Origin of the sequence: Gordonia sp. SCSIO 19800, from assembly GCF_018132775.1 — a bacterium.
Taxonomy (GTDB): domain Bacteria; phylum Actinomycetota; class Actinomycetes; order Mycobacteriales; family Mycobacteriaceae; genus Gordonia; species Gordonia hongkongensis.
In genome coordinates, this window is record NZ_JAGRQM010000003.1 from 228,838 (window position 1) to 286,508 (window position 57,671).

The 57,671-nt window shown below is 65.0% G+C and carries 48 protein-coding genes (2 of these 48 only partly in view); 35 read left to right on the forward strand and 13 right to left on the reverse strand.

Annotation, left to right across the window (positions count from 1 at the left end; genetic code table 11):
* Positions 1-1,207, forward strand: partial view of a dynamin family protein gene (locus KB201_RS05055; RefSeq protein WP_211538566.1) — the 3' portion only. It extends 647 nt beyond the left edge of the window; 1,207 of the gene's 1,854 nt are visible here — the last part of the coding sequence; the start codon falls outside the window, past its left edge; its stop codon occupies positions 1,205-1,207.
* Positions 1,208-1,252: 45 nt separating this feature from the next.
* Positions 1,253-3,007: an Hsp70 family protein gene (locus KB201_RS05060; RefSeq protein ID WP_211538516.1), complete on the forward strand. Its 1,755-nt coding sequence runs from the start codon at positions 1,253-1,255 to the stop codon at positions 3,005-3,007.
* A 27-nt stretch (positions 3,008-3,034) separates the two neighbouring features.
* On the opposite strand, the gene KB201_RS05065 is transcribed toward KB201_RS05060, so the two are convergent.
* The gene (locus tag KB201_RS05065) at positions 3,035-3,703 is read right to left on the reverse strand and encodes a hypothetical protein (protein ID WP_211538517.1); all 669 of its coding nucleotides are present in this window, start codon (positions 3,701-3,703) and stop codon (positions 3,035-3,037) included.
* 305 nt (positions 3,704-4,008) lie between these two features.
* Here KB201_RS05065 and KB201_RS05070 point away from each other — a divergent pair, with 305 nt between their 5' ends.
* Positions 4,009-4,713, forward strand: a complete 705-nt coding sequence (locus tag KB201_RS05070; RefSeq protein WP_211538518.1) for a hypothetical protein — start codon at positions 4,009-4,011, stop codon at positions 4,711-4,713.
* Between the two features lie 41 nt (positions 4,714-4,754).
* Positions 4,755-5,885, forward strand: coding sequence for a DNA polymerase IV (locus tag KB201_RS05075; protein ID WP_211538519.1), 1,131 nt, complete (start codon positions 4,755-4,757; stop codon positions 5,883-5,885).
* A gap of 717 nt (positions 5,886-6,602) precedes the next feature.
* Here KB201_RS05075 and KB201_RS05080 read toward each other — a convergent pair.
* The 3 genes from KB201_RS05080 to KB201_RS05090 all read right to left on the reverse strand — a co-directional run bounded on the left by KB201_RS05080 (position 6,603) and on the right by KB201_RS05090 (position 10,610).
* A complete protein-coding gene (locus KB201_RS05080) occupies positions 6,603-7,862 on the reverse strand; it encodes an HNH endonuclease signature motif containing protein (RefSeq protein WP_211538520.1) in 1,260 nt (419 codons plus the stop codon).
* 700 nt (positions 7,863-8,562) lie between these two features.
* A complete protein-coding gene (locus tag KB201_RS05085; protein WP_211538521.1) occupies positions 8,563-9,762 on the reverse strand; it encodes an alkaline phosphatase family protein in 1,200 nt (399 codons plus the stop codon).
* Positions 9,759-10,610, reverse strand: a complete 852-nt coding sequence (locus KB201_RS05090; protein ID WP_065631021.1) for a GNAT family N-acetyltransferase — start codon at positions 10,608-10,610, stop codon at positions 9,759-9,761. The genes KB201_RS05085 and KB201_RS05090 overlap by 4 nt, the downstream gene beginning before the upstream one ends.
* A 70-nt stretch (positions 10,611-10,680) precedes the next feature.
* On the opposite strand from KB201_RS05090, the gene KB201_RS05095 reads away from it, so the two are divergent.
* The 4 genes from KB201_RS05095 to KB201_RS05110 all read left to right on the forward strand — a co-directional run bounded on the left by KB201_RS05095 (position 10,681) and on the right by KB201_RS05110 (position 13,470).
* Positions 10,681-11,196, forward strand: coding sequence for a YtxH domain-containing protein (locus tag KB201_RS05095; RefSeq protein ID WP_068971175.1), 516 nt, complete (start codon positions 10,681-10,683; stop codon positions 11,194-11,196).
* Positions 11,197-11,282: 86 nt separating this feature from the next.
* Positions 11,283-12,014, forward strand: a complete 732-nt coding sequence (locus KB201_RS05100; protein ID WP_159370236.1) for a YcnI family protein — start codon at positions 11,283-11,285, stop codon at positions 12,012-12,014.
* Positions 12,007-12,555, forward strand: a complete 549-nt coding sequence (locus KB201_RS05105; RefSeq protein ID WP_211538522.1) for a copper resistance CopC family protein — start codon at positions 12,007-12,009, stop codon at positions 12,553-12,555. The genes KB201_RS05100 and KB201_RS05105 overlap by 8 nt, the downstream gene beginning before the upstream one ends.
* A 6-nt stretch (positions 12,556-12,561) precedes the next feature.
* On the forward strand, positions 12,562-13,470 hold the full coding sequence (locus KB201_RS05110; protein ID WP_211538523.1) for a copper resistance D family protein: 909 nt from the start codon (positions 12,562-12,564) through the stop codon (positions 13,468-13,470).
* A gap of 218 nt (positions 13,471-13,688) precedes the next feature.
* Here the strand turns inward: KB201_RS05110 and KB201_RS05115 are convergent, their stop codons facing one another.
* Positions 13,689-14,612, reverse strand: coding sequence for an alpha/beta fold hydrolase (locus tag KB201_RS05115; protein ID WP_068971172.1), 924 nt, complete (start codon positions 14,610-14,612; stop codon positions 13,689-13,691).
* A gap of 30 nt (positions 14,613-14,642) precedes the next feature.
* Here KB201_RS05115 and KB201_RS05120 point away from each other — a divergent pair, with 30 nt between their 5' ends.
* Positions 14,643-15,536, forward strand: a complete 894-nt coding sequence (locus KB201_RS05120; RefSeq protein ID WP_211538524.1) for an alpha/beta fold hydrolase — start codon at positions 14,643-14,645, stop codon at positions 15,534-15,536.
* 103 nt (positions 15,537-15,639) lie between these two features.
* On the opposite strand, the gene KB201_RS05125 is transcribed toward KB201_RS05120, so the two are convergent.
* Positions 15,640-16,899 carry an HNH endonuclease signature motif containing protein gene (locus KB201_RS05125; protein WP_211538525.1) on the reverse strand — a complete coding sequence of 420 codons (1,260 nt, stop codon included), beginning with the start codon at positions 16,897-16,899 and terminating at the stop codon, positions 15,640-15,642.
* Between the two features lie 1,235 nt (positions 16,900-18,134).
* Between KB201_RS05125 and KB201_RS05130 the strand changes: the two genes are divergently transcribed.
* From KB201_RS05130 to KB201_RS05145, 4 genes are read left to right on the forward strand one after another with little or no spacing between them, the layout of a single operon-like run.
* A complete protein-coding gene (locus KB201_RS05130; RefSeq protein WP_211538526.1) occupies positions 18,135-19,679 on the forward strand; it encodes a hypothetical protein in 1,545 nt (514 codons plus the stop codon).
* On the forward strand, positions 19,676-21,121 hold the full coding sequence (locus KB201_RS05135; RefSeq protein WP_307848036.1) for a glycosyltransferase family 2 protein: 1,446 nt from the start codon (positions 19,676-19,678) through the stop codon (positions 21,119-21,121). The genes KB201_RS05130 and KB201_RS05135 overlap by 4 nt, the downstream gene beginning before the upstream one ends.
* Positions 21,114-23,078 (forward strand): hypothetical protein, encoded by a 1,965-nt coding sequence (locus KB201_RS05140; protein WP_211538527.1) that lies wholly within the window; start codon positions 21,114-21,116, stop codon positions 23,076-23,078. Before KB201_RS05135 ends, KB201_RS05140 begins: the two co-directional genes overlap by 8 nt.
* Positions 23,075-24,922: a glycosyltransferase family 39 protein gene (locus tag KB201_RS05145; protein ID WP_211538528.1), complete on the forward strand. Its 1,848-nt coding sequence runs from the start codon at positions 23,075-23,077 to the stop codon at positions 24,920-24,922. Before KB201_RS05140 ends, KB201_RS05145 begins: the two co-directional genes overlap by 4 nt.
* Before the next feature lie 3 nt (positions 24,923-24,925).
* On the opposite strand, the gene KB201_RS05150 is transcribed toward KB201_RS05145, so the two are convergent.
* The 3 genes from KB201_RS05150 to KB201_RS05160 all read right to left on the reverse strand — a co-directional run bounded on the left by KB201_RS05150 (position 24,926) and on the right by KB201_RS05160 (position 27,550).
* The gene (locus KB201_RS05150) at positions 24,926-25,342 is read right to left on the reverse strand and encodes a hypothetical protein (RefSeq protein WP_211538529.1); all 417 of its coding nucleotides are present in this window, start codon (positions 25,340-25,342) and stop codon (positions 24,926-24,928) included.
* Between the two features lie 87 nt (positions 25,343-25,429).
* Positions 25,430-26,257 carry an SGNH/GDSL hydrolase family protein gene (locus tag KB201_RS05155; protein ID WP_211538530.1) on the reverse strand — a complete coding sequence of 276 codons (828 nt, stop codon included), beginning with the start codon at positions 26,255-26,257 and terminating at the stop codon, positions 25,430-25,432.
* Positions 26,258-26,353: 96 nt separating this feature from the next.
* Positions 26,354-27,550 carry a lipase family protein gene (locus tag KB201_RS05160; RefSeq protein ID WP_307848037.1) on the reverse strand — a complete coding sequence of 399 codons (1,197 nt, stop codon included), beginning with the start codon at positions 27,548-27,550 and terminating at the stop codon, positions 26,354-26,356.
* 116 nt (positions 27,551-27,666) lie between these two features.
* Here KB201_RS05160 and KB201_RS05165 point away from each other — a divergent pair, with 116 nt between their 5' ends.
* The gene (locus tag KB201_RS05165) at positions 27,667-29,574 is read left to right on the forward strand and encodes a glycosyltransferase family 2 protein (RefSeq protein WP_374193890.1); all 1,908 of its coding nucleotides are present in this window, start codon (positions 27,667-27,669) and stop codon (positions 29,572-29,574) included.
* Positions 29,571-31,706, forward strand: coding sequence for an acyltransferase family protein (locus tag KB201_RS05170; RefSeq protein ID WP_374193891.1), 2,136 nt, complete (start codon positions 29,571-29,573; stop codon positions 31,704-31,706). Before KB201_RS05165 ends, KB201_RS05170 begins: the two co-directional genes overlap by 4 nt.
* Positions 31,707-32,345: 639 nt before the next feature.
* On the opposite strand, the gene KB201_RS05175 is transcribed toward KB201_RS05170, so the two are convergent.
* The gene (locus tag KB201_RS05175; RefSeq protein WP_249145105.1) at positions 32,346-33,155 is read right to left on the reverse strand and encodes a glycoside hydrolase family 26 protein; all 810 of its coding nucleotides are present in this window, start codon (positions 33,153-33,155) and stop codon (positions 32,346-32,348) included.
* 855 nt (positions 33,156-34,010) lie between these two features.
* Between KB201_RS05175 and KB201_RS05180 the strand changes: the two genes are divergently transcribed.
* From KB201_RS05180 to KB201_RS25230, 14 genes are all read left to right on the forward strand, one after another.
* Positions 34,011-35,468, forward strand: coding sequence for a sugar transferase (locus tag KB201_RS05180; protein ID WP_249145141.1), 1,458 nt, complete (start codon positions 34,011-34,013; stop codon positions 35,466-35,468).
* A 167-nt stretch (positions 35,469-35,635) separates the two neighbouring features.
* Positions 35,636-36,661: a GDP-mannose 4,6-dehydratase gene (gmd, locus tag KB201_RS05185; protein WP_211538534.1), complete on the forward strand. Its 1,026-nt coding sequence runs from the start codon at positions 35,636-35,638 to the stop codon at positions 36,659-36,661.
* Positions 36,658-37,638 carry a GDP-L-fucose synthase gene (locus KB201_RS05190; protein ID WP_307848043.1) on the forward strand — a complete coding sequence of 327 codons (981 nt, stop codon included), beginning with the start codon at positions 36,658-36,660 and terminating at the stop codon, positions 37,636-37,638. Before gmd ends, KB201_RS05190 begins: the two co-directional genes overlap by 4 nt.
* 74 nt (positions 37,639-37,712) lie before the next feature.
* Positions 37,713-38,636, forward strand: a complete 924-nt coding sequence (locus KB201_RS05195) for a glycosyltransferase (RefSeq protein ID WP_307848038.1) — start codon at positions 37,713-37,715, stop codon at positions 38,634-38,636.
* A gap of 3 nt (positions 38,637-38,639) precedes the next feature.
* Positions 38,640-39,374 carry an acylneuraminate cytidylyltransferase family protein gene (locus tag KB201_RS05200; protein WP_307848039.1) on the forward strand — a complete coding sequence of 245 codons (735 nt, stop codon included), beginning with the start codon at positions 38,640-38,642 and terminating at the stop codon, positions 39,372-39,374.
* A complete protein-coding gene (locus KB201_RS05205) occupies positions 39,371-40,312 on the forward strand; it encodes a phosphoglycerate dehydrogenase (RefSeq protein ID WP_249145106.1) in 942 nt (313 codons plus the stop codon). Before KB201_RS05200 ends, KB201_RS05205 begins: the two co-directional genes overlap by 4 nt.
* Positions 40,309-41,019, forward strand: a complete 711-nt coding sequence (locus tag KB201_RS05210) for an SDR family NAD(P)-dependent oxidoreductase (protein ID WP_211538535.1) — start codon at positions 40,309-40,311, stop codon at positions 41,017-41,019. Before KB201_RS05205 ends, KB201_RS05210 begins: the two co-directional genes overlap by 4 nt.
* A gap of 10 nt (positions 41,020-41,029) precedes the next feature.
* A complete protein-coding gene (locus KB201_RS05215; RefSeq protein WP_211538536.1) occupies positions 41,030-41,908 on the forward strand; it encodes an SMP-30/gluconolactonase/LRE family protein in 879 nt (292 codons plus the stop codon).
* A gap of 16 nt (positions 41,909-41,924) precedes the next feature.
* Positions 41,925-42,767, forward strand: a complete 843-nt coding sequence (locus KB201_RS05220) for a 6-hydroxymethylpterin diphosphokinase MptE-like protein (protein WP_211538537.1) — start codon at positions 41,925-41,927, stop codon at positions 42,765-42,767.
* Positions 42,768-42,808: 41 nt separating this feature from the next.
* Positions 42,809-43,594: a glycosyltransferase family 2 protein gene (locus tag KB201_RS05225; RefSeq protein ID WP_211538538.1), complete on the forward strand. Its 786-nt coding sequence runs from the start codon at positions 42,809-42,811 to the stop codon at positions 43,592-43,594.
* A gap of 80 nt (positions 43,595-43,674) precedes the next feature.
* Complete coding sequence (locus KB201_RS05230; protein ID WP_211538539.1) at positions 43,675-45,114, forward strand: lipopolysaccharide biosynthesis protein; 1,440 nt, start codon at positions 43,675-43,677, stop codon at positions 45,112-45,114.
* Between the two features lie 198 nt (positions 45,115-45,312).
* Positions 45,313-45,906: a WecB/TagA/CpsF family glycosyltransferase gene (locus KB201_RS05235; protein WP_282958885.1), complete on the forward strand. Its 594-nt coding sequence runs from the start codon at positions 45,313-45,315 to the stop codon at positions 45,904-45,906.
* Between the two features lie 207 nt (positions 45,907-46,113).
* On the forward strand, positions 46,114-47,571 hold the full coding sequence (locus KB201_RS05240) for a polysaccharide biosynthesis tyrosine autokinase (RefSeq protein WP_282958886.1): 1,458 nt from the start codon (positions 46,114-46,116) through the stop codon (positions 47,569-47,571).
* Between the two features lie 508 nt (positions 47,572-48,079).
* The gene (locus KB201_RS25230; RefSeq protein ID WP_374193892.1) at positions 48,080-48,382 is read left to right on the forward strand and encodes a hypothetical protein; all 303 of its coding nucleotides are present in this window, start codon (positions 48,080-48,082) and stop codon (positions 48,380-48,382) included.
* A 149-nt stretch (positions 48,383-48,531) separates the two neighbouring features.
* On the opposite strand, the gene KB201_RS05250 is transcribed toward KB201_RS25230, so the two are convergent.
* Complete coding sequence (locus KB201_RS05250) at positions 48,532-49,179, reverse strand: class I SAM-dependent methyltransferase (protein ID WP_211538542.1); 648 nt, start codon at positions 49,177-49,179, stop codon at positions 48,532-48,534.
* Between the two features lie 384 nt (positions 49,180-49,563).
* Here KB201_RS05250 and KB201_RS25150 point away from each other — a divergent pair, with 384 nt between their 5' ends.
* Complete coding sequence (locus tag KB201_RS25150; RefSeq protein WP_211538543.1) at positions 49,564-51,084, forward strand: O-antigen ligase; 1,521 nt, start codon at positions 49,564-49,566, stop codon at positions 51,082-51,084.
* A 168-nt stretch (positions 51,085-51,252) separates the two neighbouring features.
* On the opposite strand, the gene KB201_RS05260 is transcribed toward KB201_RS25150, so the two are convergent.
* Positions 51,253-52,092 carry an SGNH/GDSL hydrolase family protein gene (locus KB201_RS05260; RefSeq protein ID WP_211538544.1) on the reverse strand — a complete coding sequence of 280 codons (840 nt, stop codon included), beginning with the start codon at positions 52,090-52,092 and terminating at the stop codon, positions 51,253-51,255.
* A 231-nt stretch (positions 52,093-52,323) separates the two neighbouring features.
* On the opposite strand from KB201_RS05260, the gene KB201_RS05265 reads away from it, so the two are divergent.
* From KB201_RS05265 to KB201_RS05285, 5 genes are all read left to right on the forward strand, one after another.
* The gene (locus KB201_RS05265) at positions 52,324-52,989 is read left to right on the forward strand and encodes a response regulator transcription factor (protein WP_211538545.1); all 666 of its coding nucleotides are present in this window, start codon (positions 52,324-52,326) and stop codon (positions 52,987-52,989) included.
* The gene (locus tag KB201_RS05270; protein WP_211538546.1) at positions 52,950-54,167 is read left to right on the forward strand and encodes a sensor histidine kinase; all 1,218 of its coding nucleotides are present in this window, start codon (positions 52,950-52,952) and stop codon (positions 54,165-54,167) included. Before KB201_RS05265 ends, KB201_RS05270 begins: the two co-directional genes overlap by 40 nt.
* Complete coding sequence (locus KB201_RS05275; protein ID WP_211538547.1) at positions 54,167-55,210, forward strand: hypothetical protein; 1,044 nt, start codon at positions 54,167-54,169, stop codon at positions 55,208-55,210. Before KB201_RS05270 ends, KB201_RS05275 begins: the two co-directional genes overlap by 1 nt.
* Positions 55,211-55,367: 157 nt before the next feature.
* A complete protein-coding gene (locus tag KB201_RS05280) occupies positions 55,368-55,703 on the forward strand; it encodes a LuxR C-terminal-related transcriptional regulator (protein ID WP_211538548.1) in 336 nt (111 codons plus the stop codon).
* A 517-nt stretch (positions 55,704-56,220) separates the two neighbouring features.
* Entirely contained in the window at positions 56,221-57,624 is a 1,404-nt protein-coding gene (locus KB201_RS05285; RefSeq protein ID WP_211538549.1) for a lipase family protein, read from the forward strand.
* A 45-nt stretch (positions 57,625-57,669) separates the two neighbouring features.
* Here KB201_RS05285 and KB201_RS05290 read toward each other — a convergent pair whose 3' ends face one another.
* Positions 57,670-57,671: a 2-nt sliver of an SGNH/GDSL hydrolase family protein gene (locus tag KB201_RS05290; protein WP_249145107.1), read on the reverse strand. It continues 862 nt past the right edge of the window; just 2 of its 864 coding nucleotides fall inside the window; the start codon falls outside the window, past its right edge — the gene reads right to left on this strand; only part of the stop codon is in view: it crosses the right edge, with 2 bases visible at positions 57,670-57,671.

Consider the following 57,671-nt stretch of genomic DNA (forward strand, 5'->3'; position numbering starts at 1 on the left):
CCTGCGCAGTGTCAGCGAGGAGGTCGCCTCGGTGGTGCTGGTGGTCACCAAGACCGACCTCGTGATGCGGCAGTGGCGGACGATCGTGGCCGAGAACCGAAAGCTGATCGGCGCCAACGCACCTCGCTTCGCGCACATCCCGATCATCGGTGTGTCCAACCGCATCGCCGCCCAGGCCGCGGCGATCCCCGATCCGGACCGTCGTGAACGGGCCCTCGCGGCGTCGGGAGTTCCCGAACTCGTCGACGCCCTGACACCGCTGGTCCGCGACGGGGCCGCGTCGCCGGTGCGCAACGCGCTACAGCTGACGTTCGCCGGGCTCGACGACGTCCGCACGCGTCTGGTCCTGGAGATGAAGGCCGCCACCGCGACTCCCGCCGACCGAGCCGACATCGAAGCCGAACGCGACCGGCTCCAGCGCCTCAAGGATCGGCGTCGGGAATGGCGGGCGCGACTCACGCAGGACATCACCGCGGCGTCGCTGCAGACCGACGACCTCATGCGCGACCGCTTCGACAAACTGCTGGGCCAGTGGTCCACGCGTATCGACAAGTTGCGCTTCTACGAACCGCACCGGGCGGGCCAGGAGCTGATCGCGCAGATGACCGTCGACCTCGAGGCCGCCGCGCGCGAGGTGAGCGCCTCGTTCGTGGCCGGGATCGAGCGGATCGCCGACGCGCTGTTCGCCGATGCCGCCATCTCCGACGAGCTGGTCGGGCAGATCGCCGGCAGCGCGGGCGAGCTCAAGCTCCGTGAGCAGGAGAAGATCTCGCCGTGGAAGAACATGGTCGACCCGATCCTGCTCTCCATCGTCGCCGCCGGCGGCCCGCTGGCGATCATCCCGGTGGTCAACGTGGTGGCGGTACCGGTGTGGGCGGGCGTCGTCGTCGGGTTCCGGGCGTCGAAGGTCGGCAAGGAGAATCACCGCAAGTGGTTGACGAAGGCGGTCGCCGACATGAAGGCCGACGTCCGGTCGCAGCTGCAGTCGATCAAGGCGCAGGCCAGCGGTGACCTGCAGATCGCCTACGACGAACTGCTCGAGCGGCTCCTCGCGGAGTCGACGAAGATCCTGAACGACGCCGCTGCCGATGCCAAGAAGTCGGCGGCCGAGCGGGAGAAGATCGCCCAGGATCTCCGCAACCAGATCATCGCGGTCGACAACGTGCGCAAGTCGATCGCCCGGGTACTTCGAGCGCCCGCCGGATGAAACCCGCTGTCATGTGTAACGATCTGCACCTGAGGAGGTGGCCACGTGGCGCAGGAGAGCAGGCGGCGACTGTGTATCGACTTCGGCACCAGCAACACCGCGGCCGCGTACCGGGTCGGGTTCGGCGAGCCGGTCATCGTGCCGCTCGGCCCGGGTGGACCCGCGATGCCGTCGGCGGTGTTCGCGGCTGACGCGACCGTCGTGGTGGGTCACGACGCGGTGCAGCGGAGGTTGCAGGCACCCGACGCCTTCGAGGACACCCCGAAGTCGCGTATCGACGACGGCGAGATCGAACTCGGCGACCGGTTCTGGCCGGTCGAGGATCTGATCGCCGCAGTGCTGCGGCACGTGCATCAGTCCGCGTTGCGCCACAGCGGACTGCCGATGTTCGACTCGATCGTGCTGACCCATCCGGACCGCTGGAGCGAGCGACGCAAGAACGTCCTCCGGCGCGCGGCGCAGCGGGCCGGCATCCCCGCCGACGCACTGCGTGTCGCCTCCGAATCACTCGCTGCCGCTTGGTACTACGTGTACCGCGGACATGACGTCAGTGGTGGCGAACGGATGTGTGTCTTCGACTTCGGCGCCGGCACGTGCGACGTGGCGGTCCTCGTCCGCGACGGCGCCGAGGGGTTCACCGTCACCGGGTCGGGCGGCGACAACCACCTCGGCGGCCGGGACCTCGACGCCCGGATGATCCGTTGGGTGCACGACGAGGCCGCCGAACTCGACCCCGACCTCCCGAGCCGGCTCCGATCCCCGGCCGCCGCGATCGCCTTGGCCGATCGGGTGCGGACGGCGAAGGAAGCGCTGTCCGACACCGCGCAGGCCGTCATCGAACTCCCCGGCACCCGGCACACGCTGCTGCTGACGCGACGCGAGTTCGAGGCGATGATCGGACCGTTCGTGGAGCGGGCCGTCGAGCTGACCCGGGACGCGATCGCGCGGGCCGACGCCGCGGGTACCGGTCCGGGCGGGCCGGTCATCGTCTACGTCACCGGCGGGACCAGCAGCATCCCGATGTTGCAGTCCGCGCTGTCGTCGGTAGGCCGGGTCGCCCGGATCGGCGACCCGAAGGTCGTCGTCGCGCAGGGTGGGCTTCTCCGCTCGACCAACGTCGTCCCGGGGACCGAGGCCAACAGCTTCGACGCCGGGCGCGAGACCGATCCGCGGCGGACCGTGGGCCCGGCGGTCGACGCATCGGGTCGTCGAATCGCGTTCCCCGCGTTGCCCGGCGGTTCGGTGATCGCCGCCGTCTCGGTGCGCAGCGGCCAGCCCGTACGCGCGGGGGAACCGCTGGCGACCGTCGATTCCCCGGCTGGGCGGGTGACGATCGACGCACCGGTCGCGGGCACGGTGCACGGCCTCGACCTGCGGTCGGGCGCCGCCGTCCAACCGGGTGCGGTGTTCGCGGCCGTCGGACCGGTGGACCTGCGGCCGGACCAGTGGCCGCGGCTGCACCGGATGCCTGCCGGCACATCAGTGGCAGCGGCGCGGCCCGTGATGCAACCCGTCGTCCCGCAGCCCGTCGCTCCACCTGCCCACATCTCGCAACCCGGCTCGGCGCAACCGATTCCGGAATCGGGGAAGGTGAATGCGTTCGGGCTGGCGGGACTCATCGTGGGAATTCTCGGGTTTCCGCTGTGCCTGGGCACGATCGTCGGCCTGGTACTCACGGTCGTGGGCATCACGCGTGCCGGTGGCCGTCGCGATGCCCTCACCACGACGGCGCTCGTCATCAACATCCTGGGCGCCGTGGCCTGGGTGGCGTTCGTCATCTGGGCGGTCGTCAGCGGCTGACCCGCACGCCGACGCGCAGGTCGCCGGTCAGGGATGGCTGTCGATGTCGAACTGACGCCAGGCGGCGTCCCACTCTCGTGACCGGTGCCGATCGGCGACCAGGCGCACGAGCACGGTCGAGCCCCACCAGACGAGCACGACGAGCATCACCACCCCGGCACCGGCGATCAAGCCCTCCATCACGGCGTCGGTCGTGGTCACGGGCGGGCCCACCACCGCACCGGTGTCGTCGAGCCAGACGGTCCGGACTCGGCCGACGGCGTCGAGCGGCTCGGCCCCGACGGTCGCCGTGAGTCGGTGACCGTTCGGGTCCCGCCACGCCACGGTGGTGTGGTCGGTGGTGTTCTGGCCGCTGTCGTTCGGCACGTCGACGCTCGGCACGTCGGCGCTCGGAACACCGACGCCCGGGACGCCGGCACTCGGTGCGCCGATGCGTGGTTCCCCGGCGCCCTCGACGGACGTGCGAATGATGGTGGCGCTGACCGAATGCCGGGGTTCCTGGTGCTCGATCGTCGCCTTGTGCGCCGCATAGGTGTTGCCCCCGACGGTCAGGGCGACCATGAGCCCGGCGAGTGCTGCGATCCACAACATCACGAGTGTCGCGGTTTCCAGGCGGTCGGCGCGGCGGACCAGGCCATTCGACGATGCGTGCATCACACGCCAGCAGTGGAGTTCGCGGGCGAGGAATCGCAGCATGTCCCCCTCCTGATGCCTGTCGCCCCTTACATGGTCGTTGCCGGTGGCCCGCCGGGACAGGGCCTTTGGTCCCGAAACGGGCGCAGCACCGGCGTGTTCAGTCATTCGACTCACAAACGATCCGTGCTCAGCGTATCCTCGCACTGCGCCGATGGCCGACATCGTGTGGGGGTGCCGGGGCGTAGGGGGTCGACTCGAGGGGCTCCGATCTCGCTCCTCGTCGGTGTCCACGATCGTCATGGTTCGACAGGTCGTCGATGGTCGTGGTCTGAGTGGAGGGGTTGACGGTGACCAGCGTTTTGTCTGTGGGCGCATCGAGACGCGGTGCGCGCACGTTTCTCACGTCGTCGGCGATCGGCGAGGCGATCGACATCGAAGAGTCGATCGTCCTGACCGGGTACGCGGCGCTCGCCGAGAGTGCCGCGGACTTCGGGGTGACGCCGGACCTGATGCGTGAGGTCGACGCGGCCGTGCACCGGCACCGGGCGATCATCGCGCGGCTTCGGCTGATGCGAACCGAAGCCGTTGCTGCCGAACAGGTCTCGTCGCCGCACGACGAGGCGCTGGCCGCCCTGGGTCTCGGTGGTCCCGATGGTGATCCGATCGCCACGGACGTCGAGCCGTCGAAGGTGGTGCGGTCGTACCGCGACGCCGACCCCGATGGTCGGCGTCCGGCGCTGGTCGCCGTCGCGTACCTGCTCGCGGCGGCGCACGCGCTGACCGACCCGACGAACTGTGGGACCGCTTCGCCCGCACTCAATCTCATGCCCCCGCCGCTGCATCGGGATCGCGCCCTCCTGGAGAAGGTGCTGACCCACGCCGTGGCGATGTCCGACCCGGCCACCCGTGCGGAGCTGGCCGCTCACATCACCGCTGCGAGTACCGCGTTCGCCGACGCCGGCGGCGTGACCGACCGTTCCCTCTCCGTGCTGCGGTACAACCCGCACTCGTTGCGCACCTCGTGCCGGTCGATGGGTCTGGGCGAGGTCGACATCTGTATCGCCGGCTGATCTGATCGGCCACCGGGCGCGCGGCGATTACTCTGGGCGTCGTGACCACGTCGGTTTCGCAACGCTATCGGTGGCTCCTGCACGTCGATCTCGACCAGTTCCAGGTGGCGGTCGAGCGGCTGCGGGCCCCCGAACTGGTCGGGGTGCCGGTGATCGTCGGCGGCAACGGCGATCCGACCGAGGCGCGCAAAGTGGTCACCTGCGCGTCGTATGAGGCGCGCGACGTGGGTGTCCGTGCGGGGATGCCGTTGCGGGCGGCTCACCGCAAGCTGCCCGACGCGGTGTATCTGCCGCTCGACATGGGCGCCTACGACGCGGCGTCCGCCGAGGTCATGGACGTCCTGCGGGCCACCGGTCACCCGGTCGAGGTCTGGGGCTGGGACGAGGCGTACCTGGGGGTGAGCGCGCGCGGGGCGGAGGTCGACCCCTTCGACGACGCGGCCATCGTCGACCTGGCCGAACGGATCCGTTCGGAGATCCTCGACCGGTGCGGGCTCACGAGCTGCGTCGGGATCAGCGACAACAAGCAGCGCGCGAAGATGGCCACCGGATTCGCCAAGCGTCCGCCCGGCGGCGCGCGAAGCGGTGTCGACGCGCCGCGCGTGTTCGTGCTCGACGACCGCAACTGGCTGGAACTGATGGGGGACCGACCCACCCGCGACCTGTGGAGCGTCGGGCCGAAGACGTCGGCGAAGCTCGCCGCCGCTGGGATCAATACGGTTACCGAGCTGATCGCCGCTCCGCGCGACGACTTGATCGCCACCTTCGGTCCGCACCAGGGCAATTGGCTGTATGTCCTCTGCCGCGGCGGCGGTGATTCGACGATCACCGCCGAACCCTGGCTGGCGCGTTCGCATTCCAAGTCCCGCACGTTCGCGACCGACCTCAGCGACGCCACCGAGATGCGCGCCGCCGCCGCGGACCTCCTGCGCGAGTTGCTCGATCAGGTGGTCGGCGAGGAACGCCTGCCGTTCCGGGTCGCGGTGACCGTCCGCACCACGACGTTCTACACCCGCACCAAGTCGAGGAAGCTCCCCGCGCCCAGCCTCGACTTCCCCGAACTCGAGTCGGTGGTCGCCGACCTGCTCACCAGGTTCGACATCGACCGCCCGGTCCGCCTCTTGGGCGTACGCCTCGACCTGGTGACCGACGAGGAAGGCGCCGCAACCTGAAATGCCCCTCCGCTCCCTGATCAGAAAGAAGCGCCAGCCCCTGCTCCCGAGCCCGATGGGCGTGCTTAGCCACCGCTCCTTAGTCCAAAGAAACGACCTGCCCCTGCTCCCTGAGGAGCGCCCGGAGCTTGCGGAGGGCGCGTCACGAAGGGTCTTCGCAACCCGACTCACCAAGAACCTTCGTGACGCTCGCAAGTGGCGGGACTGTCTCGCGTACCCGCCCCGATTCGTGACCGACAGACATCAACTCGACTCCTAGACCTCGATCGAAGTCTGCCGGTCAAGTTGAGGTCTGCCGGTCGCCGGCCCGACGTCTGCTCATAGTTGCTCTGCTCGACCCAGCGGGTCGCTTTCCACACTCCGGAGGGCGCGGCCGACTACTGCTCCCCGAGGAGGCCGGAGCTTGCGGAGGCCGTCATGAAGGGGCCTGGTGAGATGCGTCGCCGTCGCTGGCACTCCTCGCACATCATGGAGCAGGGTTTTTGCAGTCCTTTCGGATCAGGGAGCAGAAGGGACGCTCGCGGCTCGCGACCCAGGGAGCGGGGCGGGGCGGCCCGCAAGCTCGCTTCCAGGTTTCGCGGCCCCCTGCGGGCCGTGCCTGGCCCACGATATTTGACCGGGTACGGAGCCGACTGGGGTGTTCACTGTGGAGTTGTCAAGGGACGGATGCGGTCCCGGGTGTGGCCCGGGTGCGGAAGGTGCTGCGCGAAGGTGTGGTCAGGCGGCGTCGTCGAGTCGCATGGTGCGTCGGTTGTAGGCGGGTAGTGGTCGGCGCTGCGGGTCGATACTGGCGGGTGGGACGAGCCAGGGGTGCCGGTCGTAACCGATGACGATGTCCCAGCCGTGGTGGTGGACCTGTGTGTGGCAGCGTTGGCAGAGCAGGCAGCCGTTGTCGAGGTCGGTGGGTCCGCCGTCGGCCCACGACTTGATGTGGTGCACCTGGGTATGTGACGGTGGTGCACCACATTTGATGCAGCAGGCGTCGCGGACGATGATCGCTTTGCGGAGGTGTGCCGGGTACAACCGGTGGGTGTGACCCATCTGCAGTGGTACGCCCTCACTGTCCAGGATGATCTCGGTCAGCGATCCGTCGCACGACATCTGTTTCGCGGTGGCCCGGCTGACCGACCCGGTCCACGGCAGCGTTGCGAGGTCTCCGGTCGCGGGGATGGTCAGCATCAGTTGCGTGCGTGGGCTTCCGACGGTGTCGAGGGTGGCGCCGATCGCGGCTTGGTCGAGGATCAACTCGAACGCATCGGCACGGCGTTGTTCAGCGGTGCGACGATCTTCGGTGCCGTCGGGTTCGGGCCGTGGGCAGGACCGTTCGTCGATCATCGTCAGGAACTTCTCTCCCACGATCTGGGTGAGGTCGGCACGGATTTCGACGCGGCCGTCGTCGGTGGTGTGGGCGGTGACCGCGTTCAGCGATGGGTCGTCGGCCGCGGGAAGGCCGGTGTCGGAGTCGTCGGCGAGGTCGTTGGCGATCGCGCGGGCGTGTTCTAGGACCTGTGTCGGGGTCGCGCCGGACAACGCTTGTGCGATGAGGTCGCTTTCGTATTGGGATCGGTCACCGTCGGAAAGCGCCTCACCACAACGCTTGTCGATCTGGTGCATGCCTCGGACGATGGCGTCGACGACCTCGCTGGACAGCCGCCCGTCGGCGGCATGCCGCGCTGTGGCCGGCAGAGTGGGCAGGGCGTCGACACTGCGCATGGTGCGAAGAGCGGCCGCCGGGGCGTGGCCTGACTCGATCAGCAGCTTCTTGGTGGTGCTGCCGGCTTTCTGTGCGACGCCGATGCCGTCGAGTTGCGCTGCGTGCGTGACGATCTGATGATCGGCAAGGTTGCGGATCAGGCGCCACGTGTCGAGGGCGTCGAGTGTTTCTCTGCCTGTTGGGTCGTCGGCGGGCGGGCTGGTGTCGATGAGTTGATCGAGGAGCGTGGTGAGCTCTGGCATGACTCCAAGGTACCGGAACATGCGTTCGATTTCGAGGTTTCTCCACAGGCCAGAAGCTCGAATTCATCTACTGTGCAGCAATTGTCGTCTAATGAGCGCCTATTCGCGTTGACTGTGCGCAGATCGTCAACAGTGGTGTACTTCAGTCGCACAGCTCTCTAGTTCTGGCGCGCCTTCGACCGACTGAGTTTGAGGTGTTTGAGCTGGTTCCCGTTGAGCAGGGGCCGCCGATCACAAAATCTCGCGCTTGACAGTCGACTTCGGGCGCGCGCGAGAGTGTAGCCGAAAACTCCTCCACCTGAGTGCGTTCGAAGGGCGATATGCCCTTCGATCATGCTGAGGGGGACGAACTTTCAGAGTCGTCTCCGCAGGGTGGCGCGCTGGGTCGTCAACCGTCTTCTACGGGCGGGCTCCTCAGTATCTGCGGCCTGGCGGCCGTCGTGGACTTCGTAAGAATTCGTTGTGCTCGGGGCGAGCCTTACCTCTGCTCCCTGAGGAGGCCGGAGCTTGCGGAGGCCGTCACGAAGGGTCCTGGTCAGTCGGGTTGCGAAGACCCTTCGTGACGCGCCCTCCGCAAGCTCCGGGCGCTCCTCAGGGAGCGGTGGTTGGCCGCGCCGTCCGCAAGCTCCGGGCGCTCCTCAGGGAGCGGTGGTTGGCCGCGCCGTCCGCAAGCTCCGGGCGCTCCCTGAGCTGAGGAGCGGGGGCAGGTCGTTCTTTCGGATCAGGGAGCAGGTTGGGCCACGATGAGCGGAACGAGTTGCTCGGCGGTGGTCCAGGCGCCGTGGTGGCCGAGCATCATCGACTCCATCGTCTCGCGCTTGCTGCGGGTGAGGGTGGTGGCGCCGCGGGCCACCGCGACGACGTCGCCGATGCGTTGTGCCACAGCGTCACTGACGATCGGTCCGAACCACTCTTCGTCGATGGTCTGCTCGCGCGAGACCACGTGCGCGGCGTCGCCGAGATACGACGCCCAGCCGCTCAGCACGTCATCGGCCGATCCCGGTGTCGCGTAGACGTGTCGGACCCGCGCCTCGCCGGCCACCGCGTCGACGCCGTCGAGCAGGGCGGGGGCGGTGTCGATGTCGATCGCCCGGTCGGCGGTGATCATCCCGTGGTCACCGGTGACGAGAAGGGTTGCGCCATTGCCCAGTTCGGAGGCGAGGTCGGCAACCAACCGGTCGACGATGTGCAGCTTCTCCAGCCACTCCGCCGACCCCGGGCCGTGGATGTGGCCCGCCATGTCGAGTTCGCTGTAGTAGGCATACACGAAACGCCGATGCCGACTCCGACGCCGCAGGGTGGTCAGCACGGCGTCGCGGATGCCGTCGGGCGTCACGGCGGGCAGGAACTGTCCCGACGCGCGGAAGGCCGCCATCGTCAGGCCGGTTCCGCGGAACTCGCCGGGCATCACATAGGTGACCCGGACACCCTTTGCGGCAAGTTCTTCGAGACTCCCTCGCTCGGTGCGGACGAGGGCCGGGGGATACGTCATCAACGCCGACGGTCCGGAGGCGTCGTCGAGGGTCCAGCGCAGCGAGTTGAGCACTCGTCGTGACCCGCGCGTTCGGCATTCGTCACCCGGGCGGAAGCTGTACCCGATGATCCCGTGCACTCCGCACGACGTGCCGCCCGTCAGGCTCAGGATGCTGGTCGCGGTGGTCGCCGGAAACCCGGCACGCAGCGTCGTCGAGGTCAGTTCCCTGAGCGTCGGGGCATGCTCGGCATAGTCGTCCAGCAGGGTCGCGCCCAAGCCGTCGATGAGCAGCAGAACCACCGACTCACTCGGCGGGACAACGGGTCCCGCACCCTCGGACGGAACCCCGAGTGCACCCGCCACCGCCGGCAACACGTCGGCGAGCGTGTGCGGATAGCCGTGCCAGTCTGCCGGGGCCAGCTCCAGCGGACCCGCCACTTCAGTCACCGCGCGCCCGAACCGGCCGGTCCGAACACATAGTGTCCCGACCGCAGGAACCGGACCGACCGACGCGCGTCTCCCTCGACGAGCAATGGCGACAACGCATCTCGCAGCGCAATCCGCCACCGCGCGGCGTCGAGTGGCGCGCTGACCCGCATCGACTCGACGTCACGCGGAACCTCGACAACGGCGCCGGCATCCGGGGTGATGCGCTCGTGGTGCGCGACGGGATGGGATGGCCGGTCGACGTCGATGACCGACACGGCGCCACCGGCGAGCGCCTCGTCCACCGACTCCACCGATCCCTCCGACCTCGACGACCCGTCCGGCGCCGACGGCGCGGCGGACTTCAGGTCCCACGCCACCAACACCCGGTCGGAGTCGGCGTCGCCGCCCAGCTCGTCACCGAGTTCGCCGTAGAAATCCTCGTAGTAGTGCACGGGCGTCGCACCGAGCTTCGCGAGGTTGAAGTAGGCGTTCCGGGCGACGAGGGGATCGAAGGTCCAGGTGATCGTCGACAGTCCGCGCTCCAACGCCCAGCGACGCTGGTGCATCTTCAGCGCATGACCCACCTGATGGCCGCGGCCGCGGCGGGTGACCCCGGTGATGTGGCTGTGCAGGGTCTCGCCGACCGGTGCGCCGAAGAACGCCACGCTTCCGCCCGCGAGGTGGTCGCCGATGAAGGCGCCGGCCACGTAGTTGCCGGCGTGACTGAGCGCCCGCAGCATGTCGGTCCCCACGGGCCGGTTCGTCGGATCGGGCCGCCACACGTCGTCGAAGATCCGCAGGAGGTCCTCGAGCTCGTCGGGCGACGACAGTTCACGAACCTCCACACCGAGGGTTGCATCCGACATGGGGTCGATTCTGTCATCGCCCGGCGACACCGTGGTCGTGGTTCGACCAGCCCGATCTAGGATGAGCCCCATGTCCCACACCGGCCGACCGTCCGACGCGTTCGCGCGCGTCGCCGCGGCCGGTGTGGTTCCCGCGGTCGCGGTCGCCGCGCACGGTGCGGCGAGCGGGGCGATGCCGAGTTCGTCGGGCGTCCTGCTGAGCGCCGCGATCGGCGTGGTCGCGGCGATGCTGCTCGCGCCGCGTCGGGGCCGGCTCACGACGGCGGCGGCGTCGACCACGCTGGTCCTGTCCGCTGCCCAGGCGGCGAGTCACTGGGCTCTCGGGCTCGACGCGGGGCACGCAGCCCACGACGCGTCGACGCTGCCGATGCTCCTCACTCACATGGTGGCGATCCCGCTCAGTGCGGTCGGAATCGTCGCCGGTGCCCATCTCCTGGCGTCGATCGGCTCGGTGATCCGATCGCTGGTGCCGCCGGTCGCCCTCGCGGCGCATCCGGCCGCTCCGGTGTTCTGGACGCCGCCTTGTGTTCCGGCCGCACCCGCGTTGTGCGGCACCGGCGTTCGCGGACCACCGGCTGCCTCCTGACGCGCCCGGGCCCCAGACCAGAACGGTGTGGGGTCGATGCACGCGTCCACGAGGACCGGTCCCGACACCATCGAAAGACACACCCCATGAAGCTCAGTTCCCCGCGGGCGACGATCGCCCGCCGCATCACCGCGCCCGCCACCGCCGTCGCCCTCGTCGGCCTCGCCTCCTTCGCGGGTGCGGGTGCCGCGTCGGCGCACGTCACCGCCAACGCGCCGACGGTCACCCAGGGCGGGTACGGCGTCGTCACCTTCGTCGTCCCCAACGAGTCCGACGCCGCCGCCACGACCGCGCTGCGGGTGACGCTGCCCGGGCTGACCTCGGCCCGCCCGGAGGTGATGCCCGGCTGGAAGTCCGTCGTCACCAAGAAGGACGACAAGGTCACCGAGATCACCTGGACCGCCGACCCGGGGTCACCGGGGGTGCCGGTCGGGCAGTTCGGCCAGTTCCGGTTCTCCGGCGGACCGTTCCCCGAGCAGGAGACCGTCGAACTCCCCGCGCTGCAGACCTACGCCGACGGTGAGACCGCCGACTGGAGTCAGCCGACCCCCGACGACGGCTCCGAGCCGGAGCTGCCCGCACCGACGCTGACCCTGCCCCCGGCCACGGGCGACGGGCATCACGGCGGCTCGCACGCCGCCTCGACGACGGGCACCGCCGACGCTTCGGACACCTCCGAGTCGTCGGCATCGTCCGAGGACTCCGCCGCGCGCTGGCTCGGCGGGATCGGCCTGGTGGTCGGCACCCTCGGCGCGGTCATCGGCGTCGCGGCGCTGACAGCCCTGCGCCGCAATGGTCGTGGCGGCGGCGATGCCTGACCGTCGCGCGCCGGCTCGACGCGTCGTCCTGGTCCTCGCGACGCTGCTGTGTCTCGGGCTCGTCGGATCGTGGGCGGCCGCCCCGGCGTCGGCGCACTCGCGGCTGGTCTCCTCCGACCCCGCGGAGGGGGCGACGCTGCAGACCGGTCCGCAGACGGTGACGCTGACCTTCAACGAGCCGATCCAGTCGTCATATGCGGTGCTCAACGTCGTCGGACCCGACGACCACTACTGGCAGAACGGCGACCCGACGGTCGACGGCCCCAATTTGCGTGTCGGGGTGCGCGAACTCGGCCCGGCCGGTGAGTACGTCGTCAACTACCGGGTGACCTCGGCCGACGGGCACGTCATCAGCGGACAGCGCACGTTCGAGCTCGCGGTCGCCGGCAACGGTGAACCCGGCCCGGCGATCGAAGCGGTCGATGCGTCGTCGGACGAGGGAATCCCGGTGTGGTGGTTCATCGCCGGCGCCGCCGTCGTCCTGATCGTCGGACTCGGCGTTGTGTTCTGGCTGAGCCGGCGACCCTCCACGCGGCGCTGACACCAGATGACCGTCCGCAACGGGTTGATCCTCGCGATGACCCTGGCCGGCGGTCTCGTGGTGAGCTGGTTGCTCGCCCGTCCCGACGGTCCGGATCTGGTCGCCGTGCCCACGACCCTCGCGCTCGGTGTCTCCGTGACGCTGCTCGGTCTGGGGGCACTGCCGACGGTCGACGCCGAGCCCTCGACCCGGGTGATCGGCCTGCTGGCCGGGGTGTGGGTGTTGGCCGTGCTGGTCAGCGCATGGGTGCGGACGGCCGATCGGGCGGGTGTCGAGGTGCTCGACGTCAAGGCCGGCGACTTCGGCGACGTGCTGTTCTCGGGTGCGCCCGAGATGGTGGCGCTGGTGGCCGGGGTCCTGATCCTCGCGTGGGTGGTGCTGGACCTGCTGACGGGGATCGAGATCCCTGTGCTCGTGGTCGGGGCGCTCGCGGCGATCGGGGTGCTGGCCACCTCGATCGCCGGGCACGCCGGCAACGACTCGTGGGGGCCGTTCCTCATCGGTGCCCACGCGCTGGCCGCGGCCTGGTGGTGCGGACTGTTGGCGGCGATGCTGCTCTCGGTGCGCGGCCGGTCGGGGTGGGCGCGCAGTCTGCCGGTCTTCTCCGGCCGCGCGCCCTGGGCGGTCGGGGTCCTCACGGTGACCGGCCTGATCTCCGGCCTGGTCGAGGTCGACGGTCCGGCGAACCTGCTGAGCAGCGGTTACGGCCGAATCCTGCTCGCCAAGGCCGCGGTGCTCGCGGTCCTCGTGGGTCTCGCGGTCTGGCACCGCCGGCGGTGGCTACCGGCCGTGCAGCGCCATCGCAGCAGCGAGTCCGCCTCCGTGCGCGCGGCCGTCGTCGAACTGGCGATCATGGCCGTGGCGCTGGGCCTGGCGGCCGGGCTGTCGGCGACCGCGCCGCTCCCCGCCGGCTGAGCCATTCCTTCCGCCGGCTGAGCCATCCCTTCCGCCGGCTGAGCTTGTCGAAGTCCCCCTTACCCGCTGGTTGAGCCGGCTCCGAGCGCAGCGAGGCGCCGTGTCGAAGCCACTTGCCGCGGGTCACCAGGTGGTCTCGACGGGCGCGGCGTCCTCGCTGCGCTCGTTCGACGCTCCTCGACCAGCGGGGGGTAAATCGACCCTGCGCTACCCGCGGATCACTCGCCCATCGGCGGTCGCGATTGGTCCCACAGCGCGAGGAGTTCGTCGATGATGTCGGTCGCCATGTGCAGTGTGCTGAGGTGACTCTCGCCGGGCATCTCGAACAGCTTCGCGTCGGGGAGCAGCGACACCATGTGCTCGCCGTGGGCGTACGGGATGATGTGGTCGGCGTCGCCGTGCCACCAGCGCACGGGCACCGTGACGTCTCCGACGCGGAAGCCCCAGTCCCGCGCGAAGACGACGACGTCGGCGAATGGCGCGTTCATGCGCCGGCTTCCGCCGTGGAGCAGGTCGTCGAGGAACATGGCCCGGAACTCGGGGCGCGCCAACAGTTCTCGGTCCGCCTGCGGGGACAGTCGACCGTAGATCGAGATCGCGGGTTCGGCGATCGGCCGGGCGAAGCCGAGGGCGACGCTGAGCACCTGGCCGATCGGCGCGCCGGCCACGCTGACGAGCGGTGCGAGCAGCGTGCCGAGTCGCATGGCCCCGCCCTCGATGCGGTCGGGTCCGACCGTCGGCGCGACACCGCCGAGGATGCCCGCCGCCGTCACCCGGTCGGGCATGGCATGGGCGACCCCGAGTGCGTACGGCCCGCCGCCCGACAGCCCGATGATCGCGAAGTCGTCGATGCCCAGGGCCTCGAGGACCTCGGCGAGGTCGGGTGCGAAGGCAGCGACGTTGTCGTACCGATGCGGGCTCGACGACCCCACGCCCGGCCGATCGAGTCCGATGAGGCGGATTCCGCGTTCGAGCGCGTACGCACGAGCTTCGACGGGGATCTGGCGCCGCGCGCCGGGGGTGCCGTGTAACCAGACGATTGCCCGTCCGGTGGCCGATCCGTACTCGGCGAATCCGATCCGACGATCACCGTCGGCGACGGCGATCGACCCCTCGATTTTCGGACGGGCGATGTCGATCATGTGATCAGCATCTCACGTACCGTTGGTGGCGTGATCCCCGAGTTCGTTCACGGCACCGCGCGCGCCATCCGCCACGTGTTCACCCCGTACCCGGCTCGGGACATCCCGGAGGGCCGGATGGTCGACCTCCCGGGGCGCGGGCGGGCGTTCGTCACCGACTCGGGCCCGCGCGACGCGCCCGCCGTCTTCCTCCTGCATTCGGTGCTCACCACCGGGTTGCTCTGCTGGTACCCGACGATCCCGGCGATCAACGACCGCTATCGCGTCATCACCCTCGACGCGCGCTGGCACGGCCGCGGCATCGAGTCCGAGACGTTCGACCTCCGTGATTGCGCCGATGACGTCGTCGCCCTCGCCGACGTCCTGGGTATCGACCAGTTCACGGTCGCCGGGTTCTCGATGGGCGGCGGCATCGCCCAGCTGGTGTGGCGACGCCATCCGGGACGTGTCGCCGGTCTGGTGCTCTGTTCGACCGGCCCGTACTTCAGCACGCATGATCCCCGGCACCGCGCGTCGTCGGAACGCATGGGACGCATCCTCCGCCCCGTCTACCGCATCCTGCCGCGGGTGTCCGACAAGAGCCTCGACAAAGCGGCCCACACCACCATCTGGGCGCTCCGGCAGTTCCTCTCGACGCCGCTGGCCCACCTCGGTGACTTCGGAAACGGGCTGGGGGAGTTCGACTCTCGCGGCTGGCTCCATGAGGTCGACGTCCCGACCGCCGTCGTCGTCTCCATCCGCGACCGAGTCGTCGAGCCCGAACGGCAGCAGCTGCTGATCGACGGCATTCCCGGCGCACAGCGTTTCGAGGTCGACGGCGGGCACGCCTGCTGCGTCCTCGGCGCGCGCTACTTCATCCCACCGTTTGCCGAGGCACTCGACGCCGTGGTGCCTCGGGATCGGTCGTCAGTGGCGGCGCACTGACAGAGCCGCCGTTCACACTGTGGAGTTGTCAAGGGACGGATGCGGTCCCGGGTGTGGCCCGGGTGCGGAAGGTGCTACGCGAAAGTGGTTGTCGGACGGCCGGTCAGGCGGCGTCGTCGAGGCGCATGGTGCGTCGGTTGTAGGCGGGCAGGGGTCGGCGTTGCGGGTCAATGCTGGCGGGTGGGATGAGCCAGGGGTGTCGGTCGAAGCCCGTGACGATGTCCCAGCCGTGGTGGTGGACCTGTGTGTGGCAGCGTTGGCAGAGTAGACACCCGTTGTCGAGGTCGGTGGGTCCGCCGTCGGCCCACGACTTGATGTGATGCACCTGCGTATGGGTCGGCGGTGCACCGCATTTGATACAGCAGGCATCGCGAACGATCACCGCTTTGCGGAGGTGTGACGGATACAACCGGTGGGTGTGACCCATCTGTAGCGGTACGCCCTCACCGTCGAGAACGACTTCCGTAAGAGATCCGTCGCAAGCCACCTGTCGAGTGGTGGCTTGGCTGATCGACCCGGTCCACGGCAGCGTGGCCGGGTCTCCGGTCGCGGGGATCGTCAGCATCAACTGAGTGCGTGGACTTCCGACGCTGTCGATAGTCGCGCCGACCGCGGCTTGGTCGAGGATCAGTTCGAAGGCGTCGGCTCGGCGTTGCTCTGCGGTGCGACGGTCCTCGGCGCCGTCGGGTTCGGGCCGTGGACACGACCGCTCGTCGATCATCGCCAGGAACTTCTCGCCTACGACCTGGGTGAGGTCGGCGCGGATTTCGACGCGGCCGTCGTCGGTGGTGTGGGCATTGACCGTGCTCAGAGACGTGTCGTCGGCTGCCGATACATCGGTGCCGGAGACGTCGGCGAGGCTGTTGGTGACGGCTCGGGCGAACTTGAGCACTTCTGTCGGCGTCGCGCCCGAGAGCGCTTGGCCGATGAGCTCGATCTCGTACCGGGAGCGCTCGTCATCGGAAATGTCTTCGGCGCAGCACTTTTCGATCTGGTTCATTCCGCGAATGATGGCGTCGACGACTTCGCTTGCCAGTCTCCCATCGGCGGCATGACGAGCCAGCGCGGGCAACGTCGGCAGGGCGTCGACACTGCGCATGGTGCGAAGAGCAGCGGCCGGTGCATGTCCTGACTCGATCAGCAACTTCTTGGTGGTGCTGCCGGCTTTCTGAGCGACGCCGAGTTCGTCGAGTTGTGCTGCGTGGGTGACGATCTGGTGGTCGACGGTGTTGCGGATCAAGCGCAGCGTCTCGAGCGCGTCGAACGTTGATCGGCCCGTGGGGTCGTCGGCGGGTGGGGTGGTCTCGATGAGCTGATCGAGAAGAGTGGCGAGCTCTGGCATGACTCCAAGGTACAGGAACATTCGTTCGATTTCGAGGAGTTTCCACAAGCCGGTAACCGCGAATTCATCGACTGTGCAGCGTTTTTCGTCGACATCGTGGTAACTGTTGTCAGTAATTGACTCCAGTCACACCCGTTTCGAGTTCGCGCCCAGAATTGGTGATTCGCGCCATGACCACGAGCCCCACGGGCGGTCAGGTAGCGGCCTTCGTGATGCAGACGAACGCCCACTCGGTGCTCGTCATCCCCACAGAGATCGGCGGTCGCCGGCAGGTCGAAGTTCGGCGACACCTGCGCGAGTGGCGCGTGGACCTCCTTGCGCTCAGCGGGTCCGCCGTAGCCCGCCACGCCGATCGGCCTGCGGTCGGTGGTGTAAGCGGCGCCTTGCCGTGCCCCGCCAGTTGTCCCCGTTGTCGGCGATGCCGCCTGCCACGCCGACCGTGCCGACGGGTCCTCAGGTTCGACGGGTGCAACGGCCAGGCCGCCGCCCGAGGGTCGTCCCTCACGAGGTTGATGAGCGGTCCGACGCGTCGGCTGGCGCACCCGTGCCAAATCGGTGGGCCCAAAAGCGGAGGGCGCAGCCGATGACGGTGGATGCGCCGACCGATCACTGTCACCGACGTGGATGGCCGAGGTCTGATGGTCCGGTCGCGAGGACACAGAGCGTCAACACCGCCGTTGTCAAACGACCAGAAGTCGACGCAGTAGCACCGCGCGACGTCGACGTGGTCTCGCGAATGGACTCACGACGATCCCGCCGCGACTGCTGACTGACAAGTAATACTTGTCGATGACGTTTCGCGGTGGCCCTACCGCCCAAACGTCTCGACATTGTTGCCGAACCACATGGAACGTTTGTGAATAGCTGCAGCACAGCGTCTTTAGCGTTGCGACATGGTCAGGTGACCCACTTTCTCAGGTGTGACATCAACTACAAATTCGTGCCGTAAGTCGCGTGACTTCCGCCCACATCGCGGCTCAGGCGGCGGCCCAGGGCGACGCTGTCTGTCTACCAAACTATCTCTGCCGCAACATAAAACGAAACACAGCTCAACCCCGCGTCGAGCCCGAAGCCAGCACCGCCACGGCCGCGGCTCGCAAAATTCGTGCAGCCGATGCGCTTCATCAACTTTCTTTTTAGCGTTACTCTCATTCCAGTTCGCGATTCGGTTGCCAGGGGAGGCCCGCAGGGTTGGCACCGGAGCCGCGTCTGGCGTTGGAGCCCACTGCTCAGGCGCCGTCCTGGGGAGGATCTCGATGACTGTTCTCGATTCAGTCGTGCCCGCGTCGCCGCCATCTGCGGACGTCGACGCCGACGCGGCTTCGACGCCGGCGCAAGGTGCGGCTCGTCGCACATGGCGAGCGACGCTGACCGCGCCGCGTGAGATGTCGATGGGCGCCCGGTACGCGTCGACGATCGGTGCGGGCATGCTGGCGTTCGCGCCGGCCATCGCTGCCGAGTTCGACGCGCTCCGCCAGGGGTCGCCGACGGCATACCTGCTGTTCGTACCCCTGTGGTGTCTGATGATCGCCTTCGGGCTCGACGTCTCGTCGCGGGGCCGTGAGATCGGTGACGGCGAGTTCGACCGCATCCTGGTCGTCGTCGTGGGCGGCGCGCTCGGACTGACCGCTGCCCTGGTCATTCCGCGGATTCCGGCCGTCGCGGCGTTCTGGCACGCCGACCTGATCCCGCTCCTCATCTGGGTGTTCGCGGCGTCGATCGTCATCTTCGGGATCCGACGCGTTGTCCGCGACTACCTCATCTGGCTGTTCCTGCTGACCTGCTTCCCGCCGAACTACCTGCTCATGGGGCAGGTGCTCGGCGGCACGACCGTCGCCTTCGGTGCGTTGTCCGTGGCGATTGCCCTCGTCGTGACGTACATGTCGCTGCGTCGGCACCCGCGGGTCGCCCTCGCAACTGCGGCGCTGTCCGGCGTCGGCGGCGCGGTGCTGGTTGCGGTACTCCACGACATCCCGGTCCTGGCCTACACGGTTCCCGCCGGTGCGGTGACCGCGATCGCAATCGTCGTACGACACCGGTTCGGGAGAACGGGCTCGGCACGCGCCGGCCTGCCCAAGCAGTCCATCGCCACCCTCGCGTCGGCCTGGTTGGTGGCACTGATGATCCTGGCGGTGACCCCGTTTGCACCGGAATCGCCGAAACCCGTTGTGTCACCGCCCATCGGCGAGGAGTGGCTGGAACAGTTGCGGACGCTCGGTATCGGGATCACCGAGCCCGAGGTGTTCGACTGGGGTCCCCGGGTCATGGGGTCCGAGGGTGACGTGCGCCGGTACCGGGTCACGACGGGGCAGACCGGCCCGGAGAACAGGCCGCTGTCCACCGCCTATCTCGACGTGTTCGCCACCGCGGATCTGGGCCGCTTCTCCAGTTACCGCCGTGGTCTCTGGTACGAGACGGTGCCGCCGGCGACGATCCACTCGACTCCCGCCTCTTCGGACGGCCGACACACCCGGCTCGGCAGCATCGCCAACACCCTGGAGTCGGTCCGCACCTCGGATCACACACTGTGGACCGGTCGATTCTGGGGTTGGCGAGTTCCCACGCCAGCCGGTGAGCGCTACATCGCCGTCTACCTGATGGCCGCGCGTGATCAGCCGGGTTCGTCGAACGTCGCGGAGCCGAAGCCGCCCAGCTATGCCACCACCGTCGCCGAACCCATCAGTTGGCTCATCCGCGGTGGCGACGACACCCCGGACCCCGTCGACGACTCCGACCTCGATGTCGCGCTGACCGATCTCGCGTGGTCGATGATCGACGCCGTCGAACGACCAGCTCGGTGACCACCCCCGACGCGGGACCGGTCATCGACGCGCGGCATGTCTCCACCCTGTCGGCACGACATCCGTTGAGCCGCAGGCAGCGTCTCGGCCTCGTCGTCCTCGCGATCGTGACCGCGGCAGCGTTCCTTCTGACCTGGCGGGTCTCACTCGCGGTCATCCTGAGCATCTGCGCTCTGTACTTCCTGGTCTCGAGCGTCGACAAGTTCGTGCTCGTCACCCGCGGCATGTCCGGCAGGGGAGTGCTGAGGGTGTCCGACGACGACGCACGCGCGATTCCCGACGCCGACCTGCCGGTCTACACCGTGCTGTTGCCGGTCTACGGCGAACCCGAGATCGTCGCCAACCTCGTCGCCGGTGTCGGCAAGATCGACTATCCCGCAGACAAACTCGACATCCTGCTGGTCCTCGAGGCCGACGACCACGAGACCCGGGCGGCCGTCGAACACGCCGACCTCGACGGGATCACCCCGGTGCTGGTCCCGCCGAGCGAACCGCGGACCAAACCCAAGGCGTGCAACGTCGCCATGGATCTGCCATCGGAACGCAGCGACATCGTCACCATCTACGACGCTGAAGACATCCCGGATCCGCTGCAATTGCGCAGAGCGGCAGCCGTCTTCGCCGCGAGTCCGCCCGAGGTCGGCTCGGTGCAGGCCCGGCTCGGGTACTACAACGAGCGCGAGAACCTGCTGACCCGATGGTTCGCCATCGAATACGACCAGTGGTTCTCCTACATGCTCCCCGCATTGAGTGCGTCGAAGTGTGTGATCCCCCTCGGCGGGACGTCGAACCACATCCGCACCGACGTGCTGCGGGAGGTCGGCGGATGGGATGCCTACAACGTCACCGAGGACGCCGATCTCGGAATCCGGCTGGCGCGCTACGGATACCGCACGGTCGTCCTGGACTCACTCACCGGCGAAGAGGCGAACGCCGACGTGGTGAACTGGGTGCGGCAGCGCTCGCGCTGGTACAAGGGTTATCTTCAGACCTTCCTGGTGCACACCCGCCACCCGGTCGACATGGTCCGTGAACTCGGACTCGTTCCGGCGCTGCGTATCTCGAACCTGACCGCGGGCATGCCGATCGCCAACACCCTCAACCTGCTGTTCTGGACGCTGCTGCTGGTGTGGTTCGCCGGGAAACCCGATTTCATGCATTCCCTGTTTCCGGGTCCCATCTACTACCTGTGTGTCCTGATGTTCACCGTCGGGAACCTGGCCACCATCATGCTGGGCGTCGTGTCGACGCGGACGCTCGGCAAACCCCATCTACTCGGTGCCGCGCTCCTTGTGCCCGGTTACTGGTTCCTTCAGTCCATGGCTGCGATCAAGAGCATGGCGCAGCTCATCTACAAGCCCTCCTACTGGGAGAAGACCGTGCACGGACTCTCGGCCATGCCCGGTGCGTCCCGACCGCCGAAAGGTCCTGAGAATGTCTAGCAACAGTCCTGTCCGCCTGCGACGCCTCCTGGGAGTGGTCCTGGCGACGCTGATCGTCGGGATGGTAGCTGTTGCTCCGGCCGCGGCGGCCCCGGGAGACGGCACGACGACGCTCAATTGGCGACAACTGGGCATGGGCACTTCGGTGACCATCGACGGCGCCGACGTCCCGGTCGGCGTGAGCATCCCGGTGCCGCAGGGGATGTCGCCCACCACCCTGACCGGTGTGGTGGCGTCGGCAACCAACGTGTCCGACGCCTTTCTCCAGGTGGCCCGCACCGACGGCACGATCATCGGCACCGTCGTCGTCCCCAGGTTCGGTCCGCGGCAGCTCAGCACCCCGTTCACCGTGCCACTGACCGCTGTTCCCGTGGGTGACAACGGTCGCGCGGATCTGCGACTGACGCTGCGCAACGGGACCGACGACTCGGTGTGCGGACCGGTGCCGGAGGTCGCGCTGACCAACCTGAACGTCGCTTTCCGGGGCGCCGCGACGGTGCCCTCCACCATTCAGGATGTGTTCGGGACGGTGGTCAACCGGGTGACCGTGTACACCCCGGCCAACCCGAGTGCCGCGGCCGCGCAGACCACGCTCGGCGTCGTCGCCGCTGTCGCGGATCACTATCGCCCACAGCGTGTTGCGATCGACGTGGTGGAGTCGGCAGATGCCCGGCTGCCGCGTGTGGCCAGTCCGCTCGACCGCGCGGTCGTCATCCGCGAGGAGGGCGGCCCGGGGAGTATCCGGCTGGAACGTGCGGGGCAGCCCGGGGCTGCGCTGGTGATCAGCGGTGATCAGGATTCCCTGCCCGATCAGGTGGCGCTCTTCCGCGACGGGCTGACCGACCTTGCCCAGACAGACGCTGCTGCAGTCAAATCCGTCGGAGACCGCGAGGTGCAGGGTTCGGATTCGGTGACCTTCGGGGAGTTCTCCGATCGGTTGTCGGTGGAGGCTCTCGGAACCGCCTCGCTGGTACCGGGTTTCGATCCGACGATCCTCGCCCTCGGTCGGCCCGGCGCGGTCGACGTCGCGCTGAAGGCGCGCTACACCCCGGTCCGCGACGACGAGCGCGCGAATGTCATGGCCGTCACCGGCGGCGAGATCCTACACACGAGTGCGCTGGATGCGTCCGGATCGCTGGACACACAGTTCACGATCCCCGCCGCGCAGGTGGCGGCCAACGAGCCGCTCGAGTTCCGGGTGTCCTACGAGCCGGCCCCGGGCGCGTGTTCGCCTCGCAGTGTGCCGCTGACGTTCCAGATCGATCCGTCGTCGACGGCGTCGTCGAGCACGACTCCCGTTCGGATGGGCGGTTTCTCGTCGGTGCCGCTCGGGTGGCAGCCGACCGTCCAGGTCGCGCTGGACAACACCAATCCGGCGCAGCTCGACGCCGCCGCCGAGCTGATCGCGTCGGTGCAGCGCAGTTCGGCCACCGCACTGTCGCCGGTGCTGGTGCCGCTGGATCAGGCGATCGCCAGCAACACCGGCGCACTCGTGGTGGCCGACGCGGCGAACGCCCGCCCGCTGAATCCGCCGATCAACACCGAGGACTCGTCGACGCTCGTCGACCTCGCGGCACAGATCCGGCTGGCCATCCCGGACGGGCTGGGCACCATTCAGGCGTTCTCGCAGAACTCGCGCACGGTGGTGCTGGTGAGCACCTCGGGGTCGTGGGATCTGATCGACCCGCTGTTTGCGTATCTCGATGATCAGCAGGGAGATCTGGCGAACCTCCGCGGTGACGTCCTGGTGGCCGGACGCGCGGGTCAGCCCGAGCTGATGACCGTGCGGGCGGACGGTCCGCAGGCCGAGGTCGATCAGGTCGGTACCAGCTGGGTGGTGTGGCTGGGTGTCAGCGCCGCCGTAGTTGCGATCGCAGTCCTCGTCGCGATCGCGATCATGTTGTATCGCAGACGCTTCGGCGGCTCGAGCGGTCCCGCTGACGGCTCGACTACATGACCGTCGAGCTTCACGACGACGCCTCGGCACCGGCGGTCGGTGTGCAACCGCCGGTGACCGAGGGCCGTCGACGGCTCACCGCGACGCAGTGGTGGGGTATCTCGCTCTTCGCCGGTCTGGTCGCCGGGTATCTGGCGGTCGGTGCGTACCTGTACCTCGCTGTCGGCTACATCAATCCCGACGCGAGCAGTCGCGTGGGCAACGCCGGGTTCACCATCTGGAGCCGGGACCCGCACCTGGGCGCGATCGGTTTCGTCTGGAATCCGTTGCCGAGCCTGATCGAGATCCCGCTCGTCGAACTGTCGTCGCACTGGCCGCTGAACCAGTGGCCGGAGCTGCGTCGCGTCGGATTCGCCGGTGCGGTCATGAGCGCGGTGTTCATGGCCGGTGCCGGGTGGCAGGTTCGGCGCATCGCCCTCGATTACGGTGCCGGCCGTCTGCTGCGCTGGATCGCGATCGCGGCATTCGCGTTGAACCCGATGATCATCCTGTACGCCGGGATGGGCATGAGCGAGGCCCCGTTCCTGTTCTTCCTGCTGTGGTCCTGCCGTCGAATCCTGCTGTGGGTGAACCGATCACGTGTGCTCGATCTGGTCATCGCCGGCGTCGCCCTGGGTTTGGCGTACCTGACGCGCTACGAGGCGCTACCCGCGGCTGCGGGCGTGGCGGTCGGGGTGTTCGTGGTGTCGACCCGACGGCACCGTCCCGAGGAGCCGTCCGGACTCGCAGCGTGGCGGGCCGGCGCGCCCTTCGGTGTGCACGACGCGACCATCGTGGCCATGCCCACCGCGTTCGCGTTCGTGGTGTGGGCGGGCCTCGGCTGGCTCCTCGACGGGAATGCGTTCTCCCAGTTCTCCTCGCAGTACGGCAACTCGGCGCAGGTGGAGGCGGCGGGGATCGTCTCGGCCGAGGACGTCGGAGCAGGGCCGCTGGCGGAGGTGATCGTCGCCAACCTGCTCGGCATGCAACCACTGCTGTTCGCGGTGCTGCCGGTCGTGGCCTGGGTCGCGGTCCGGTTGCGGAGGGTCGACGCGGCGGTGCCGGCCGTCGTGTTCGGCTCGGTTCTGCTGTTCCAGATGTCTGCGGTGATCCTCGGCTCGACCTTCGGCTGGTTCCGCTTCTACCTGGCGTCGACGCCGCTGATCGTCGTCGCGGTCCTAGTGGCGTGCGGGCCCGGCTCGCTGCGCACCCGCCGCTCCTTGAGCAGCGACCGGAGCTTGCGGAGGTCGCCCACCCGCCGCTCCTTGAGCAGCGACCGGAGCTTGCGGAGGTCGGACACCCGCCGCTCCTTGAGCAGCGACCGGAGCTTGCGGAGGTCGTGTGTCGAAAGGACCACCCTCACCACCCTCATGGCCCTGGTCCTCGCGACCTCACTACCCGTGACCGCGTCGTCGATGCTCAACCCGGCGCTGGGCAAGGAGGAGTACGGACTGCGCTCGGCGTTCTGGCCCGATCGCCACCCGCCGTCGGAGTTCTGGTTCTACTGGTTCGGCGAGGTCTCGGGCAACGTCGCCGCCTGGCTGGACAGCCAGAATCTGCCGGAGGGCTCTGTTCTCGTCGACACCTTCGGGGTCTCGCGCGTCTGGCTGGAGTCCGAGCGGCCCGAACAGTTCGTCGTACGCAGCGACTTCGACTTCTTCGCGAAGCTGAACGCACCCGCCGAGCAGGGCGTGCAGTACATCCTCACGCAGCGGCCGACCGGCCTCGGCTCGCTCGACGCCATCAACGTTCGCTACCCGACCCTTTGGGACGACGGCGCCGGCATCGCGACGGTCGCGATGACGGTGACGACGCCGACCGGCAAGCCGCAGTTCCGGATCTATCGGATCAAGGGATCGGACTGACCGTCACGGATTGACCCAGAAGGTGGCGGCTACCGGCGTGCTCAGGATGATGTTCTCTTGCGGGTAGTACTCGCCAGTCACCACCAGCTGGCCGGCTCCGGTGCGGATGGTGCTGCGGCGGTGGGGGTAGTCGTACGGGATCGAACCGGTTGCTCCGGTGGTGAGATTGCGCCAGTGCCAGCGGAATCCGTAGCCGAGGGGATATGGGTAGATCTGGCCACGTCCGAAGTACACACGAGGCTGGGCGAGTCCGGCGCCGCCGATGCCCCAGACCACGCCGGGCACCTGCACTGTGACCGAGTGGTCCAGCCTGGGATGGGGCGGCGGTGGCGAGGCGGTTGCGGTGGCAGATGCCGACCACAGCGGCACGATGACCGCGAACGCGAGCATCAGCGAGAGGATTGCGCGACGAATTGTCATTCCGTGACGGTAGCGCCCGCTGGTTGAGTTTCCCGCGTTATTTGAGCTGCGAGTGGCTTCGACGAGGCCAACCGTCAAGAACCCCACCTACGCCTGCAACTCGAAAGCCTTCAGCACGGTCGTCGTCCAGATCTGCTGGCCGGCGGGGTTGGGGTTCACGGTGTCGCGCAGCAACGGTCGAAGCGCGGCGGAATCGGCGGGGAACGCGGAGTACACGTCGATGACCTGGATGCCTTCGGCGTCCATCGCGGACGCGTAGCCCTCCATGATGGCGTTGGTGGCGCCACCCTGTGCGGGGCTCTGCTTGATGGCCACGAGCTCGGCGTTGGGGTACTTCTGGCGCAACTCGGTGATGAGCGGCTCGAGTTGTTCGGCGAGCGGGGTGTTCGGGTCCTGGGTGTGGCCGAAGTTGAGCAGGATCAGATTCGGGGTCACGTCCGGGGTGATCAGCTTGTCGAGATTCTCGAGCGCGTAGTTGGCATCTTTTCCGGAAGCGCTGCCGTTCCAGAAACCGATCGGGCCGTTCGGGCCGTCGCCGAGCCCGACCATGGCGCCGTAGTCATTGGTGGTGGCATTCCAGAACTTGGTTGCCATCGGGCGTTGGAGTTTCTGGCTGATCGTCGTCCCGAGGGCGGGCGCCCAGCCGTCCCGGGCGGCACCGGTCGAGTCGCCAAGAAGAACGATGGTCCGGGGCTCAGACGGATTCGCTTCCGCGTCTTCGATGAATTCGAGGGTCGCCGGCTGCTCGAGGGGTGCCATGCTCGCGGGGGTCACGCCTGCCGAAGATGTCGACGTCGGCGCTGTCCGATTGCTGGACACGATGAGTCCGACGATCAGGATGACCGCGCAGACAACCATCACAATCCATGCCCAGATCGGCGCGGAACCGAAAACGCGTTTCACAGCGTTCAACATCTACGTAATCTCCAACTCGCTTGAGGCCCCCCAGCCAACGTTGTCACCATAGCGGTCGTTGTTTCCGCGTGCGCGTGACGCCGAACCCGATGTGATTCAACAGTCGGTGGGGGCCGGTACTCCGGCGAGTCGGTCCCGCATCCAGGTGGCCATCGCGGGTCCGGGGTCGACGCCGTGTCCCTGCTGGTCGTGCCGGACCCGCATCAACTGGTCGCCGAGTTCGCAGGCTCGAGTCAAGGTGTCTTCCATGACGTCGACGGGGATGAGTGGGTCGGTGCCGCCGTAGAAGACCGCGATCGGGACATTGGTGGCGAGCCGCGGTAGGGCGTAACCCTCGAGTGCGTGGGACAGGGTTTGCGCTGCACCCGGAGTCACTGCGTTCAGTGCGGCATCATCCGGCACCGACAGACCCGCCAGCGCCGTGCGATCGGCCGAGCAGACCGGCGCGGTGTCGGTGCTCAGTCCGGTCAGATGGTCGCCCGGGCGGACGGCGGGCTGGGCTTGGGCGACGCCGTGCACCACCAGCGGATACAGGAATCGTTGCGCGCGCGAAAGACTCCCTTCCTGCGCGCGGGTGACGAAGTAGCCGGCATCCAGCAGGGGAGCGACGGCAACCGCACCCACCAGTTCCCCGGCGCCATCGCCGTACTGCGCGAACTCTTCCGCTGTCGACCATGCGGCACCTCCGCCTTGAGACCGGCCGACGGCGAACCACCGGCCCCCGACGCCGAGGTCGGTGGACTGCGCGGCCCGGGCAGCGTCGATGACGTTGTATGCGGCGGTGCGCGGTTCGAGGTAGGGATGAGGTGCTTGTTGGCCCGGCCGCGCTCCCAGTCCCTGATAGTCGGTCGTCACCACGGCATATCCCGCGGTGAGGAAGTCGGCGACGGCACCGAGATCCCCGAACATCGAGTCCTGGTCCGACGGTCCGCAATCCCGGGTGATGCCGGTGGTGCCGTGCGCGTACGAGATCAAGGGGTGGCCGCCCGGCGGGGGAGTCGATCCGGGGACAAAGAGTGCGCCGCTGACGGTTGTCGATCTGCCGTCGAGTCCTGATGCCGATCGATACACGAGGCGCTGAGCCGTGACGCCGGGCGGTAGCGCGGCGAACCACGCATCCGGAACGGTGTCGGTGCCGACGATCTGACCGCGCGCACGTCGCACGTCGGCAACCAGCACGGGCGGAGGTGACGGCGGTGCGTCCACCGCCACCGACGCGACCGATCGCGCGGATTCGCCGGTCCCGGACGTCGAGTCGCAGGCGGCCACAGAACCGAAACCCAGTGTCGCCACGACAACCCATACGCCCGCCGTTCGGACGCGGCGCCACCCTCTTCTCACCTGAGAAAGGTATCCCGGCGATTCCCACGGTTTGCTTCGACGTATCTGTTTGCCCGATTCTCTAGGGCGTGGAATCGATCACCGGGACCCGTCAGGCGGGCGCGTCATCTCTCGGTGAATACGACGACGCCGATACCGTCGCCTTCGCGGCAGCTTCCCGTCGGTCCGCCGATCCGCCCGCGCCCGAGCGCGATCCACTTGCGGTGGCCGCGCCGTCTGATGCCGAGGTGTATGAATACCTCGGCCCGCAGATGCGCTGGGTACAACTCGTCCTCATCGCCGCATTCGTCTTGGTGTCCATTTCCCTCGCCGCTTTCGCGACGACCCATGTGTGGCTGTCGCCCGTTCTGATCGTTCTTCTCGCCAACGTGATCGGAAACGCACTCTCGTTAGTGACGGGAATGAACCGTCGACGGATCACGTGGCGGTCCCACCAGGGCCGGGTCTCGAACTGGCGGCCCGTGGACCGGACGTATCCCAGCGTCGACGTCTTCCTCCCCACCTGCGGTGAGAGCATCGCGATCCTGCGCAACACCTATCAACACATCGCGGCTCTGCGGTGGCGCGGCCCGTTGAACGTCTACGTCCTCGACGACGCGGCCCGGGGCGAGGTGCACGAACTGGCTGCCGAGTTCGGATTCACCTACGTCGTTCGCCCGGATCGGGGCCATCTACGCAAGGCCGGCAACCTCCGGTACGCGTGCACCATCAGTCGCGGCGAACTCATTGTCATCTTCGACGCCGACTTCTGCCCGCGCTACGACTTTCTCGCCCATCTCGTGCCCTACCTCGACGACCCGCAGGTCGCGATCGTCCAGAGTCCGCAGTGTTTCTCGACGACCGAGACGATGAACTGGATTCAGCGCACGGCCGGCGCGACGCAGGAGTTCTTCTATCGCTGGGTCTTGCCGTCGCGGGATCGGATCGGAGCCGCGAACTGTGTCGGCACCTCGGCGGTCTACCGGCGCCAAGCTCTCGACCGCGTGGGAGGTTTCGCAGCGATCGAGCACAGCGAGGATCTGCACACCGGGCGGCTGGTCCAGCAGGCTGGATACAGCATCCGGTACGTGCCGGTCGTGTTGTCGCGCGGTCTGTGTCCATCGGACCTCGCCGGCTTTCTCAACCAGCAGTACCGCTGGTGCCAGGGGACGCTCTCGCGCGTCCCTTCTGCGCACTCTGAGCGCACCCTCCGACAACGCATCGCCGACTGGGCCGGCGTCTTCTACTACCTCACCACCGCGATGAACGTCTTCCTCCTCTTCCTCCCCGGCGTCATCATGGCCGCCTTCTATCCGGAGGACGTGCGCCCGGAGCAACTCGTGCCGTTCCTTCTGGGGCTGTGGGTGTATGTCGTGTTGTTCCCGCTGGTGTCGAGAACCCGCTGGCGGTTCGAGGTACTCCGCATCCAGATGGCGTACAGCTTCGCCCACGTGATCGCGATCTGGCACAAGCTGATCGGCCGCGAGATCGGCTGGGTGCCGACGGGTGCGATCGGGAAGTCCAATTCCCTGGCCCGCTCGATCAGCGCGCTGGGGGCGATCACGCTCGGTACATCGCTGCCGGTGTTCTGGGTGTTCATCATTCGCGACGTGATGCAGTACGGGCTGGGCCAGTTCTGGATGATGGTCGGGCTCGTAATGGCCTATACCTATCTGGCACTCCCGCTGTTCGTGGAGTTCATCAGAATTCTGCGTCCTCGACGTGCCGGTGAACCCCAGCCCCCTGAGGTGCGAGGAGCGAAAGCCCCCCTGCTCCCTGAGGTGCGAGGAGCGATAGCGACGAGCCACGAAGGGCCCCGCAAGTCAACTCCCGATCCCCACGGAGACCGCCCACACGTCGCCACCAAGCGGCCGACGACGACCAACTGGAACCGTATATCGGCCTGGGAAGCTGTCGGATACACCTGCGTGATCCTGTTCATCGCCGCGCTGGCGCTGGGATGGTTCGACGTCATGCTGCCGTGGGATACGCAGTGAGCAGACACAGAGCCGGGGGAGCGGTGCCGATCAGCGTCGATGACGCGCCGACAGTTCCGCTCCGTGCGCAACCGGCGGGCCCGGCACCTCAACCTTTGGCGCCGAACACCTTCTTCGACGACATCGCCGGACTACGTGGCATCGCCGTCCTGCTGGTCGTGCTATTCCATTCGCACGTCCCGTTCCTCACGGGCGGATTCGTCGGTGTCGACGTCTTTTTCGTGATCTCAGGGTTCCTGATCACCGGGCTGCTGGTTCGCGAGTATGAGCGGAACGGTCGAATTTCGCTGCGCAACTTCTTCGCCCGTCGGGCCCGGCGCATCATCCCGCCGGCGGCGCTGGTGATCGTGGTGTCGATCGTCGTCGCCGCGTTTCTGATGCCGTTGCTGAAGGTGTTCAAGCAGGCCATCGACCTGCTGGCCGCGGCCGCGCAGTTGTCGAACTGGCATTTCATCGAGCAGAACGCCGACTATCTGGCGGGGGCCATCGACGGCAGTCTGGCCACCCATTTCTGGTCCCTCGCGATCGAGGCCCAGTTGTACTTCGTGTGGCCGTTTCTGGTGATCGCGGCGGCGGCCCTGGCGTTGCGCACGCCGCTGGGCCGGGTGTTGTCGGTCCGATGGTCGGTCGGGTTGGCGGTGCTGATCGTCAGCGCCGTGTCCCTATTTCTCGCCATCGTGATCACCGCGACCGATCCAGCGACGGCGTACATGGCCACCTACACGCGGGCGTGGCAGTTCGGCGTCGGCGGGTTGGTGGCGATCGCACTGCCGGCGCTCGCTCGTTTCGGCGGGCACAAAGTCGGCCCTCCGATTGCCTTCGCAGTCGGCTGGGCAGGTCTCGTCGCCGTACTGGTCGCGGGCTTCGTGATTGACGCCCAGACGCCATACCCGGGCACGGCGGCGCTGCTGCCGACCTTCGGCGCTGCATTCGTGATCGGGTCGGGCTGCATGGTGGGCACCCGGTCGGTGTTCGTCGGTCATCTCCTGGCGACGCCGCCGCTGACGTTCCTCGGCCGGGTGTCTTATGCCTGGTACCTGTGGCACTGGCCGGCGATCGTGCTGTACGAGGCGGTCGCGGGTGCGTCGAGTTGGCCGGTGTTGCTGCTCGTCTCGGCAGGGTCGCTGGTGCTGGCGACGTTGTCGACGATGTTGTTCGAGGAACCGCTGCTCCGTAATCGCGAGTTGAAGCGCAATGCGTCTGCATCGATCTCGCTGGGCCTGACCGGGGTGGTGGTGGCCCTCGCGGTCACGATGACCGCCGGCGTCGTCACCGTGCAGCTCGCGAGCCGGGACACCGTCGCCAACGCGGCGCTGACGTACCAATCGGTCTTCGGCGCCGAGGCGAGCGAACCGAGCGGTCCCGTCACGCCCAACCCGTTCCAGGCTTTCGACGACCGGCCGCAGCCGTTCGAGTGTCTGATTCCAGTTGGCGACGTGAAAGCGCAGGCGGATTGCGTCTTCGGCCCGGCCGAAGGTATCCCGGTGGTCCTGTTCGGCGACAGTCACGCTGATCAGTGGGCAGATGTTGTCCGCACGATCGGCGCCGATCATGGGTGGCGAGTCCACCAGTTCACCAAGGCGGCCTGTCCGGCACAGCACCTACGGCCGCAGCGCGGGATCTTCGAGCCCTACGTCAAGGCGGACTGCCAGGAGTGGCGCGAAGCGACGTTGCGGCGGATCGCCGAGGTGGGGCCGCGGATCATATTCGTGTCGTCGCTGTCGACGTATGTGCCCTCCCGCGAAGCCTCGCAGGCCGCGTGGGATCACTCGCTCACCCAGCTCCGCAACACCGGCGCGAACTTGGTGTACATCGCGGACACCCCGTACCCGGGCTTCCAGGTCGCCGATTGCATCTCCGGGTCGATGGACGACTGGACGCAGTGCCGATTCGACTTCGACGACTACCCGCGCGTCGAGCCCATCATCGACGCCAGCTCGCGCGACGACTACCGCGACATCACCACGGTCAACGTCAACGACTTGCTGTGTTCCGGCAACTCCTGCTCGGCCGCGCACAACAAGATCCTCTTCTACCGCGACGATTCGCACCTGACCGCCACCGCCGCGCGGGTCCTCGAGCCCGCGGTGCGTAAGCAGCTCGACCGACAGCGGTTCGACTACAACGGGTAGCGCTCTCTGCTCCCTGAGCTTGCGGAGCCGGTGCCTACCCCCTGCTCCCTGAGGAGCGGCCGGAGCTTGCGGAGGCCGCGTCACGAAGGGTCGAGCCTCCTCGCTGGTTGAGCCGGCCCCGAGCCTCCTCGCTGGTTGAGCCGGCCCCGAGCGAAGCGAGGCGCCGTGTCGAAGCCACCTGATGACCCGTCGGCGCTGGCTGAGCCCGGTTCTCGCTGGCTGAGCCCCTTCCCGCTGGCTGAGCTTGTCGAAGCCCCCCTACTCCTCCCACCTCCGCCGTTCGCGGGTGCGGACACAGGCAACACCTGCAAGTACAACCCCGGCAATGCACAGGATGTCGGACTCCGTGAATCCGCGATCGGGGGTCAACGAGATCAGCACCCGCCCCTCAATCGGACCGTTCCCGAAGAACCACGCACCGGACAGAGCAGCGAGAACACCAGCTACCGGGTAGCTCGGACGCGCCAGGCTCCACGCGCCTGTGACGAACAAGAGGTTCAAGATCACCAGCGAATGGAAGACAGTCGGCGGGATGGGCTCGGGCGGCATCCGACCAGTATCAGGTCATAGGCGCCGAGTTCGCGCTGTCGAGAGCCGCGATTCGTGCCCGCTTCACAGTGACAACAGTCTCAGCGACTTTCAGCTTCTGATCCAGCCGGCCAATCCGTCCCGAAACGCTTGCGTGCTCGTGGGCGTCGAGTTGAACCGCCAGTCGCACTCTTTGTCCATTTGGAACCACAGGAAACCCTCGATACGCTGGCTGTTCTCCATGACCGCAAAGAAGTCCCTGATCCACGCTGCCTTGCTTTCCGGGGTCTCACCCTCAGCACACCCGACCTCCGTGACGAGGATCGGAAGCAGGGGGTCCAGTCGTTCCAACTCGGCGATGCTGCGACTGAACAGTTTGTCCGCAGACTGCCATGTGTGGCCTGGGGAGGCGCCGAAGTTGTACCCGTCGAGTCCCAGGTAATCGACCTCGTCCGCGCCGGGATAGCAGCCGCCGAAATCGCTGGTGCCCTCGGTGATCGCGTTCGGCGCCCAGACAAAACGTACATTCGGGGCCATCTCGCGGACGATCCGGTGCATTCGTGACCACGCCGCGCGATATTCGGATTCGGTATTCCGACCGACCCCAATCGACCACGGGTACCAGGGTCCGTTCATTTCCTGAGCAAATCGTAAGAGAATGTGATGGCCCCAGGAGCCGAGCTGGTCGGCCCAGCGGGTGAGGTCGGCATCGTGCCGGCCCTCGACGAGGGCGGCGAGGGAGTACTCCGGCTGGACCGTACCGCCGCCGGGCCGCCAGGGCTCAAGCGTGAGCATCGGGGCAATCTGTTGCTCTCGGACGGCGTCGAGGGTCTGGACGGGTAGAGAGTCTCGTAGAGATGCGTAGACGTGCAGGTAGTCGGGTTTAGCCCCTGTGAGTGCCGTGAGCTGGTCGATTGGCAATCGAGCAGTGTCCCCTCCGGGGGTGACGACAGGAATGAAGGCCCCCCACGTGTGTGTGGCTGGCGGCAGTCGATCCGGCGCATCAGGGGCAGCGCACGCGGCCAGCGCTGCGGCACCTCCGAGGGAGGCGATGAGCAACCGGCGCCGCGATATACGCACCTCGATCGAAGCGGGCGGGACGCTCGTCATACCGACATTGTGACGTGCCGCGCCGGACTCGGGCCGGGTGGCTTCATGCCTTTGAGCGTTAGCGTGTTGTTCACCGGATCGAAACGGGACCGAACATTATGCGAGGACAAATTCCATCTGGCACCGTTCGCAAAATTTGACAACCGAAAGTGGGACCAGATATCGCAAAGATAACGAGAATGGTTCAACCCCCGAGAATTTTAGAAAATGCGACTACCCGTTACCGAAAGCCCACGAGGGCAACCGTGCGACGGCTATGACACTCGTCACACTAGTGTATGGGCTCGGGCGAAACCCGCTGTAACGCAACGGTACTAGTCAACGTCGGTTGTCGCGCACCGTCCGTGCCCTGAGCGGCGGGGTTTCGAGTTCGACGCACCGGGTACCCGCATGCCCCTCCATGGTCGAGGAGCAGGTCAACAAAACTGCGACAAAATTGTCGCCCGGTCGGACTACAAGCGATTCACGAGTTGTAACTGTGACCATCCTGAAATAGTCTCACCGAGAGCCGTGTAGCCGATTGCGTCTCGGGCTTGGTCTGATTTCTATTCGCAGGGCGTACGGAAGCGCACCGCCTTCGAGCTCATCTCATCTGTTGGGAGGTTGGCAGTGGCCTATCGTCCGGCCTACTCGCAGGAGCGAACCTCCGAACGCCTGCGTTTGCGCATGCGTTTCGCCAGCAAAGACCGTGCCCGTGCCAGGTCCTGGATTCACGGCTACGTCGTCCAGCTCGCGTGGACAGATGCCGTGGTGGTCATTGCCGCTGTTGTGCTGGCGCAGCTCGTTCGGTTCGGAGCAGAGAGCGCCCTGGTTCCCAACGGGGCTGCGCAGGTGCCGGCGACAGTCGTCTCCATCGCTTTGGTCATCGGTTGGTTGCTGGCCCTCCGCGCTTTCCAGACGCTGGATCGCCGGATCGTCGGTGCGGGTTCGCAGGAGTACAGCAGAGTCGTCACCGCTTGCCTGGCGCTGTTCGGCGCCCTCGCGATGGTGGACCTTTTGTTCCGGCTTAACATCGCACGCGGGTTCATCGCGATCGCGCTCCCGGTAGGAACGGTCGGACTTCTTCTCTCGCGCTGGTTGTGGCGGCAGTGGCTCGGACACCAGCGGCTGCACTCCAAGAACGTGGAGCGCGTGCTGGTTGTCGGTTCTGAGCAGTCCGGCGTGCCGATGATCGAGCGGTTGTTGGGTCAGCCCAACTTGGGATTCGAAGTCGTAGGCATCTGCCTGCCGAGCCGCGAGGGTCAACGCACCGTCGTGAACGCCGCCGGCACCGAGGTAGCGGTGTATGGAACCTTCGACGACGTGTGCGAGGCCGTCCTGGATGCAGGCGCAACCACTGTTGCTGTGACATCCGCCGAGGCACTCGGACATGATGCGATGCAGGCCTTGTCGTGGGACCTCGAGGGCCTCGACGTCGAGATGATGGTGTCGCCGGGCGTCACCGACGTGGCGGGACCACGCGTGATGGTTCGGCCCGTTGCCGGGCTGCCGCTGTTGCACATTGACAAGCCGCGGTACGAAGGTGCGAATCGGTTTCGCAAGGCGCTGGTTGACAGGGTAGGCGCCGCGCTGATCTTGGTCGGTCTGTCGCCTGTCTTGGTTGCCGTCGCAATCGCGATCAAGGTGGACTCACCCGGACCGATCTTTTACCGCGCGACACGCATCGGCCTCAACAACACGCCGTTCTCGATGTGGAAGTTCCGGTCGATGGTCCAGGATGCTGACGCGCTCAAAGACAACTTGCGGCCGCTCAATGAGGGATCGGGAGTGCTCTTCAAGATGAGGGACGACCCGCGGATCACTAGAGCTGGTGCGTTCATTCGTCGTTACAGCCTCGACGAACTGCCCCAGCTATTCAATGTCGTTGGCGGGACGATGAGCTTGGTAGGGCCGAGACCGCCTCTGCCGAATGAAGTCGAGCGGTACGACGGACGCGTTGCGCGGCGAATGTTGGTCAAGCCCGGCATGACCGGCCTATGGCAGGTATCCGGACGTTCCGACCTGTCCTGGGAGGAGTCGGTAAGACTTGATCTCTCTTACGTCGAGAACTGGTCGATCATGCAGGATGCGCTGATCCTATGGCGGACCGCGCGCGCCGTTGTCTCCAAGGACGGCGCCTACTGAAGCGGGCCGCGCCCCTAACCCGGAACAATTCTGCTCCGGAATTAGGACGAGGGCGGACTTCAACCATGCTGGCGTCAGCGGACACGGGAACTAAACAAGATGGCTACCCATAAAAAGACTGCGAGTGCGCCGCATAGCCGTGCGGCGGTCTCGGCGACAGGAGAACGATGAAGAAAGCGCTCATCACGGGCATCACGGGGCAGGACGGGTCATATCTCGCAGAGTTGCTGCTTTCGAAGGGCTACGAAGTTCATGGGTTGATTCGCCGGGCCTCCACGTTCAATACGACACGTATCGATCATCTCTATGTCGACCCACACGATCCTGCCGCGCGATTGTTCCTTCACTACGGCGACCTAAGCGACGGCGCACGACTGGTAACACTCGTATCCTCAATCAATCCAGACGAAGTGTACAACCTTGCAGCTCAGTCGCACGTTAGGGTTAGCTTCGACGAGCCTGAGCACACCGGGGATACAACAGGTATCGGTTCGATCAGGCTTCTTGAGGCCGTGCGATTAGCGGGCGTCGACTGTCGCTATTACCAAGCCTCAAGCTCAGAGATGTTCGGAGCCTCGCCACCTCCCCAGAATGAGGACACGCTATTCTACCCACGCTCCCCATACGGCGCAGCGAAAGTGTACTCGTACTGGGTCACGCGTAACTATCGCGAGGCTTACGGGATGTATGCAGTGAATGGCATCCTTTTTAACCACGAATCGCCTCGTCGTGGCGAGACGTTCGTAACACGCAAGATCACCCGGGCGGCAGCGCGAATTAAGGCCGGCGTTGAGCAATTCCTCTACATGGGCAACCTCGATGCAGTCCGCGACTGGGGGTATGCGCCCGAGTACGTAGAAGGAATGTGGAGGATGTTGCAAGCTGACGAACCACAGGACTACGTTCTGGCAACGGGCGGTAATAACACCGTGCGTGACTTTCTCACTGCCGCTTTCGAGCACGCTGGGCTCGACTGGGAGGACCATGTTAGGTTCGACGAACGGTATCTTCGGCCGACAGAGGTGGACGCGCTGGTCGGCGACGCGAATAAAGCCGAGAGAGTCCTGGGCTGGCGGCCGTCAATCATGGCACCTGATCTGGCTCGAATAATGGTCGACGCAGACGTCGCCGCACTGGAGTGTGAAGGTAAGCCGTGGATCGATACGCCAATACTTGAGTCGTGGTCATCGTGAACGTGTCCGACAGCGAATTACGTTCGATCGATGAGCTGAACCGTGACGAGGTTATCTACATCGCGGGACACAAGGGCCTAGTAGGATCGGCGATCTGGCGCCTTTTTGAAGCTCAGGGGTTCACGCGTCTGATCGGCCGTTCGAGCGGCGAGTTAGATCTGACCAGGCGAAAAGACGTTTTCGAGTTCTTCGAGGCAGTTCGTCCCGGAGTCGTTGTCCTGGCGGCGGCTAGAGTCGGCGGGATTCTCGCGAACAGTACTTACCCTGTCGACTTCCTGTCACAGAATCTGCAGATCCAGACAAATGTTCTCGACGCGGCGGTGGCCTTCGAGGTGCCACGCCTGCTGTTCCTCGGCTCGTCATGCATCTATCCGAAGTTCGCCGAGCAACCCATCCGCGAGGATTCACTGTTGACTGGTCCGCTCGAGCCGACAAACGACGCGTATGCGATCGCAAAGATTGCCGGAATTATCCATGTCCAGGCTGTGCGTCGGCAATACGGATATCCCTGGATATCGGCGATGCCGACCAACCTCTACGGCCCCGGAGACAACTTCTCGCCAACAGGGTCGCATGTGCTGCCGGCACTCATCCAGCGGTACGACCGAGCGCTCAAGGCTGGCGATGATCATGTAGTCAACTGGGGTAGCGGGTCGCCAAGGCGCGAGTTTCTTCATGTTGATGACATGGCGGCAGCGTGCCTGTTCTTGTTGAACAATTTTGACGGCCCGCAGCAGGTAAACGTAGGAACCGGCGAGGACCACACCCTCAAAGAAGTCGCGCAGATGGTGGCCGAGGCAGTCGGGTTTAGCGGTGAAACGTGCTGGGATGAGTCTAAGCCTGACGGCACCCCGCGTAAGGTACTGGACGTTTCCACGTTGAGTTCGGCCGGATGGAATCCCAAGATTAGTTTGAAGGAAGGTTTAGACGACACTGTGCAGTGGTACCGAAATAACGTCAACCAATTGCGCGGGTAAAATTTCCTGAGTCTAAATAACCTAGCACGTGTGACTGCGACGATTAGGAGATCGACATTCTTACCACGTCTGTTGTGATCAGAGCGCTGAATGAAGGGCAGCATCTGGGTCGACTGCTCGAAGGTCTCGAGAAGCAGAGCCGGGCTGTAGACGAGGTGATCCTCGTTGATTCGGGGTCCACCGATGACACTGTTGAAATCGCCAAAAACTACGGGTGCAGGATTGTCACTATCGACAAGCGTGATTTCTCCTTCGGCCGCGCTCTCAATTATGGATGCGAAGCCGCGAGCGGAGACGTGATCATTCTTCTCTCCGCCCATGTGTATCCGGTCTACGACAGCTACGTTCAGAACATCGTGAAGCCTCTTGAAACAACGAAGGCAACGTTGGTGTACGGGCGTCAGATCGGCGATCACCGCACGAAGTTGTCGGAGCGCCGGATAATGAAGAAGTGGTTCCCGGCGGGAAACGTACGGGCCCAGTCGCATCCATTCTGCAACAATGCCAATGCCGCGACGCTCGCCTCTACTTGGAACGAGTTCAGGTACGACGAGTCCCTGACTGGGCTCGAGGATCTCGATTACGCGAAGCGCCTCTCTGAGAGTGGCTGCGAGATCGGGTATGCCGGTGACGCGCCCATCGTCCACGTTCACGAGGAAAGCTGGTCGCAAATCACGAACCGGTACCGTCGCGAAGCCATTGCGCACAAACGGATTTATCCCGCTAAGCAGATGAGCGGTCCACACGCGGCCCGGCTCGCCGCGGTGAACATTGTCGCAGATTGGATGGAGGCGCTTCGTGAGGGCGAATTCGTAAGTAACGCGTCTGACGTCGTGCGCTTTCGTTCCAGCCAGTTCTACGGCACATGGCAAGGATTCCGTGATCCGAGGCCGACGCACGAACAGCTGATGCGCCGGTACTACTACCCCGCAGAGCTCGTCGACCGTGGCGCGCCGGACGGTATCGGAACGCCAATCGAATACGAGACGAGGAGCTGAACAGTGCTTGTTCGACAGGACAAGAAACTCTCGGTTGTCGCTATCCTTCCGATGCGCCATTCGAGTGAGCGTGTGCCGGGCAAGAATTATCGGCCGTTGGCAGGTAAACCACTCTTCCAACACGTTCTGGATACGCTACTGACGGTTGACTACATCGATCTTGTGGTGATCGACACAGACAGCCCCACAGTGGCCGAGATTGTCGAAGCGCGGTACCCAGACGTCCGAATACTGGACCGCCCAGCCCATCTGCGGTCCGGCGACACCCCGATGAATGACGTGCTGCTCAATACGGTTGAACGTGAACCTGCGGATCTGTACGTACAGACTCACTCGACCAACCCTTTCCTCACACGCGATAGCTTGATGAGGGCGTTCGAGATGTACAGGGACGGCGACTGTGATTCGGTCTTCTCCGTGACGCCCTACCAGGCAAGGTTCTGGTCCAAACAGTTGCGCCCAATCAACCACGATCCTGCGGTCCTCGAGCGAACTCAGGATCTTGAGCCTATGTACCTCGAGAATTCATGCCTGTACGTCTTTACCGCAGAGGGACTGCGGCAGAACAAGAACAGGATCGGTTCGAATCCGTCGGTGATCGAGGTGGAAGGGGTAGAGGCCATCGATATCGACTTCGAGCCCGACTTCGACCTTGCGAATGCAATCGCTGAATCTCGGCTTACCGGGCCCAGTACGTCCCCCGCCCTGGTCTCCCTCTCTACTGGAACTGAAGAATGAAACTGGTCGTCACCTGCAAACAGATGCAAGCAGAGCTTCCGCGCCACAAGGCGACGCTCGAAGATTTCGGGTTCGAGATCCTCGCACCATCTCTTGCGGGAAGGCAACAGTTCACTGCGTCTGAGCTCGTAGAGTTCTCGAGCGATGCGACAGCAGTCATCGCCGGTGACGATGAGTTGAGTGATGAGTTCTTTGAGGGGTGCCCCGCTCTGAAGGTATTGGTTCGGTGGGGTATCGGAACCGATTCAGTCGACTTTGAGTCGGCAAATAGACATGGCGTCACTGTGCGCAATACCCCTGGGGTCTTCAACGATGAAGTCGCTGATATGGCGATGTCGTATGTCCTTGCCTTAGCTCGTCGCACCATTGCGATACATAACGAGGTCGCGGGCGGCAACTGGCCCAAGATCGAAGGCATCACGCTATCTGGGGCCGGCTTGGGCGTAGTTGGGTTCGGCGGTATCGGCCGCGCTATTGCTAGCCGAGCTCTGGCTTTCGGAATGACTGTGCGGGCAGTCGACCCGTTCGTTGACCCGCAAGAGCTCGAAGGGCTTGGAGTGCTGCACACCGACTTCGAGTCAGTCTGCAACGAGTCTCGGTTCGTGGTCCTCGCGTGCCCAGCGACCCCAGAGACCTTTCACCTGGTGGACGAAGGCTTTCTCGCCTCGATGGCGTCCGACTCGTTCCTGGTCAACGTCGGGAGGGGGTCGTTGGTCGATGAGAAGGCGCTGGTCGCCGCCCTGAGTTCCGGGTCGATCGCGGGTGCGGCTCTCGATGTGTACGAAGCGGAGCCGGTGCCTATGTCGAGTGGTCTCAGGCACCTCGATAACGTCATCTTCGGAAGTCACAACGGTTCGAACACTCGCGAGGGGGTCGCGCGGACCAGCGAGAGAAGCGTGCAGGTGTTACTCGAGTCCATGCGTGGTCCCGATCGATGATCGTCGTAACCGGAGCTGCCGGAGACATCGGTCGCGCTGTGAGGTCGCGGCTTGGGTCAGGCGGGATCGAAACTGTTGGATTGGACCTCAAATCGACGGACCAGGTCGAGGTGGGGGTAGACCTGGCTGACCTAGACGCAGTTCGGTCGATTGCCGGCGAGCTCGCAGCAACGTATGAGATCTCGGGGATCGTTCACGTCGCAGCCCATCAGCCCACCGCCGCGGTGGGAACCTACGACCCAATCGTGTGGGACCACGCGATGCGCGTCAATTGTCTATCGTTGGATGTCATGACCGGGGTTTTTCGAAACACCCTGAAACGGAGAAGGGGCACCGTCGTGGCCATCAGCAGCATTCACGCGACGACCACAGCACCGGGAATGGGCGTATACGCGGCGACGAAATCAGCTCTCGAGAGCTGGGTACGTTCGGCGGCGATCGAGTTGGCACCCGAGATCACTGTTAACGGGGTAGCCCCCGGGGCGGTGCACGGTCGGAAGCTCGAAGAAGGGCTTGAGCGGTTCTCACCTTCGCAGCGAGCCGAAGTTCTCAAGGGGATCAGCTCTCGGGCCCCGGCAGGCCGTATCGGAGACCCTGCAGAGGTTGCCGAGGTGGTCTCGTTCCTCGTGAACTCGGATTGCCGGTTCATGACTGGTACTTCTCTGTCGATTGACGGCGGTTCGAGTATCCGGCTAGCCGGAGAATAGGACTCACGACATGGAAATGACGTTCGACGAGGTGCTGTCACCGACCGAATCCATACTCTTCGAGTCTCTCCGCTGGAACCCCGGAGCGGGATGCTTTCAATGGGTGGACATCTTGCGTTCAAAGCTGTACCGATGGTTCGAGAAGACGGGCAATGTCGAGATTGCGGACCTGCCATTTCAGTACCTACCTCTGGCCATACCGTTGGCCGCCGACAGGACGCTCGTTGCCAGCGACACAGAGATCTATGAATTCAGCTGGGCTAGTGGAGATCTATATCGAATTGCGGCCGTACCGGCCTTGGCGTCAGTGCGCCTGAACGACGGGAATTTCGACGAGCGTGGCGATCTATGGGTCGGTTCAATGCACGTTGCCGGTGAAGGCCAGCATGGATCTCTTTACCGGGTCACTCCGGCCGGCGAAGTGATCTGTATGGCAGATCAACTCGGGATTTCGAACGGTGTCGTGCCTCACCCGGCGGGTGGAGTTCTGCATATAGACACCCCGACGCGCCGGGTGACTCATTTCCTGGACAGCGCGGCAGCATCGTCCGGCACCCGCAACTTTGCCTTTTTGCCTGGCCCGGGCGTTCCCGACGGGATGACGCTGGCGCACGGCGGCGTATGGATCGCCATGTGGGGGGGTGCACGGATCGAGCGGTTCGATTTGAGTGGGGACAGGATGGAACCGGTCAGCGTGCCCCGTAGGTTTCCTACATCGGTGGCGTTCGGGGGAGATGCCAACGACCTTGTCGCGGTGACTGCGGCGAGGGGGGATGAAGACGGTCCGCCTGACCCATGCGCTGCACTCTTGGTGGGGCGTATGGAGCCACAAGCCGTATCGAATTCGACGAGCAACGTGATACCGGCACCGGAACGAGTCGGCACCTAGAAGTGGGAGATGCTGAATGGAACTGACTACTGGCACTCAAGACAAGCCGACAACTCGAGCCCGAGCGCGGGAGTTTGCCGTTAACACCTTCGGAGACGCCCGCGTACGCCGAGCAGCGAGTCTTCGCGACCTCGCGGTATGTCGTCTCCGGAATACCGCCACGGCGGAGGGGCGCGAAAATGCCAAGCGCATCAGGTCTTTCAAGAACGTGGCCGCAGGGGAACGATGCGTAATCATCGGGAATGGTCCGAGTCTGAACGATACAGATCTGACCCTGCTGGAGAACGAGAAGACGTTCGGTCTCAATCGTATTTACTTGATGTATGACAAACTCGGCTTCCGTCCGAGCTACCACGTCGTGGTTAACCGACTGGTCATCGAACAATGTGCAGAAGACTTCAAGAGGGTGGATTGTCCTCTGTTTACGACTGCCCGAAACGCGGACTACTTGCGAGGCGGGGCTGATCCTGTGTTCGTGGGCAATCGAGCCGGCCCTATGTTCTCGGGGAATCTGGAGAACGGTATCTGGGAAGGGGCGACAGTCACCTACGTTGCAATGCAAATTGCGTTCTACATGGGCTTCAGTAAAGTCGTCCTAGTCGGCGTCGACCATAATTTCACATCTAAGGGGCCCTCTCATAAAGTGGTGGAATCGCAGGGGGCGGATCAGAATCATTTTGATCCGAATTACTTCGGCAAAGGTTTCAAGTGGCAACTGCCTGATCTTGACCGATCTGAGGTCGCTTACAGCCTAGCTAAGTCCGCGTTTGAGTCCGAGGGGCGTTCGATAGTTGACGCTACCGTCGGAGGCAAGCTGCAGATATTTCCGAAATCTAGTCTCGAGCAGGCTCTTTCGTGACTGGCTCACGCCAGCTAAAGCACGGGTCGAGTAGGCCACTCTTGACGTTGATCACGGTAACGTTCAGGGATCGCTCAGGGCTTATCGATACCTGTCAATCCATCTTCAAACAGCAAATTCGGGCGGACGACTTCGAACATATCGTGGTTGATGGCGGCTCGAACGACGGATCGCGTGAATGGTATCTCGACAATCGCCCAAAGGCGGGCAACTTCGCGATCATCAGCGAGAGTGACGGAGGAATCTACGATGCAATGAATAAGGGCATCGGCTTAGCGTCCGGCGACTTCGTTTGCTTTCTCAACTCGGGCGACGTTTTCCATGACGACTTGGCACTGGGTTTCGTCGCGTCAAAGCTCGAGGAGGGAGACGCCGATTGGTCCTATGGGCGCGCAAACATCGTCGACGCCCGCGGAGAGAAGGTTCGCCCAGCGGTCGGTGTCCTCCCGTACTCACTGCGTCGTCACCTGCTGGGTCGCGCAGTAATCTGCCACCAAGCAGTTTGGATGCGCCGTGCTCTGCTTGAGGAGCTCGGGGGGTTTGATGAGCGATTCGGCGCAGCGGCTGACTACCACCTCCTACTCCGTGCTGCAGCGGTTTCGATGCCTCATGCTTGGGACCGGATTCTGGTTGACTACCTCGCTGGGGGCGTGTCAGACACCGATGTCTATCGGCAGCTCTTGAGGAGGCATCGAGCGCGTGTAGATGCCATGCGCTATGGGAACCTCGCAGCTTCGCTGGATTGGTGTTGGACCGCAGGTCAGGTGCCCTACATCGCACTACGCAAGTCTGCGAAGCGTTTGGTCGGAGGCGCGCGAACTTCGTGAGCAACAGACGACACCTTGCGACAAAGCCGACCGAGTGGGCAGGTCCTATGGGAACGAGCCCAGAGCGGACTGGTCGAAGGATGGGGCTCGCAGCCGCCGTGTACACGGTAGTCGCGCTATTTCAGAAGAGTATGGCGTTGCTACTTCTGCCGTTCGTGACACACGTGATGCCACCGGACGTCTACGGGCTGGTATCCCTCGTCACCGTTGTCGGCACGGTGATCGGCATCCTGCTGTGTTCACCCGTGGAGAACGCCGTTTTTCGATGGGCCGCGCGCGAGACCGCTGAATCCGAAGGAATATTGAGCGTCTGCGCGCTCTACGGCTTAGTGGGCGTACCTCTGCTTGGGGTTGCGAGCTCTGCAGTTCTGTGGAGCCTCGACGGCAAGATTTTGGGTGTGGACGTCAGTTCATGGTCACTCGTCGTCTTGGCCGCATCCTTGATGGCGGCCGGCGTCTACTTCGGAATTCCGCTGTTGCGCGCCCGAGATCAGCTGGCCCGCTTCGTATTGTGCAGCGCATCATCGATCATCGTGAACTTTTCCCTGAAGATTTGGCTGGTTTTCATAGCCAAGATGGGGCTCGAAGGCTGGATCCTCTCGGAACTGGCGTCGTCTGCGACGCTGTACCTCTTCGTGTTGGCGGTAGCCAGACCGCGCATCGCGGGTATCACCGGCGCTGTCTTTGGCACGCTTGCACGATATGCGCTACCCCTCTTGCCTCACAGGCTCGCGTTCTGGGGCCTCACTTCCCTGAGTCGGCCAATCATGGCGATGACCGCGTCGCTCCACCAATTGGGACTCTTCTCCCTAGCGGCGAATTGCATGGCAGTGTCAGCACTGCTTGCCGGAGAGATCAATAGGGCAGTTCTTGTCGAGTATGGACGCGAGAACGTCACCGCCCCGACGCCCGTCACTCGTGGTGTAGCGCGCGTACAGCTCCTTGTGGCGCTTGTCGTTCCTGCCTCACTTGGTTTTGGTGTCGCGCTCTTCGGGCCATTGATATTCGCCCCTGAATATGAGGGTGCGTATCCGGCGATGGCCGTCCTGCTAGTGGCGCAGTGCGCATATGCGCTCTATCTCGTGCCGATGAACTATCTGTGTCAGACGCTCGGGGACACACGGTTCTCATGGCTGTCGTCCTGTGCCGGCGCTGCGACGGTGCTTGGCATCCTGCTCGCCCTGGGTGATGGGACCACCGCAATAGCAGCAGCGGCGGTCACCGCGCTGGGTTACATGGTGATGGCGGTTGTGGCGTTCCAGACCTGTGCGCGATGCGGAATGCGAGTCGCCTGGAGAAGGCTTACGCCGCGTGTCTGGGTGTGCACTGTACTTGTTGTCTCATTTAGCTTTTCTGTTATCGCGCTGGCGAGTGCGAACCGGGATGTCTCAATTGGTGTTGCCGTGACGGGGCTCGCGCTCCTTGCTGGGATGATCGGCTACTCCTATCGTGCACCAGCGCGGTTGTTCAGTGACAGCTACGCGGATGAGCAGGAGGCGACCGCCGGATGGACGCGGTAATCGCGCTTAGAAAGGACTTTCGCGATGGCGAATAGGGATTATGTAGACGTCGCGTCCGTGCCCTTCAGGGTCGCCACGTGCGACAGCGCCGCCGACGAAGTGCTGAACCTGGCTAGAGCGCGGGTTGCGCAGCCGGTGAGATTGGCGAATGCGTATTCGCTGGCCTCAGCGTCCAAATCGCCGGAGTACCTCCGCGTCATGTCGGGCGTGGGTTCGACTTACCCGGATGGGGCACCGGTGGTGTGGTTCATGCGCCTCTTCAGTGGGTCGCGCCGTCCAAGCCGTGTGCGCGGGCCCTCTTTGTTCAGACGCGTGCTCGACAAGAGTCGCGACACCGGCCTTCGGCACATGTTCGTCGGTGCAACTGACGAGACGCTGACCCGTTTGACAAAAGTGATCGATGATGAGTACCCGGGAGTCAAGGTCGGGGGTGCTTACGCGCCGCCCTTCGAGCCGGTTTCCGATTCTTTCATCGACGACATCGCGCGGGCTGTCTGTCACCACGACTGTGACCTCGTCTGGATCGGACTAGGCACCCCGAAACAGGACCTCGTCGCGGCTCTACTGGCTGAGCGGGTCAACGCTCCGTGCGTCGGCGTGGGAGCCGCATTCGACTTCGTGGCGGGAACCGTGCCAGAGGCGCCCGTGCTATTCCAGCGTTTGGGATTGGAGTGGCTCTACCGGTTCGCATCCGAACCTCGGCGGCTGTGGCGACGGTACACGATCGGTAACCTTCGATTCTTGTTTGCCGTGGCGAGGTCCAAACTTAACCAACGCGCGAAAGTTCGATGATGGCTCCAGTCGCACCCCTTCTTGGTTTCCTGAATCAATTCGACCTGCTGAGTCCTGGTCTGCCAGTCCGAAGAAGTTGCGGTATCGTCTACCTAACTCAAACTCCGATCGGCAGTATGTTCTACTCAATCCCCCATGCCGTTTCGCTCTGGTTTAGACGTAGGCGTACCGTGCAGTTTGACTCGATTGGCGGTTGTAATACCCATGATGGCTTCATCTCAGGGCTCTCAGACATTGAGTCCCCTGCAAAGTTTTTTCGAGGTTCTGCGACGCGGTTGGTATATCGTCGTTCTCACGGCACTCCTTGGAGGGGGGTCAGCAGTTCTTTTGAGCCTCTTGCAGGAGCCCGTCTATCGCGCAAATGTGGAACTCTATGTTACGTCGGGTTCTGAAGAGAATGCGCAGAGCGCGTACCAGGGCTCGCTGGCCTCCCAGCAGCGAGTGTCTTCGTACGCTCGACTAGTGACTGCGGAACCAGTGTTGGCTGAGGCCCTGCAATACGGCGGCTTGAGTATGTCAATTGATGATGCGAGTTCCAAGCTCAGCGCAGATACGACGCCAGAAACTGTGCTTCTAACTGTTAGTGCGGACGACACCAATCCGCAGACGGCCGCAGCTCTCGCGAACGGCGTCGCGAGGGCGATGACCGAGTTTGTAACCGAATTGGAGAAGCCTTCTGGTGGTGGTAATGCCCTGGCAAAACTGACGGTGGTAAAGCCTGCAAAGGTTGCTGACGATCCCGTGTCGCCGCAGGCTCTTCGGAACCTGTTGATCGGGTTGGTCGCTGGCACCGCCGTCGGCGGCATTGTCCTTTACATCCGGCGGCAACTCGATACAAAAATCCGCTCGCAGGAGGACCTGTCCGAACTCACTGACTCTCCTGTGCTCACGGTTGTTCCTCGCGATTCAGACCTCGGTGCCGGCCGGGCGTTGAACTTCGGAGTCGGCGCGTCCTCGGCGGCTGAGGCGTTCCGTCGTCTGCGTACCAATCTGAGTTTCGTGAGCGTCAACGGCCCCGTTACGCGCCTTGTCGTGACGAGTGCGCGGGAGAGCGAGGGAAAGACGACGTCGGCAGTGAACGTCGCATCCGCGCTCGCGGAGGCCGGGCACTCCGTGGTGTTGGTGGACGCCGACCTGCGGAGGCCGCGAGTGGCGTCTCGGCTGAGAGTGGATTCTTCGGTAGGGCTTTCTGATGTGCTTCGTGGAACGGCGTCCTGGAGAGACCTTGTGCAGCCGAGCGGTATCGACTATCTCGATGTATTAAGCCCAGGCCAATCCCCGCCCAATCCGGCTGAGCTACTGGGTTCCCGGCGTGCGAAGGACTGCATCGCTGAGTTGTCGCAGCACTACGACTACGTGATCATCGATACGCCTCCGGTGCTGCCCGTGACAGATGCAGCTGTGGTTGCCCAACTCGTCGATGGCGCACTGCTTGTGGCTCGTGCAGGAACCACGCATAAACGGGAACTAGCGAACGCGGTCTCGCAGCTGGACGCCGCTCAGGTGCCCGTTCTCGGGCTGATCTTGAACGATACGACCGATAGGCACGGAGGCTACGGGTATGGGTACCGCTATTACGGCGAGCCAGGTCAGTCGGTAGAGGCGATCGAGGCTGTAGTCGATCCACCAGTTGGTGACGATCGTGGGAAGCGCATCGGTGTGTAGGTACTACTCAAATTCCTTGCCCCGGTCAAAGGATGAACCCTACGAGGCGCTGGGCGACGAAACCTGGATGAAAAGGGCCCGGGAAGAAGAGGCCGACCGGTCTAGACAGGGTGGCGTCGCGCATTTCCGGCCGGATTAGCGAGTTTGCGACACCAGCCCATTTGCGCGGGACGCTGCTGGCATTGGGGCCGGTGCCGGTCAGCGCAGTTCGTAACTGGGTTCTGACGATAGCTACTTATCCTGCTGCTGGCGTGCCTGTTTCGCGTCTCGGTGGGAGCAGTCCCCGACTTGTTATCGGGGACCGTCATAGCAGACGCAGACCGGACCCTTCCAAAGATCGTCTGCGGCCGTAGTTGGCGAGAATTGTAAGAGTCCGCGGCGTTTTTGCGCTGATCAGTAAGGCTGCTGGGGAGCGATTAGTGGTTTGTGAAAGTCAATAAATAGGCCCGCGCCAGCCGCGGGTGTGATATTAGACCGTGAGTAGTGGCGGGCCCGGTTAGCCACCGTGATGGACACAATCCAGCCGCGGTTCGCCCGCTGTGAAGCCTGGCAGCGGTTGTCGACCGAGGCCGCCGCCGAAGGCGACGCCTCTACTCTCGAACATGGGTCAATAACTGGGATCCCGACGCACGGCGGTCAGTACTCGGTGCTGATCCGCCGCAACGACACCACTGGCGATCTCGCGTTCTATCGCTGCTGCAGCCCGCGCCCTGCCACTCTCGGCGAGCTTGTACGAGTGGCCGGGCGACGCTGGACTGTCGAGGAATCGTTCCAAACCGGCAAAGGGTTGACCGGTCTGGACCAGCATTAGGTCCGCGCCTGGCGCGTACCACCGCCGCATGGTGCCCTATCGCGACATGGATGCGATCGCGGGGCGGGCCACGATAAAGTGGAGACGCCAGACGTGCTGCGCGAAAGTCGGTGAAGTATTTCAATGCAAACGAAGATCGTTATGTGTTTCTATCGCTGGATAGCTACAATTGACTTCGTTAGACTGAGTGATTTTTCTCGCCAGATCTCCGAGTTCGGGAAGTAGTCGGTCATCTGTGAGATGCCGATCAATTCAATCTCGTTCACACGCTCGATTGCAGTCTTGCGATCTTGCGTGCGGATGTGGCCTATTTTCCACCGCTGACTGAGGCGGACTCTCGCTTCGAACGGAAGGAACTGAAAACCCGGAGCCATCCAGTGCGGCTCGATAGGAAAATACCGGTACGGTGTTTGGACCCAGTGTCGCGAGGCGCATTGATGGATGACGTCCGCAAGTCGTGCACGCTGCGCGTGGCCACCAACGTGTTCGAGTAAACTGTTGGAGATTGCAAGATCGAAATTTTCGCCGAGCAAGTCGGGCGGTGGGTTGCATGCGTCGCCCTTCACTGCGCGAATACGTGTACTGCTTTCGGCATCGCGGAGGTTTACCACAGTGACGTGTGCCGGCTTTTCTTCAACGTTTCGCCAAAAATCCGGCGTGCCGCCCAGATCGATGATTCGCATCTTCGATATATCGCCGAACTCTTCGAGGAATTTGTTCCATCGTCCCCTCCTGGATCGTGCTGACAGCGACCGGGGGTTGTTCGGGTCGACGACAAGGTCTTTGAGATGGTTCATGGGCGGCATCATGCCAGGAAGGGGTATGCATGTCCGAAAGAGGCGTGCAATTGGTCTGGTTGTAGGACGTGCATGCTCGGATCCAGCGCTATCTGTCTCGCGAGCGCTTGTCGCCAGCCCAGCGTGTTAGCGACGAGCGGATACAGCGACGTGCAGGTGGGGACTGCTGCACGAAGAAGTGGCATCTGATCTGGCGTGCTTCGGGCGGTCGGGGAGGGGGGATTCATCTGTGCCTAAACTGTTCCCTCAGGAGACCCGTCACGATGTGGTCGGGGTAACTCGTCAACCTGGTGCGGCGGGCCGATACGGCCGGTTATGGACAGTCCTGGGTCACAAATCGGCGCGAGTGTCGCGTCCCACGCGGGTGTGTGGGACTGTTTTCGTGTGGTCACTGCGTTGAAAGCTCGATTACCCCGCCGACCGTCGCTGGATCCACTGTTCTGGGCGACCATCGTGGGATGCTCGTTGGCCGTTGCTGTCGGCGCATCAACACTGTGGGCGGGATATTGGCTCCTCGTGCCGGTCGCTGTGCTCGCCGGGGTCGCGATCGCATACTTGGCCTGGAGTCGTTTGAGCGAACGCTACACACTTACAGGTGCGCCGATCTCCCCTAACTTTGCCTTGATGGGAATGCCCACAATCCTGAGCTTGTCTTTCGTCAGTTTCACCGCCGGATTCGCGCTCTTGGTGCTCACCCTCATAGTGCTCCTCTTCTGGCAGCGAGACCACACATCGCGCTTTTACCTCTCCGGAGCCTGCGCGATCATCCCGATCGCAGCACTGCTGATCATTCTGCGACCGAATTACCCCAGCACGATGTCTACGGCAGCGTTCTTCGTCGTCGGCTGCGTCACACTGGCTCGCGCGGTTTACCTGTCGCGGAACCGGACCAGCGCCGTCGTCTCGCTGGTTGACGGAGTGGGCATCTACCTCGTCGTGTCGGTTGGGCTGTGGGTTGCCGGGTTCGGCGCAACGCAGAGCCGCACTGGGGGACTAGAGAACGCGCTGACCGGTGGCGATCGGGTACTTTTTCCTCTTGCCAATTCACTGGCATCCACGCCCGCTATGGCCGGCTTGTATCTTGCCGCCGCGACACCCCTGATGATCCTGCTGCGGCGACACCTCCTATTGCGTGTCATCCCCCTCGCCAGCGCGGTTGCGATCCTAATCCTCAGCGACACCCGAGTCTCCCTTGTGGGAGCAGTCCTGCTTGCATTGTTTGTGATTTGGGCACCTCGCGCGTTCCGCGTGTCGGCCCCGTGGCTGGTCGGGGGAACCCTGATTGTCCCGTTCATCTACAGCAGCATTCAGATGCAAACCCAGAAAATGTTCACGTCTGTGACTGATATCTTCCCGTGGCTATCCCGGTCTGGAGAGGAAACCGCAAGCCTCAATCAACGAGATTACATCTGGTCGCAGTCGCTGCATTTCTACTCCGAGCGAACTAACTGGGTTGATCAGATGCTGGGATTCGGCGCTTACGGCCACGCCGAATCTGGCGCGTCACAGTTCTACTACTGGCGATTCGGCGGACTCGGCCGCGACGATCGGCTCATGACTCCACACAATTCGACCTTGCAACTCCTCCTCGATGGCGGGTGGGTCGTGACCGCCCTCATTGGCGGCTGCCTGGTGGCGGTAGCGATCCTGCTCGCACGTCACGTGCGGCAATCGGTCCTAATGACTCCAGCCCTAGCGATGCTCGTTGTATTGGCGATCGTCAGCATCACCGAAATCGCCCTGTCCCCGGCTCACGCACAGCCGACATGGTGGGTTTTCCTCACCCTGGCTCTCATCGCCTTTGCCAGAGATGAAAGCCAGGACGAGAATCAGACAACATCCCCATTGGCGTCAAGCCAGACGGTGCCGTCTAACCAGATCGGCTTGCCCAAGGTTGTGTCGTAAGCCGTTCCGCCGGGAGCCTGGTTGGCGGTGCGCCGCTGGGCTGTGGTGGACGAGCACGGGCCGATTGGAGCGGCCGCCTTCTTCGCGCCAACCGCTGTGAATGAAAGGTCGGTCCGGTTGCGGGCTTCGCCGCAGCTAGTACGCGGGCTACTCGGTCAGCTGGAGCGTTCAGAGCGCCCGCGCAATCAGATTTGCCATCGCTTTGCTCCCGAGCGGCGTCGGGTGGCGGGGTTGGGTCTGGGACTGCGAGGCGTTGCCCTCGAACCAACGGGCAGCACCAGCGCATGAGTCATGCCCGACTGCGGCGGCGGCCACGTCCACGAACGTCATCGACCGGGTGACGGCGGCGGTCCGGAGGATCGCGTCGAACCGCTTGAAGAACGTCTGTAGGAACGCGGCGTCGGCGTTGCTGATGTTCGCCTGGCCGGGGCAACCGGTCCGCCCGTAGTAGCCGCCGTGGCCGACGAGAACCACGCGAGCGAGGGGTGCTCGGGCGGCGATGGTGTTCAGCGTTGCGCCGATCTTCGGTGCGACTGCTGTCAGGGCGGAGGTCATCCGGTCGGCCATGGCCCGATCGTGTCGGCACCGTGCGTCCTGGCCGAACCCGGGTGTGAAGCAGGAAGAGACGATTGACCACCAGCGGAGGTCGTTGCCGCCGATCGAGAGCGTGACCAGTCGCGTGGACAACGACAGTGCGTTGACCTGGATGGGTCGGGGGCCGAACGACGTCGACTGTCGACTGCTGGCGACGTCTGCCGTCGTGGCGCCGATGCAGGCGACCGAGGTGAAGCTCATCCGGAGCTGGGAGGCGAGGTGGTTCGGGTAGGCGTCGCGCGTACGGCCGCAGCCGTCCGGTTGCTGTGCCGAGGTCAGGGTCGGCGCCGCGGCGCGGGAGTCACCGAGCGCGACGTAAGCGGGTGCCGCCGGCGCGGCGAGAACCGACGGTACCGACACACAACTGATCGCGATGGCGAGAACGGCGACGAGTGCGAGGCGGAAACGGGTCACGGCAGGAGTATCCCAGCCGTATCGGCGAACGTTACGAGGGGTCGGCCCGCCGTCCGACAGCCCGCTGCGATGGCGCCCCGATTGCCGAGCGAGAACAGCCCGTTCGGTCGATACAGAGCATGGCGTCGACGGGCTAGCGTCGATGGAGTCAACCCGCGATCCCGAAAGGACGCTGGTGTGATCCGCGCAACTTTGCCACCGCGGTCAAGGAGCGTCGGCCATGATTGCGCCATGGTGGTGCGACGGCGCGAGTGCGCGCGGATCGGAGTCGTCGATGATCACCCGTCGATCGTCGCCGGGCTGCGGGCGATTCTCGGTGACCAGCCGGACCTGGTGTTCGCGGCCGGCGCGGCCACGGTGTCGGAGTTGCTGGCAGTGACCCGCGATCTCGATCTGGTCGTCCTCGATCTCCGGTTGGAGGACGGTAGTTCACCGCAGAGCAACGTCGACTGTCTCGCCGAACTCGACATCCCGGCTATTGCCTACACCTCCGGGGACGAGCCCTATCTCGTTCGGTTGGCAGCCAGCGCGGGGGTGAAAGCGGTGTTGCGCAAGAACGTTGACGATGACGTGCTTCTGGCTTCCGTCCGGGCGGTGCTCTCGGGCGAGGAGACGCCGACGGTGGATTGGGCGGCTGCGGTCGATGCCGACGACGACTTCGTCGACCTACCACCACAGCTGCGACGTGTCCTCGAGCTGTATGCCGCGGGTGAATCCACTGCCGGGGTTGCCAAATCGATGAATTTGTCCCCGGACACGGTCAGTGACTACGTCGGTCGGATCAGAACGAAGTACGCCGCAGTGGGGCGACCCGCGCCTACCCGGCAGCATTTGATGTTTCGAGCGATAGAGGACGGATGGCTACCGATACCGCGGCGGCTACGACGGCGGAGATAGCGTCTGATCGCGACGTCGCACTCGACGAATCCGCAGGCCAGCGGATTCTGCGGCAGTTCGCTGTGTTCATCGCCTGTGGCTACCTGGTGTACCTGGTGCTCACGGCCCCGGCCATCGTCGCGTCGCTGGAAGTGATGCACATGTGGTGGACGGTCCCCGCGCTGGCTGTCGTGTTCGGTCCCGGTCTCGCGCTGGGGCCGCTCGCGTGGCGAGGGTCGCCTCGAGCGCTACGAGTGTGTGCAGGGGTTGCTGCCGGCGGTTATCTGATGGCGGTGGCCACCTGGGGTTTCGGCTGGAACGGCGCGCACCTTTCCGAGACCACCGGCATATGGTTCTTCTCCTTCTGTGGATTGGCTGCGATCGCCGCCGCGCTGGCCATGCGTCCGGCCTACGCCTTCGTCGTGCTCGTGGTGGTGGTGGTTTCCACCATCACGATCAACTACGTGGCCCGCGGCGTCGCGCCCAGCGGCCTGTTCGTTCCGGACATGGCGTGGGCGTTCGCATTCTCGCTCGTGTACTTCGCCGCAGCTGTCATGGGGATGCGTACCGCAACGGTTCTCGATGACACGCGGGCGCAGGCCTATCGAACGGCGGCGGCCGCCGCGGCGTCGCAGGCTCGCGCCAACGAGCGGCAACGGTTCAATCAACTCACCCACGACGGCGTCATGGCGACCTTGCTGGTCGCTGCTCGCCGCGGGAACTCCACGCAGTTGGCCGCTCAAGCCCAGGCCACCTTGCACGCGCTCGACCGGATCCGCGGCGACACCGACACCGACGGCACGATGACCCCCGACGCTGTTCTGACGCATCTCAGCGAGGTGACGGCCACGGTGGACCCGACCCGACGTTTCGAGGTTCGCCGCACAATCGACAGCTCGGACGCCGGCTATCCCGCCACGGTGGTTCGTACAGTCGCGGCAGCGGCAGCAGAGGCAGTCCGCAACAGCGGCCGTCACGCTCAGGCGTCGACGACCATTGTCTCGGTGGAGATCACGGATGACCGGCTGCAGATAGAAGTAGCCGACGACGGGCATGGTTTCGACCCCTCGACGGTGCCGGCCGACCGGCTCGGAATCGCCATCAGCATCCGTGAACGGATGTCGCAGATCGGTGGCTCCGCCACCATCGAGTCGGCGCCGATGCGCGGCACTCGTGTGTTCTTGGAGTGGGTGCGGTGATGGTGAGCCCGACCGGTGGGCGCGAGGATATTCGCGACCTGCTCGGAATGCGAACGCGCGGTGCATGGCTCATCATCGGTAGCTACCTCGTCGCCATGGTCATCGTGACCGTGGCCACGGTCAGCAGTTACATCACTCCCTGGGTGGCGGCGCTGGGACCGGTCATCCTGATAGCCGCGACGCTCGTCCTCGTCCTCGTTCCCGGCGACCCTCTCCCGTTCGGGACAACGCTGATGCTGACCGCTTCGGGGCCGGTGGCGTGTGCGCTTGTGTTGTCGGCGACCCCCGCGGTTCTGAGTTCGCCTCTGCAGACCTGGATACACGGCGGCGGCACATCCATCTATTGCTTCATGAATGTCCGCGGCCGGCGGATCGCGCCGTGGATCGGCTTGCTCGGAATGGTGCTTGTGTTCGCCGTGTGGGCCGCCGCTACCGGTCGGGGCGCTGCGTACGGCATCAGTTTTGTAGCGATCGACGCAGCACCGCTGGCCATGGCGACTCTCCTGTCGTTCACTCTTCGGCCCACGGCGAAGGCGGTGTTCTCGCTACGGGCGCAGACAACGGAACGCGTCGCCGAACTGGCTGCGCAAACCGCCGGCGCCGATGAGCGCGAAAAGCAAGCACGCCACCTCGATCGCCTCGCCCGCCCGATGATCGAGAAGATCGCGTCAGGCGAACCCCTCACCACGGCAGAGCGAGGAGAGTGCGCTCTACTCGAGGCCCACCTGCGAGACCGGCTGAGAGCGCCGATTCTGTCCACCCTCGAACTCGACGAAGCCGCGTACAGCGCGCGACAGCGGGGCGTGGAGGTCATCTTCCTCGACGATTCCGGTACGCCAGAACAGGACCCCGCTGTCATTGCCTCAGTGCGTGAGGCAGCCGCACACGCCCTGCAAGAAGCGGCGGGCGGGCGCGTGTGCGTACGCATGTGGCCATCCGGCCGGGAAACCGTGGCCTCGGTCCTCGTGACCGATGCCGTCGGCACACGGCGCACTGAGATCACTGCCGGCCAGGTAGGGGAGCGTCCTCGTTTCGGACTGTAGACGCCACCCATACGCGCAGACCGTTCGCTTGACTATCTATGCCCCCCGGGGCGGTGGCACCAACGCGGGTGCCCCCGCAAGATCGGTCTGTTGCGGACACCGCGGCCGTCATTAACGTCACTCCCATCGGCCACAGCAGACTTCCAGGAGTGCAACGATGACGATTCAGGCTCTTGATTCGGTAGGGCGGCCTGCCCTCAGCAAGCGCGAGGTCGAGGTGCTGACCGTGTGGCTCGCGTGTGACTCCAAGCAGCAAGCCGCCCGACGACTCTTCGTGGGTGAATCCACGGTGCATACTCACCTCACCCGGATCCGCGACAAGTACCGAGTCGTCGGCCGACCCGCGCCGTCGAAGATCGCCCTGCTCATCAGGGCCATCGAAGACGGAATCTGCACCCTCGAAGAGATTGCCAGCCTTACTGCGTTGTTTGACGAGGCAACTGAAGTGCAACGCAGGCAACAACATCCGAGTGACGGTCGGAACCTCGCCTGAAGCGACTCCGCGATGACCTGAACGTCGTCAGAGCGCGTTCAGGATCAAATTTGCGATTGCTCTACTTCCGAGTGGCGTCGGATGGCGGGGTTGAGTCTGTGACCGCGACGAATTGCCTTCGAACCATCGACCCGCTCCGGGACAGGCGTCGTGCCCGACGGTGGCGGAGGCCACGTCGACGAAGGTCATCGATCGGGTGACGGCGGCCGATCGGAGGATCGCGTCGAATCGCTCGAAAAATGCCAGCACGTATGCGGCGTCGGCGTTGCTGATGTTCGCCTGACCGGGCCGGCCGGTCCGCCCCTAGTTACGCAGTTGGCTGCGTCAGCTGACGGACTATTAATCCGCAGATTCCGCACACGGAACCATCCGTCGTCGACTCGAACAATCAACAAGCCCGTTGCAGACCGTTCACGCGAACCCTTTACCATGACGGGGGTTCGATTTCGATGCGAGAAGTGGCTGACCAGCGGGGTGTTCCGGTCCGGGATCGCTTGTATGACAAGGAGTATCGGCGATGCCGGCATGGTGCAAGCTGCGGGGCTGGACGCTGCGCGCAGCGGTCGCTGCAGTGATGGCGACGGGGATGACGATCGGCGCGATCGGAGGATCGGCGGAGGTGGCGGCCGAGCCGCCGAATCTCGGTCCGGCGCCCTCCGCGGTTCCCGAGGCCATCGACGCCGCTGTGCCCGCACCGCCGGTGAAGACGTTGCAGCGCATACCTGCACGCTCGGTGACCCCCGGGGCCTCCCACGAGCTGCAGGAACTGCGCGAGGCGGTCATGCCCTCGCCGAGCGGCGACCGGTTCTTCGACCAATGGCCGGCCGACCTCGCACGCCGTGCTGCCGGAGACGTGATCGCCACTCGCGATGTCATGCGCACGGCGCAGTTGCTGATGACGGTTCCGCTGCGGTCGGCTCGCCAGATCAAGTTCCGGAGCGTCGACGCCGGGGATCAGCCGATCTTCGGTACCGCGACACTTCTCGTCCCTGCCAAGGCATGGAAGGGACCGCGGTCGCGTCCGGTGCTGGTTCACAATTCGCCGATCGTGGCGCTGGGCACGAAGTGCACGCCCGGTTACACGCTGGCTCACGGCTATCACTCCGACACCAACACCACCGACCTCATCCCGCCGTTCGCGCAGCTGGCGCTCGACCGCGGCTACGCGGTGATCATGCCTGACCACACCGGACCCCGGATGGCGTACGCCGAACCGTACGTCGCAGCGCACGTGATCATGGACTCGTTGCGGGCGGCAGGCCGGCTCGACCCCGACAACTTCGCCACCGGACCGATCGCCATGCACGGATACTCCGGTGGCGCGATCGCCACGAATGCCGCGGCGAAGCTTGCCGATTCCTACGCCCCGGAGCAGGCCGGACGGATCGTCGGCGCGGCGTACGGCGGCGTTCCGGCCGACTACCGTTCCCTGGCCGGGGCCATGAACGCCAACCTCGGTACCGGGGTGTTCCACGCCGCCATGCTCGGTGTCGCACGGGAACGTCCCGAAGTCCTCGCGATGGCGAACAACGCGGCGCGTTGGTTGGCCACGTCGCCGATGCGGGACCTGTGTACCAGTGGGATGGGTGTCCTGGGTGTGTCGCACATACCCACCCAGGTTCTGTCGGCCGACCCCGATCCTTACCGTTCACCCGTCGCCGAGCGTCTTTTCGCGATCACTTCGATGAAGGATCACCGGGCGACGATGCCGCTGCGGATCTACCACGGGACCTACGAGTGGTGGATACCGGCGAGCCAGGCTCGCGCCCTGTTCGCCGAGCAGTGCGCGCTCAGGGCGTCAGCGTCGTACCGCGAGTACCCGGCCGAACACATGACCGGGATCTTCGCCGGCCTGCCCGACACGTTGACGTGGCTCGACGACCGTCTGCGCGGGAAACCCGCGCGGAGTGAGTGCCGCTGACAGTACGACCCGTTCGACGTCGCCGCCGGCCGATTAGCGGTGGCGTC

What these genes read in the sequence shown, in the direction of transcription:
- KB201_RS05065 (WP_211538517.1), bottom strand. Translation starts at nt 3,703, where the DNA reads ATGCTGCGATTCCTCGCCCGCGAACTCCACTGCTGGCGTGTGATGCAC.
- KB201_RS05080 (WP_211538520.1), bottom strand. Translation starts at nt 7,862, where the DNA reads ATGTTCCGGTACCTTGGAGTCATGCCAGAGCTCACCACGCTCCTCGAT.
- KB201_RS05090 (WP_065631021.1), bottom strand. Translation starts at nt 10,610, where the DNA reads ATGTCGGATGCAACCCTCGGTGTGGAGGTTCGTGAACTGTCGTCGCCC.
- KB201_RS05095 (WP_068971175.1), top strand. Translation starts at nt 10,681, where the DNA reads ATGTCCCACACCGGCCGACCGTCCGACGCGTTCGCGCGCGTCGCCGCG.
- KB201_RS05100 (WP_159370236.1), top strand. Translation starts at nt 11,283, where the DNA reads ATGAAGCTCAGTTCCCCGCGGGCGACGATCGCCCGCCGCATCACCGCG.
- KB201_RS05105 (WP_211538522.1), top strand. Translation starts at nt 12,007, where the DNA reads ATGCCTGACCGTCGCGCGCCGGCTCGACGCGTCGTCCTGGTCCTCGCG.
- KB201_RS05110 (WP_211538523.1), top strand. Translation starts at nt 12,562, where the DNA reads ATGACCGTCCGCAACGGGTTGATCCTCGCGATGACCCTGGCCGGCGGT.
- KB201_RS05115 (WP_068971172.1), bottom strand. Translation starts at nt 14,612, where the DNA reads ATGATCGACATCGCCCGTCCGAAAATCGAGGGGTCGATCGCCGTCGCC.
- KB201_RS05125 (WP_211538525.1), bottom strand. Translation starts at nt 16,899, where the DNA reads ATGTTCCTGTACCTTGGAGTCATGCCAGAGCTCGCCACTCTTCTCGAT.
- KB201_RS05130 (WP_211538526.1), top strand. Translation starts at nt 18,135, where the DNA reads ATGACTGTTCTCGATTCAGTCGTGCCCGCGTCGCCGCCATCTGCGGAC.
- KB201_RS05140 (WP_211538527.1), top strand. Translation starts at nt 21,114, where the DNA reads ATGTCTAGCAACAGTCCTGTCCGCCTGCGACGCCTCCTGGGAGTGGTC.
- KB201_RS05145 (WP_211538528.1), top strand. Translation starts at nt 23,075, where the DNA reads ATGACCGTCGAGCTTCACGACGACGCCTCGGCACCGGCGGTCGGTGTG.
- KB201_RS05150 (WP_211538529.1), bottom strand. Translation starts at nt 25,342, where the DNA reads ATGACAATTCGTCGCGCAATCCTCTCGCTGATGCTCGCGTTCGCGGTC.
- KB201_RS05155 (WP_211538530.1), bottom strand. Translation starts at nt 26,257, where the DNA reads ATGTTGAACGCTGTGAAACGCGTTTTCGGTTCCGCGCCGATCTGGGCA.
- KB201_RS05180 (WP_249145141.1), top strand. Translation starts at nt 34,011, where the DNA reads ATGCGTTTCGCCAGCAAAGACCGTGCCCGTGCCAGGTCCTGGATTCAC.
- gmd (WP_211538534.1), top strand. Translation starts at nt 35,636, where the DNA reads ATGAAGAAAGCGCTCATCACGGGCATCACGGGGCAGGACGGGTCATAT.
- KB201_RS05205 (WP_249145106.1), top strand. Translation starts at nt 39,371, where the DNA reads ATGAAACTGGTCGTCACCTGCAAACAGATGCAAGCAGAGCTTCCGCGC.
- KB201_RS05210 (WP_211538535.1), top strand. Translation starts at nt 40,309, where the DNA reads ATGATCGTCGTAACCGGAGCTGCCGGAGACATCGGTCGCGCTGTGAGG.
- KB201_RS05215 (WP_211538536.1), top strand. Translation starts at nt 41,030, where the DNA reads ATGGAAATGACGTTCGACGAGGTGCTGTCACCGACCGAATCCATACTC.
- KB201_RS05220 (WP_211538537.1), top strand. Translation starts at nt 41,925, where the DNA reads ATGGAACTGACTACTGGCACTCAAGACAAGCCGACAACTCGAGCCCGA.
- KB201_RS05230 (WP_211538539.1), top strand. Translation starts at nt 43,675, where the DNA reads ATGGGGCTCGCAGCCGCCGTGTACACGGTAGTCGCGCTATTTCAGAAG.
- KB201_RS05235 (WP_282958885.1), top strand. Translation starts at nt 45,313, where the DNA reads ATGTCGGGCGTGGGTTCGACTTACCCGGATGGGGCACCGGTGGTGTGG.
- KB201_RS05240 (WP_282958886.1), top strand. Translation starts at nt 46,114, where the DNA reads ATGGCTTCATCTCAGGGCTCTCAGACATTGAGTCCCCTGCAAAGTTTT.
- KB201_RS25230 (WP_374193892.1), top strand. Translation starts at nt 48,080, where the DNA reads ATGGACACAATCCAGCCGCGGTTCGCCCGCTGTGAAGCCTGGCAGCGG.
- KB201_RS05250 (WP_211538542.1), bottom strand. Translation starts at nt 49,179, where the DNA reads ATGAACCATCTCAAAGACCTTGTCGTCGACCCGAACAACCCCCGGTCG.
- KB201_RS05265 (WP_211538545.1), top strand. Translation starts at nt 52,324, where the DNA reads ATGGTGGTGCGACGGCGCGAGTGCGCGCGGATCGGAGTCGTCGATGAT.
- KB201_RS05270 (WP_211538546.1), top strand. Translation starts at nt 52,950, where the DNA reads ATGGCTACCGATACCGCGGCGGCTACGACGGCGGAGATAGCGTCTGAT.
- KB201_RS05275 (WP_211538547.1), top strand. Translation starts at nt 54,167, where the DNA reads ATGGTGAGCCCGACCGGTGGGCGCGAGGATATTCGCGACCTGCTCGGA.
- KB201_RS05280 (WP_211538548.1), top strand. Translation starts at nt 55,368, where the DNA reads ATGACGATTCAGGCTCTTGATTCGGTAGGGCGGCCTGCCCTCAGCAAG.
- KB201_RS05285 (WP_211538549.1), top strand. Translation starts at nt 56,221, where the DNA reads ATGCCGGCATGGTGCAAGCTGCGGGGCTGGACGCTGCGCGCAGCGGTC.